Origin of the sequence: Paenibacillus sp. CF384, assembly GCF_900106745.1 — a bacterium.
GTDB lineage: Bacteria > Bacillota > Bacilli > Paenibacillales > Paenibacillaceae > Paenibacillus_Z.
Map to the genome: position 1 here is coordinate 1 of NZ_FNNV01000015.1, position 57,671 is coordinate 57,671.

General features: G+C 49.2%; 43 protein-coding genes. 5 read left to right on the plus strand and 38 right to left on the minus strand.

Features of this window, described 5'->3' with window-relative positions; all coding sequences use genetic code 11:
- Positions 1–212: 212 nt before the first annotated feature.
- The 3 genes from BLW29_RS21760 to BLW29_RS21770 form a co-directional block, all read right to left on the minus strand.
- The gene (locus tag BLW29_RS21760) at positions 213–1,457 is read right to left on the minus strand and encodes an MFS transporter (protein ID WP_090983513.1); all 1,245 of its coding nucleotides are present in this window, start codon (positions 1,455–1,457) and stop codon (positions 213–215) included.
- A gap of 65 nt (positions 1,458–1,522) precedes the next feature.
- Positions 1,523–1,975: a MarR family winged helix-turn-helix transcriptional regulator gene (locus BLW29_RS21765; RefSeq protein ID WP_090983515.1), complete on the minus strand. Its 453-nt coding sequence runs from the start codon at positions 1,973–1,975 to the stop codon at positions 1,523–1,525.
- 141 nt (positions 1,976–2,116) lie between these two features.
- On the minus strand, positions 2,117–5,008 hold the full coding sequence (locus tag BLW29_RS21770) for a discoidin domain-containing protein (RefSeq protein ID WP_090983517.1): 2,892 nt from the start codon (positions 5,006–5,008) through the stop codon (positions 2,117–2,119).
- Positions 5,009–5,610: 602 nt separating this feature from the next.
- Here BLW29_RS21770 and BLW29_RS21775 point away from each other — a divergent pair.
- Positions 5,611–11,544, plus strand: a complete 5,934-nt coding sequence (locus tag BLW29_RS21775; RefSeq protein WP_090983519.1) for a discoidin domain-containing protein — start codon at positions 5,611–5,613, stop codon at positions 11,542–11,544.
- A 62-nt stretch (positions 11,545–11,606) separates the two neighbouring features.
- Here the strand turns inward: BLW29_RS21775 and BLW29_RS21780 are convergent, their stop codons facing one another.
- The 12 genes from BLW29_RS21780 to BLW29_RS21835 all read right to left on the minus strand — a co-directional run bounded on the left by BLW29_RS21780 (position 11,607) and on the right by BLW29_RS21835 (position 27,198).
- Positions 11,607–11,927 carry a CD3324 family protein gene (locus BLW29_RS21780; RefSeq protein WP_090983521.1) on the minus strand — a complete coding sequence of 107 codons (321 nt, stop codon included), beginning with the start codon at positions 11,925–11,927 and terminating at the stop codon, positions 11,607–11,609.
- A gap of 383 nt (positions 11,928–12,310) precedes the next feature.
- Positions 12,311–14,566: an ATP-binding cassette domain-containing protein gene (locus tag BLW29_RS21785; protein WP_090983522.1), complete on the minus strand. Its 2,256-nt coding sequence runs from the start codon at positions 14,564–14,566 to the stop codon at positions 12,311–12,313.
- Between the two features lie 106 nt (positions 14,567–14,672).
- Positions 14,673–15,068: an SRPBCC family protein gene (locus BLW29_RS21790; protein ID WP_090983524.1), complete on the minus strand. Its 396-nt coding sequence runs from the start codon at positions 15,066–15,068 to the stop codon at positions 14,673–14,675.
- Complete coding sequence (locus tag BLW29_RS21795; protein WP_090983526.1) at positions 15,065–15,394, minus strand: ArsR/SmtB family transcription factor; 330 nt, start codon at positions 15,392–15,394, stop codon at positions 15,065–15,067. Before BLW29_RS21795 ends, BLW29_RS21790 begins: the two co-directional genes overlap by 4 nt.
- Positions 15,395–15,595: 201 nt before the next feature.
- The gene (locus tag BLW29_RS21800; RefSeq protein ID WP_090983528.1) at positions 15,596–16,597 is read right to left on the minus strand and encodes a copper amine oxidase N-terminal domain-containing protein; all 1,002 of its coding nucleotides are present in this window, start codon (positions 16,595–16,597) and stop codon (positions 15,596–15,598) included.
- Positions 16,598–16,724: 127 nt separating this feature from the next.
- Positions 16,725–18,188: a sulfatase family protein gene (locus tag BLW29_RS21805; protein WP_218147124.1), complete on the minus strand. Its 1,464-nt coding sequence runs from the start codon at positions 18,186–18,188 to the stop codon at positions 16,725–16,727.
- Between the two features lie 100 nt (positions 18,189–18,288).
- Positions 18,289–19,122, minus strand: a complete 834-nt coding sequence (locus BLW29_RS21810; protein WP_177186755.1) for a sugar phosphate isomerase/epimerase family protein — start codon at positions 19,120–19,122, stop codon at positions 18,289–18,291.
- A gap of 107 nt (positions 19,123–19,229) precedes the next feature.
- The gene (locus tag BLW29_RS21815; protein ID WP_090983534.1) at positions 19,230–20,990 is read right to left on the minus strand and encodes an ABC transporter ATP-binding protein; all 1,761 of its coding nucleotides are present in this window, start codon (positions 20,988–20,990) and stop codon (positions 19,230–19,232) included.
- Entirely contained in the window at positions 20,983–22,737 is a 1,755-nt protein-coding gene (locus BLW29_RS21820) for an ABC transporter ATP-binding protein (protein WP_177186756.1), read from the minus strand. The genes BLW29_RS21815 and BLW29_RS21820 overlap by 8 nt, the downstream gene beginning before the upstream one ends.
- Positions 22,738–22,830: 93 nt before the next feature.
- Positions 22,831–23,505, minus strand: coding sequence for a TetR/AcrR family transcriptional regulator (locus BLW29_RS21825; RefSeq protein ID WP_090983538.1), 675 nt, complete (start codon positions 23,503–23,505; stop codon positions 22,831–22,833).
- Between the two features lie 617 nt (positions 23,506–24,122).
- Complete coding sequence (locus tag BLW29_RS21830) at positions 24,123–26,000, minus strand: galactose-binding domain-containing protein (protein WP_090983540.1); 1,878 nt, start codon at positions 25,998–26,000, stop codon at positions 24,123–24,125.
- 313 nt (positions 26,001–26,313) lie between these two features.
- Complete coding sequence (locus BLW29_RS21835; RefSeq protein ID WP_256208783.1) at positions 26,314–27,198, minus strand: aminoglycoside phosphotransferase family protein; 885 nt, start codon at positions 27,196–27,198, stop codon at positions 26,314–26,316.
- Between the two features lie 303 nt (positions 27,199–27,501).
- Here BLW29_RS21835 and BLW29_RS21840 point away from each other — a divergent pair, with 303 nt between their 5' ends.
- The gene (locus BLW29_RS21840; protein ID WP_090983542.1) at positions 27,502–27,870 is read left to right on the plus strand and encodes a VOC family protein; all 369 of its coding nucleotides are present in this window, start codon (positions 27,502–27,504) and stop codon (positions 27,868–27,870) included.
- Positions 27,871–27,969: 99 nt separating this feature from the next.
- Here BLW29_RS21840 and BLW29_RS21845 read toward each other — a convergent pair whose 3' ends face one another.
- The 17 genes from BLW29_RS21845 to BLW29_RS21925 form a co-directional block, all read right to left on the minus strand.
- A complete protein-coding gene (locus BLW29_RS21845; protein ID WP_090983544.1) occupies positions 27,970–28,677 on the minus strand; it encodes a DNA alkylation repair protein in 708 nt (235 codons plus the stop codon).
- A 93-nt stretch (positions 28,678–28,770) separates the two neighbouring features.
- Entirely contained in the window at positions 28,771–29,418 is a 648-nt protein-coding gene (locus BLW29_RS21850; RefSeq protein WP_256208784.1) for a DsbA family protein, read from the minus strand.
- A gap of 137 nt (positions 29,419–29,555) precedes the next feature.
- Positions 29,556–30,662: a glycoside hydrolase family 172 protein gene (locus tag BLW29_RS21855; RefSeq protein WP_090983548.1), complete on the minus strand. Its 1,107-nt coding sequence runs from the start codon at positions 30,660–30,662 to the stop codon at positions 29,556–29,558.
- A 22-nt stretch (positions 30,663–30,684) separates the two neighbouring features.
- Positions 30,685–31,728 carry an ABC transporter ATP-binding protein gene (locus tag BLW29_RS21860; protein WP_218147125.1) on the minus strand — a complete coding sequence of 348 codons (1,044 nt, stop codon included), beginning with the start codon at positions 31,726–31,728 and terminating at the stop codon, positions 30,685–30,687.
- 64 nt (positions 31,729–31,792) lie between these two features.
- Positions 31,793–32,752: an ABC transporter ATP-binding protein gene (locus tag BLW29_RS21865; protein WP_090983550.1), complete on the minus strand. Its 960-nt coding sequence runs from the start codon at positions 32,750–32,752 to the stop codon at positions 31,793–31,795.
- A 1-nt stretch (position 32,753) separates the two neighbouring features.
- Entirely contained in the window at positions 32,754–33,578 is an 825-nt protein-coding gene (locus tag BLW29_RS21870) for an ABC transporter permease (protein ID WP_218147126.1), read from the minus strand.
- Between the two features lie 24 nt (positions 33,579–33,602).
- Entirely contained in the window at positions 33,603–34,601 is a 999-nt protein-coding gene (locus tag BLW29_RS21875; protein WP_090983552.1) for an ABC transporter permease, read from the minus strand.
- A 90-nt stretch (positions 34,602–34,691) separates the two neighbouring features.
- Positions 34,692–36,662 (minus strand): ABC transporter substrate-binding protein, encoded by a 1,971-nt coding sequence (locus tag BLW29_RS21880; RefSeq protein WP_256208808.1) that lies wholly within the window; start codon positions 36,660–36,662, stop codon positions 34,692–34,694.
- Positions 36,663–36,750: 88 nt separating this feature from the next.
- On the minus strand, positions 36,751–38,262 hold the full coding sequence (locus BLW29_RS21885) for a response regulator (RefSeq protein ID WP_090983556.1): 1,512 nt from the start codon (positions 38,260–38,262) through the stop codon (positions 36,751–36,753).
- Positions 38,263–38,289: 27 nt separating this feature from the next.
- A complete protein-coding gene (locus BLW29_RS21890; protein ID WP_177186757.1) occupies positions 38,290–40,011 on the minus strand; it encodes a cache domain-containing sensor histidine kinase in 1,722 nt (573 codons plus the stop codon).
- Positions 40,012–40,281: 270 nt separating this feature from the next.
- A complete protein-coding gene (locus BLW29_RS21895; RefSeq protein ID WP_177186758.1) occupies positions 40,282–41,439 on the minus strand; it encodes a mandelate racemase/muconate lactonizing enzyme family protein in 1,158 nt (385 codons plus the stop codon).
- A gap of 190 nt (positions 41,440–41,629) precedes the next feature.
- Entirely contained in the window at positions 41,630–44,287 is a 2,658-nt protein-coding gene (locus BLW29_RS21900) for an NPCBM/NEW2 domain-containing protein (protein WP_090983562.1), read from the minus strand.
- 320 nt (positions 44,288–44,607) lie between these two features.
- On the minus strand, positions 44,608–44,889 hold the full coding sequence (locus BLW29_RS21905) for a hypothetical protein (protein WP_090983564.1): 282 nt from the start codon (positions 44,887–44,889) through the stop codon (positions 44,608–44,610).
- 21 nt (positions 44,890–44,910) lie between these two features.
- Entirely contained in the window at positions 44,911–45,612 is a 702-nt protein-coding gene (locus tag BLW29_RS21910) for a YjjG family noncanonical pyrimidine nucleotidase (RefSeq protein WP_090983566.1), read from the minus strand.
- 83 nt (positions 45,613–45,695) lie between these two features.
- Positions 45,696–46,157, minus strand: a complete 462-nt coding sequence (locus tag BLW29_RS21915; RefSeq protein ID WP_090983568.1) for a carboxymuconolactone decarboxylase family protein — start codon at positions 46,155–46,157, stop codon at positions 45,696–45,698.
- A gap of 279 nt (positions 46,158–46,436) precedes the next feature.
- Positions 46,437–46,904, minus strand: coding sequence for a hypothetical protein (locus tag BLW29_RS21920; protein WP_090983570.1), 468 nt, complete (start codon positions 46,902–46,904; stop codon positions 46,437–46,439).
- Positions 46,905–46,965: 61 nt separating this feature from the next.
- Entirely contained in the window at positions 46,966–47,703 is a 738-nt protein-coding gene (locus tag BLW29_RS21925) for an SDR family oxidoreductase (RefSeq protein WP_090983572.1), read from the minus strand.
- 189 nt (positions 47,704–47,892) lie between these two features.
- On the opposite strand from BLW29_RS21925, the gene BLW29_RS21930 reads away from it, so the two are divergent.
- The 3 genes from BLW29_RS21930 to BLW29_RS21940 all read left to right on the plus strand — a co-directional run bounded on the left by BLW29_RS21930 (position 47,893) and on the right by BLW29_RS21940 (position 51,604).
- Positions 47,893–48,804 (plus strand): AraC family transcriptional regulator, encoded by a 912-nt coding sequence (locus BLW29_RS21930; RefSeq protein ID WP_090983573.1) that lies wholly within the window; start codon positions 47,893–47,895, stop codon positions 48,802–48,804.
- A gap of 86 nt (positions 48,805–48,890) precedes the next feature.
- The gene (locus BLW29_RS21935; RefSeq protein ID WP_090983575.1) at positions 48,891–49,637 is read left to right on the plus strand and encodes an ABC transporter ATP-binding protein; all 747 of its coding nucleotides are present in this window, start codon (positions 48,891–48,893) and stop codon (positions 49,635–49,637) included.
- The gene (locus BLW29_RS21940) at positions 49,634–51,604 is read left to right on the plus strand and encodes an ABC transporter permease (RefSeq protein ID WP_090983577.1); all 1,971 of its coding nucleotides are present in this window, start codon (positions 49,634–49,636) and stop codon (positions 51,602–51,604) included. Before BLW29_RS21935 ends, BLW29_RS21940 begins: the two co-directional genes overlap by 4 nt.
- 70 nt (positions 51,605–51,674) lie before the next feature.
- Here BLW29_RS21940 and BLW29_RS21945 read toward each other — a convergent pair whose 3' ends face one another.
- The 6 genes from BLW29_RS21945 to BLW29_RS21970 all read right to left on the minus strand — a co-directional run bounded on the left by BLW29_RS21945 (position 51,675) and on the right by BLW29_RS21970 (position 57,588).
- Positions 51,675–52,664, minus strand: coding sequence for a sensor histidine kinase (locus tag BLW29_RS21945; RefSeq protein ID WP_090983579.1), 990 nt, complete (start codon positions 52,662–52,664; stop codon positions 51,675–51,677).
- Positions 52,661–53,335, minus strand: coding sequence for a response regulator transcription factor (locus BLW29_RS21950; RefSeq protein ID WP_090983582.1), 675 nt, complete (start codon positions 53,333–53,335; stop codon positions 52,661–52,663). The genes BLW29_RS21945 and BLW29_RS21950 overlap by 4 nt, the downstream gene beginning before the upstream one ends.
- Positions 53,336–53,419: 84 nt before the next feature.
- On the minus strand, positions 53,420–55,459 hold the full coding sequence (locus tag BLW29_RS21955) for a Na+/H+ antiporter (RefSeq protein WP_090983584.1): 2,040 nt from the start codon (positions 55,457–55,459) through the stop codon (positions 53,420–53,422).
- 137 nt (positions 55,460–55,596) lie between these two features.
- Positions 55,597–55,926 carry an antibiotic biosynthesis monooxygenase family protein gene (locus BLW29_RS21960; RefSeq protein WP_218147127.1) on the minus strand — a complete coding sequence of 110 codons (330 nt, stop codon included), beginning with the start codon at positions 55,924–55,926 and terminating at the stop codon, positions 55,597–55,599.
- Positions 55,927–55,952: 26 nt separating this feature from the next.
- The gene (locus BLW29_RS21965) at positions 55,953–56,831 is read right to left on the minus strand and encodes an oxidoreductase (protein ID WP_090983586.1); all 879 of its coding nucleotides are present in this window, start codon (positions 56,829–56,831) and stop codon (positions 55,953–55,955) included.
- Positions 56,832–57,024: 193 nt separating this feature from the next.
- The gene (locus tag BLW29_RS21970) at positions 57,025–57,588 is read right to left on the minus strand and encodes a TetR/AcrR family transcriptional regulator (protein WP_090983588.1); all 564 of its coding nucleotides are present in this window, start codon (positions 57,586–57,588) and stop codon (positions 57,025–57,027) included.
- Between the last annotated feature and the right edge of the window lie 83 nt (positions 57,589–57,671).

A 57,671-nucleotide genomic window follows, 5' to 3' on the forward strand; every position in this document is an offset into this window, starting at 1 on the left:
CCTTTGCTTTGTAGCTCTGAAAATGGATGTGTTCTACTTCCATTCTTAACCTACGACTTGAAGCAAATACGGGGCTGTTTTTACGTTCATCATAGCTAGAGCTAATCGTATGTGGCGGGTAAAAGTCTAATGCCATATTCTACTGGGCGAAACACAAGAAGACTGCCTCGTGGCAGTCTTCATTATCATTACTTTAGCAGCAATCGGATCGGTTAGGAACCGGTCGCGACACGCTTGCTTCTGCTACCGCGCCTAGTTGCCACGACATGCTGCAGCGCTCCGAGAACGACGAACACGGCCATAACAACTGCAGAATATCCGTACATCACCGAGTAGCTGCTTACCGAAGAGATCGCGCCAAGCAGGATCGAACCGAAAGCGACGCCGAAATCCGTTGAATTGTAGAACATGCTGTTCGCCATGCCGTACTGCTCCGGCTTCGAGGTGCGCAGCATCCAAGCTTGAATGGTTGGCTGAATGGAGCCGAATCCGACACCGTAGAGCAGCGCGGACACGATTAACATCGGCATAGTATGTGTATTCGCCAGCACTGCCATACTTGCCGTCACGAACAATCCCGCGGGAATGAGCACGGATGTATGTCCGAATCGGTCGAAGATTCGCCCCGAGAATGGTCGAACGAGAATGATTGTAATGACATTAAACATAAAGAATAATCCAACCTGCTCGATATGAACATCATCACCGAATAAAGCGAGAAAACTAAGCAAGCCGCTGTACGTGATCGCAAGCAAGACGTTCAACAACGCAGGAAACATCAGTTTGCGATTAAATGTAACCTTGCCAGCTACTTTCGGCGGCAGAGTTTCCTTCTGAGCCGGTCCCGATTGCTCCATTGGAACTTGTTGTTCCCGACTAGAACGCGACAGCCATAAGACCGGGAAGATGACTACAGTTGTGACCAATCCGATCATCGTCAATGGCGTGAATCCGGCTTGTTTCATCACATTCAGTCCGATCGCCGGTCCGATGGACAATGCCAGACTCGTCGACAGGCCGAAATAACCGATGCCCTCACCCATTCGGCGAAGTGGGATAATACGGGAAACAAGCGTGGGCAGAATTGTGCTTGCCATCCCGAAGCCGATTCCGTAGCCAATGCGCAGCGCCAATAATGCAGCGAAAGTCCCGGCAGCGGAATAGAGTGCTGTCGTTGCCGCAGCAATAATTAGACCCGTGAGCAGCAGTTTCATCCGAGATACTCGCTGCATGAGTGCAGCGGTAGCGAAACGAGATACGATAGCCGCCAGCGCGAATACGGATGTCACAAGGCTGGTCTGGACGTTCCCGGCATGAAATTCAGCTTTTACATAAGCGGGAAAGGATGACAGCAGCATCTGCAAACTTAGGAACAGCAGAAAGAAACATAAGGTCAAAGCGATAAATGGTCGTGTCCATAATGGCGTTTTCGATGGTTGTTCTTGTATTTGTTGCATCAAATTAAGTATCCTCTCCGAACAAAATCATAACTAAATAAATATTCTTATCTCGTTCTCTGCAATTAGCAGTCTGTGTGCTTAAGCTTCCCTTCAATGTGAAGCTGTACCCGCTGCAGGAGTTCAATCATATTGTCATGTTCTTCTTCCGAGAGACATGCTTTGACTTCTGCCGTAATACTTTCTTCAATTGGGGTAGTCACGCGAATAATCTCACGTCCGAGCTCCGTACTGTATACGAGAAACGAGCGACGGTCCCGATCGCCAGCCTTCTTATAAATAAGCCCCTTCTTCTCCAAGTGATCCAAAATCCGCGTCATCGAAGGTTTATCCTTGCCGATACGCTGGGCAATTTCACGTTGGATAAGCCCCTGGGAACAATCAATTTGATTCAGTGCAGACCATTGCTCAGGCGTAATCCCATAAGCGCTTAGTCGTTGTTGAAATAATGCCGCTAACTTCCGATAGGTTAAGCCCATCGCGAATCCAAAAGGCATCTTGCGTGATTCGGTTGACATTCTGAAGTCCTCTCCCTATATAGTTGTTTAGACAACTATATGTCAGACAACATATTCTGTCAATGTCAGCGACGCTGATTCGTTTCTGGCATAAAGAAGCCGCGAAAGTCTCACCTCAGACTCTCGCGGCTAATTCAGCTGCTAATAAACTTCAACCTCCGATATCGCCATCTGCCCGCCTGTTTGACCCGGGCCATTCGGGGTAATCGCGACAACGCGAACATACCTTGCGGTTGTGGCCGTTATGGTGTTGTCGCTTGCTCCTCCACCGAATCCCGTTACGGATTTGACGGTTGTATAGGAGGTTCCATCCGTAGAAGTCTGAATATCGAATGCAGTCGCATAGGCAGTAGCCGGCATGATGACCTTGATTCGATTAATGCTGGCGGACGCGCCTAGATCCACGCGAAGCATCCACCGCCATTGATCCGTAGCTTGCGTCTTCGTAGACGCATTGCCGTCCGTCGCATAAACCACGGAGTCGCCCGGTTGAAGTGCTGCGGTGCTGCCGTCGATGTAGTAGGCGTTTACTGTTTTGTTCAATGCTTTGTTCGTGCTCGCAGGTCCTTCCACCGTAATATCGTCGAAGGAAGCCGTTGAACCTCCGGTATTCGTACTGCCTCCGTTGAGAGAAGGATACCCCGTTCTGCCGCTCCAAGACTGCGAATACATCCAACTCGCCGGCTCACTCGTCCCGTCCTGCCATACTTTTCCGTACAACGTCCCATTGGAGGCGCTCATTTTAAACCAATACCAAGTATTGTTGCTCCATGTGAATGGGTAGCTTGTGCCCCAAGCGATTTCGTCGTTCAGCCACTGGATCGTGCTGTGGTTCTGATGGAATACGAGATTATACCCTTTGCCGTCAGAAGTTCCCGTGAATAGTCCCACACCAGCGCGTGCATAATCGCCGTCCGTCCAGTTGTCGACTCGAACCTTGGCGGTAATCGTGTAATCGGTAGAAGTACCTAGACCACCATTGCTCACGATCGCTTTGCGCGGATCGCCGTTTGCCGTAGAGGTTTGCTTCAACGTCTGAGACGTTTCGCTCCATGCTCCGCCATATGTCGTCCATGAAGTCCCTATGGTATTGTCGTTAAAGTTATCGCTGAATACTACAGGGCCAGGCGGCGGTGCCGTAGGAGGCGTCGGTTTCTGGGCTGATCCTCCCGGACCGACCGAGTTCATGATGTCTATTGCGCCTTGCGGCCAGCTTTGATTACTGACAGTCGTATTACCCTGGAACACGTTGCTGCCGCTCCAATTTCCCCACGGCGAGTTGCTGTAATTGTTCTGTATCACGTTATCATGATTAGGCGGGTTGCTGGCGAATATCGTTTGCGGTGCGTTGTTGATGACGTTTTTCTCCGCTGTTTTGTACGCACTTCCGTTGTCAAAATAAATCGCCGAAATCGGATATCCGCCGTTATACACCGAACCGGATAGATCATGGATGTAATTGGCATCAAATCGGGTGAACCCAACCATTTTGCCCAGTGTATAGATCCCGCCCCCGTCATCGAGAAGCCGAACCACATGATGGATGTTATTGCCGAAAACGATATTATCCGTCATGCCGTGCTCATAATCCTGCCAGTTCCACCCGATCGTTATCCCCGTATACGGCAGATTCTTGACTTCATTACGACCAATGGTCATGTTATTCGGGACCATCGCGCCAATCCCGACCATATCCGCGTAATCAAGCCCGCCGGAATCAATGGTATTATCCATAATCGAATCGTAGGTGCTCTGACCGTCCATAGCCGTCTGCTCATCCCACTGATCGCCTGCGACTCCAAGCGCTATGCCTCCGCCGGCATTCTTATAGAAGGAATTGCCCTTAATCAGCGTATGATCGGTTCCCTCGTTCCCCATGATGCCCCACCCGCCGGCGAATTGAAAAACGTTAGCTTCCAGCGTGATCGTGCTGGCATATTTCAGCTGCACCATACCTAGAGCTGAGGAATACCTTGCCGTATTGCGAATTTCAGAGTTGGAGCCTCCGCCAATCGATTGATACCGGAATCCGGCTTGCGAATCTACGTAGCCATAGGAACTAGGCGCCAACCAGTTGCTGTATTTGAATGTAATGCCAACGAATTGAATATCGTGCACCTTGCTAGTTCCGCTGCTGCCTTGAAATTGAATCAACGTCTCTACCTTCGGTGCTATGACCGTCGTTGTATTCATAGTCTCACCGCTCCGAGGCTTATAGTAGAGCGTAGAGGCAGCCGTATCCAAGAACCATTCACCTGCCGCATCCAGCAGCTCATAAGCATTTTCGAAGAAATAAGGCGATGAACCTTGGTTATGATGATTATAGGCAAAGCCGCTCTCGGGAGATTTGAACGAGACCGTATTCCCGGAATAACTTGCGATTCTTCCACGATGCTGGCTCCAATGGCCTACAACGACCATTTCGGCCGTACCGCCATTTGCCCATGAACCGATATCTGACGCATTTACGGTATACGGATAAGAGCTGTTCGTAGCGTTTAAGTAGGGTCCACCCGTTGCTTCATCCGTCAAATTCGGTTTTCGCGCCTTGACACCTCGCGAGTCATTCACATAAAGCTGCCTGAAGTTCCAATTGACCCCTGTTTTCTTGTAAATGTTCTGGCCAGCGTCATGAAGCGTCCATCCGGTAGTCAGATCAACACCGCCGCTTACAATAGGGGTTGCACCTGTATAGTTCTTGTAGATGATTTGGTAACCGTTCGTCCCGGAATCGGACGTACCGAACGTCAATGTACTGCTGAGCGGATAAGTGCCGTTCATCAGATAAACATAAATATCCCCCGTCATGCTGCCGTTTATCGTCCGAATGACATCCCTTGCCTTCGCAATCGTTGCGAACGCCGTTCCTGTCGTCAACCCATTATTGCTGTCGCTGCCTCCTGACGGATTCACGTAATATGTAGCTTGCGTCGCTGCGTAACTCCTTTCTGACGGTACGATAGTCACGGTTAACGCAACTACCATCGCCACAATAATAAGCCAAATCACCTTGACACACTCACCCTTTTTCATCCTCGTTAATTCACCTCTCCCATCTATTCTGACAACGCTTCCATTACCTAAATAATAGCTTATGGAGGTGGATCGTTTTTATGAGAAGGAAGCGTAAATTTCGATACGAGCATGATCTGCATCTATGAAAATCACCCTATTACAAATGTCTCTTGAATTCACCAATACAGGATGTTTTGACTAATTTCTGGCAGGAATCTATATTAAGATTTCTTAAAATTGTTTATTATGACCTATTCCATAGGCAATACGGCATTAAGGTCCGTAGACCCACATCGTCTCAAAGACAGATAACAACGCTTATTGAGTTTAAATACTGTCACTAATCGCCTTAATAGTTAACATGATCAATGAACAACCTTCTATAATTTTACAGTTGAATTAGGTCTATTAAACGTGTTCACCTCCTTCATACATAAGCATATAGCCCTATTCTCACCTCCGGAGTAGGCTGTGACGCTCATTGTGAACTAAATTCGACAAGGGATATAATTGCGCTGAAAAAAAATCCCATTCCATTTCCGGGATTTGGATATTTCTTTTCTGTCGAGAAATGTCATTCATTTAGCCCATGAGGCGCAATTAGAGGAGGAATTGGTGGAATGAGTTCTTTTGCAAGAAAGGTTCGTAGGAAGATGCCCCTGACAACGAAGTCAGTGCTCACCCTCTCCTTGCTTCTCGGTTCCTGGAACGGAGCAATCGTTGCAGCAGCCAGTGCTAAGGGAGCTGAGGCTTCGCACCTTCTTACCTATGGAGGAGCGGCATATGCTTCTTCTACGGAAGGCGGCTTAACGCCTGAGAAAGCAGTTGACGGCATCCTGGATTCTCGTTGGGGAAGTGCGTTCAGCGCGGATCAACAATGGATCTATGTAGACCTTGGCGCCCCTGCCAAGATCGACAAGGCCGTCATCCGCTGGGAGAATGCTTACTCCAAGTCGTACAAGATTCAAGTGTCCGACGACGAAAAAGAGTGGAAAGACATCTACACGGATGCCAAAGGCGACGGCGGTGTCGATACCATCAGCCTATCCGGCGAGGGACGATATGTCCGGATGCTATCGCTCGAGCGCAGCGGCGGTTATGGCGTATCGCTTTATGAATTCGAGGTTTATGGTACAGGTGGAACGAATCCGATCCCTGTCGTGCTCGGCGAGGATGTGGCCAAGAATAAACCAGTCACAGCTTCCTCTTTTGAGAAAGCAGACAAAGATAAACCGGCTATGCCGCCGGAGAATGCCAATGATGGTGATGCGACGACAAGGTGGTCCTCCGCTCATACGAGCAATGAATGGATCTATGTCGATCTTGGCCAAGTGCATGAAATTGGCCGCATTCGCCTTAACTGGGAGAATGCAGCAGGACGCATCTACGATCTCCAAGTGTCTGATGATGCTGCCAATTGGACAACCATCTACCGTGAAATGAACGGGCAAGATGGATGGATCGATACGCCGGTCTATGCAAGCGGCCGTTATGTAAGAATGAAAGGAATTAGCCGCACAACCAGCTATGGCTACTCCTTATTCAATTTCAGCGTTTACGACTACGTTAACGGGGATCCGAAGCCGTCCTATACGATTCCTACTCTTCCTACCTCTTCAACGGTTAATGTAGGTAAAGGCAGCTATCTAACAAGCGATATCGACATGCCGCAGCCACGTCCGCCGATGAACAAGTCGGATGAGCTGAATGCCCCGATTCCATCGAATGATTGGTGGCAATCGGTCTTAATCAAGAATTTCAGTGACAGCTTGATTACGCTTCCTCTGAAATCCAAGTACTCCACGCTCGGACTCGGAATCCTGAATCCAGGCGCAGGTTGGGTGAATGATACAGGCAACTCGCAAGCGGCTGATGGCGGACCGGACTTCTACCTGCATGCCGGCAACATCAGCACCACCAACGTCAAGAACAAGATTACAGGTTATGGGGATTGGTCCGCGACTGTAGCATTGAGCGACAATGATACACCCAAGATGACAACGACGTTCGTCAAAGGTTCGCCGTATTTGTATTCGGAATTCAGCGACCCGACGACATCGGAGTTGTATTTCCCAGTGTCCACCCGCTTCTATGATGACAATGGCAATGCGGTTCTCGCAGCTGAAGGCGCTACGTTGACAGCCGATCATATCGGTTTCGCCGTGACGAATGTCGACGGCTCTCCGCAAGCGAATAAAGTAACCCGCAACTATGGTGTATTCGCGCCGGAAGGCTCTGTCTTCATGAAAGTCGGCAACAAAGTGAAGATTCGCCTGGGAAGCGGACACAACTACTTGTCCGTAGCAACGATACCCGCTACAAGCGACTTGAATTACTTCTATAAGCATGGTTACGCGTTCGTTAAGAATACGATCGTCACACCAAGCTTCGAGGAGAATACCTCAGAAGTCGTTACTAACTTCAAAGTGGAGATCGATCAGAAACGTTCGGATCTGGAACCAACGACCTTGATGGCCTTGCTCCCGCACCAATGGAAGCAAACCGATTCGTCCCTGACTCCTCTCTCCTATCCATCCATTCGCGGAACGCTGAAGCTTCATGAAGGCAATGCGTTCACCACTAAGGATCAGTTTAACGGAATTGTACCGCAATTCACGGAGCCGGGAGATGCTTCGTATTCCCGCGAGGCGCTGCTTGAGCAGTTAAGCTATCTGGATGAAGCGACATCCAAGAATATCATGTCCGGTGATGCTTACTGGCAGGGTAAAGTGCTTCATCCGCTGGCAATGGGCGTACTGATTGCGGATCAAATCGGAGACCAAGCGTACAAAGACGTATTCCTCTCCAGGATGAGAACGATCTTAACGGATTGGTATACGTATACCAAAGGCGAGCCGGATTACTTCATGTATTACGATCCGACTTGGGGCACGATGTATTACAAGAACAGTGAATTCGGCGCCAATACAGGCCTGACGGACCATCATTTCACCTATGGTTACTACGTCTTCGCTTCTGCCGTGCTCGCGACTTACGATCAGGACTTTAAGGACAATTATGGCGGCATGGTTGAGCACCTTATTCGGGATTATGCCAATCCGTCCAAGGAAGATCCACTCTATCCGTTCCTCCGTAACTTTGATCCTTACGAAGGCCATTCATGGGCCGGCGGTTATGGTGACAACAACAACGGGAACAATCAGGAAGCTGCCGGCGAGTCCCTCTTCGGCTGGGTCGGTGAATACATGTGGAGCTTACTGTCCGGTGACAAAGCTACCCGTGATATCTCCATCTATGGCTTCACAACGGAGCTGAAAGCTGTCGAGCAATACTGGTTCAACTATGATAACGACAACTGGCTGCCGGAGTTCGCTCACAAATCAGTAGGTCAAGTATACGGAAGTGCCTATAACTTCGGTACTTTCTTCAGCGGAAATCCGGTTAATGTTTACGGTATCCACTGGCTGCCAACCGGCGAATATTTAACGAGCTATGGTTTCGATCCAGCCAAAGCAGCAGATTTGTACAACGGTATGGTCAAGGATAACAAAGGTCCTGAAGATGCGTGGCAGCATATCGTATGGCCGATCGAAGCATTGAGCAATCCGCAAGCGGTGCTCGATAAGTTTACGGTAGAGAACACGCAGAAGAACGAAATCTTCAACACGTATTGGTTCGTGCACAATATGGCAACGCTCGGTACTCGCACGGAGGACATTTGGGCGAGCGGCTGGACTGGCGCCTCCGTTTATAAGAAAGGGGCCGCTTACACGGCTGAGGTATGGAACCCTACCAACAAAGCCATTACGGTAACCTTCCATAATGCAGCAGGTGTAACGGGTTCGGCGAAAGTCGGTCCGAAATCCCTTGTTAAAGTCGATCCGACGAAAGTGACGGATTTGGACGCGAACGTAGCTCCCGTGCTTGCAACCGACAAGACGAGCAATATGATCAAGCAGCCAATCGAGCTTACTTTTGCCGATCATCTCAAGTGGCGCGAATCCATTAGCTCGGTTCAATTGAATGGTGCAGCGCTAGACCCATCGGATTACATTGTACAAGCCGGCAAAATTACTTTGAACAGTAACTTGTTCCCGATTGAAGGCAGCTATTCGATCGTGGTGAAGGCTACCGATTATCCGGACACTGGCGTACAGCAAGTAGTCATCACGAATTCGACGGTCAACCTGGCTCTGAACAAGCCTACGTTCACGTCGGACAAACCGAATAACCCGGGCTCTTACGCGGTTGACGGCAAACTGGATACCCGCTGGGAATCCGCATTCAGCGATCCGCAATATGTTGCTGTGAACCTGAAGTCCGAATATCGCATCAGCCATGTTCGCTTGAACTGGGAGAATGCGGCCGGTAAGAGCTACAAAGTACTCGTATCAACCGACGGTAAACAGTGGAAACCTGTCTACTCGACTACCCGCGGACATGAAGGCATCGATGATATCACGTTCCCTGCCGTAAATGCGCGGTTCGTCAAAGTCGAAGGCACAGAGCGTACGACGAACTACGGTTACTCCTTATGGGAACTGGAAGTATTCGGGACCCCAGCCGGCAGCTTGGATGCTCCGGATCTGATTGCCGATTCGACGATGAACCGTGCAGGTCAGCCGATTGAAATTGGTTTCGACGATGTTGCAGACTGGCGAACAGCGATTCAGACCGTGAAAGTGAACGGAACGGCTGTATCCGCGGCACAATATGAAGTTGCGCCTGGCAAGCTTACGCTGGACGGCTCCCTATTCCCTGCTGCCGGCAACTACAACATTGCAGTTGAATCGAATGGGTTCGTCATGACCAGCATTCAGCAGCCGATTGTAACAAGCTCGAACGTAAACCTTGCCCTGCGCAAACCTACGTTCACCTCGTCCACTCCGAAACAAGCGAGCAGCTATGCGGTGGATGGCAACAAAGCAACGAGATGGGAGTCCGAATCCAGCGACTCGCAGTCCATTATGGTCGATCTTGGTGCTGAAGACATCATCAGCCGCGTCCTTCTAAACTGGGAGAATGCAGCCGGTAAGAGCTACACCGTGGAAGTCTCCACGGATAACAAGGTTTGGCAAACGGTATATACAACAACTATAGGAAAGCCCGGCATCAACGATATCGGCTTCTCCCCTATCTCTGCGCGTTACGTGAAAGTAAACGGCACAGAACGCACAACCAACTATGGTTACTCGTTATGGGAGCTTGAAGTGTACGGTAACGGTAACGGTCTGCCTAGCGCACCGGAGCTGTCTGCCGATACAACAAACACTGTAGTAGGACAACCAATCGAAGTTACATTTGGCGACGATGCAGCATGGAGAGACGCGATCGAAACCGTCTCAATCGACGGCACAACGATTAATGCTTCTACCTATCAAGTGAATGCGGGAAAAATAATATTTGACGCTTCCTTGTTTAAGTCAGCTAAGTCGTATGTGATCTCGGTTCAAGCGAAAGATTACACTGAAGCTTCTGTTCAACAAAATGTCACTGCCAAAGAGCAGCCTGGTAATCCAGATACGAACCCCAATCCGGACCCGGGTTCGAATCCAAACCCATTGAACCTCGCGTTCGGTAAAGAGACCGCTTCTTCACCGGAGTATCACCGCTCAAGCGCTGATGCGGTTGACGGTCGTTTGGATCGCCGCTGGGAATCGGCATTTGCCGACAATCAATGGATGAGCATCAACCTTGGATCAGCGAAAACGATTAATCGTGTCGTACTGAACTGGGAAAATGCATTCGGTAAAGCATACACCATTGATGTCTCCTTAGACGGAGAAAAATGGACGACTGTGTACACCACGGACAATGGCAATGGCGGTATCGATGATATCTCATTTGCTCCTGTCCAAGCCAAATTCGTGAAGATGAACGGAATCAAACGCGGTTCTCCATATGGCTTCTCTTTATGGGAATTCGAGGTTTATGCCGGTGATAAGGCTCCTCTTGCGGGTCCTGCTTTGACGGCAGACACGACGGATAACACACTTGGTAAACCGATCGACATCACGTTTACGGATGACATCGCATGGAGAACTGCAATGAACGCAGTTGAGCTGAACGGCGTTACTCTTCGTGAGGATCAATACACCGTGACTGCCGGCCAGATCACACTTCATGCGGAATTATTCACGGAAGCAACTCCTTATGTAGTAACGGTGCAATCATTGGGATACGCATCAGATTCCGTGGTACAGCCGCTTACAGCGGGGTTGAACCTTGCGCTTAACAAAAACACCGCTACATCCGAAGGCGCACTTCAAGGCGGCGAGCGTGCTGTTGATGGAAACAAAGGCACGCGCTGGGAATCGGCATTCAGCGATCCGCAGTGGATCAATGTCGACCTTGGCACAACGAATACGATCAGCCGCGTTCTCTTGAATTGGGAGAATGCCTCCGCGAAAGCTTACACCATCGAAGTATCGCAAGACGGTGAGCGCTGGACAACCGTTTATGCAACGGCCCAAGGTGACGGCGGTATCGACAACATCTTCATCGCTCCTGTCGAAGCTCGTTTTGTCAAAGTTCACGGTACAGAACGCAATACGCAGTATGGGTACTCCTTGTTCGAACTAGAAGTTTACTAATCGTATAGGTATAGAAAACAAGCTGACATCGGGATCAACCGACGTCAGCTTGTTTGTTTCTTTCAATGTTTACCTGCTTGTATCGCTTCATATGCGCTAGGTGCTTCAATAGTCGCGCTGCGCAGTTTGATGATGATTTTGCGAATGCTATCTCCGGACAGGTGATACTGTCGTTCAAGTTCTTGTACGGTACTGCCGCTTGCGTAGCGCTGGTAGATCTCCTCGTTACGCTGTCCGATGATGACGCGTGATCCACTCTTCTCCCCCCAAGCAGCACGCTCGTTCTGCTGCTTAGGAATGTAGATCAGCTCGCCCTGAATATAGCTCTGGAGCTCCTCCAACAGTCTAGGGGGAAGCACATCTCTTCCGTTCTTGTAGTTCAACGTAAACCTCCTTAATCGGTTCGGCCATTGCAACGCCATCTGAATGCGATTTGTTCACGTTTCCTTCCCCCTCTCAGTAATATGGAAAAAACACGATTGTTCATCATATCGTGCTTTAATACTCATTATAAGTGAAAACGGCTCGATCCGTCTTCTTCTTGTAAGAAAAGGGAGGCCGGAAGGCCTCCCTCTTTATAGTGACCTTCGCTTTAGGCGAAAGCCACCTCCGTGTGCTTGTTCAACTGAATCAGCTCCTTTCATGAAGATTTTGTCGGGCCCGACATCTATATTAACGCATATTCGGAAGCGTGCAGACAAGTGAAAGAACGGGTATAGTTGTTTTTTAGCGTAAATGGGGCCAATCTCAATCGAGAATCGCTCGATTACTGCAAGTATTTGCCCGTAATGGACTGCTCCGCAAGCTTAATATCATTAGGCGTTCCCTCGAACACGAGCTGTCCGCCTCTGCTGCCTCCGTCCGGTCCCATATCGATGATCCAATCGGCTTGGCTGATCACTTCAAGGTTATGCTCGATCACGATCACTGTATTACCGGCATCCACGAGGCGATTCATGATCGCCAGAAGGTGAGCGATATCGGACATATGCAGTCCGGTCGTCGGCTCGTCCATCACATAGATACTGCCCTTCTTATGCAGCTCGCTTGCCAGCTTGATGCGCTGGCATTCCCCGCCGGAGAGCGTACTCATCGGTTGTCCGAGCGTAATATAGGTAAGCCCTACATCACTCATCGCCTGCAGCTTGCGGACGACTTCTTTGAGCTCGAAAAATTCCAGCGCTTGCTCCACGGTCATCTCCAGCACATCTGCAATCGATTTGCCGTTAAACTTATATTCAAGCACTTCTTCCTTGAACCGGCGGCCTCCGCAAACTTCGCAAGGCAGATCCACGCTGTCCAGGAAAGAAAGGTCGATAGACACAACGCCCTGCCCTTGGCAGTTCTCGCAAGCACCTTTGGAATTGAAGCTGAACAAGCCTTGATTGACTTTATTCGCAGAAGCAAATGCCTTGCGCACGTCATCCATTATGCCTGTATAGGTCGCTGGATTCGAGCGGGAAGAAACGCCGATCGCCGACTGATCGATAACGATCGCATCGGAATGCTGACTTAGGAATACATCGTTAATCAATGTACTCTTACCCGAGCCGGCGACACCTGTGACAACTGTCAGGATGCCTGTTGGAATATCTACGCTCACGTTATTCAAGTTGTGCAGCGTCGCGTTCTGAACGGACAGCTTCCCGGAAGGTTGTCTGCAGCTCTGCTTCAATTGGAGCGGCCGCTTCATATGGTTACCTGTCAGCGTACCTGACTCCAGCAAGCCCACGTAGCTGCCCTCGAATACGATGTTCCCGCCTCGGCTGCCTGCGCGAGGCCCAACATCAACGATGTGATCCGCGACCTTGATGACATCGGGATCATGTTCGACGACAATGACGGTATTTCCTTTGTCGCGCAGCTTCTGAAGCAATTCATTTAACCGATGAACGTCGCGGGGGTGCAAACCCACGCTGGGCTCATCGAAGATATAGGTAACATCGACAAGGCTGCCGCTTAGATGTTTGACCATTTTGACGCGCTGCGATTCGCCTCCGGACAAGGTGTCCGTCTCGCGGTCCAGCGTCAAGTAATCAAGACCGATGTCAACAAGATGCTGCAGCCGTTCGGTCAGCGACTTGATGACCGGCGCAGCGACAGGATCCGCGATCTCCCGAACTGCACGAATAAGCTCACCGACTTCCATGGCAGAGAACTCTGCGATGTTATGTCCGTTGATTCTGCAGTTCAGCGAAGCTTGACTGAGTCTTGCTCCATGACAGCTGGAGCAGGAACCTTCGATAATGAATGGGGCGACGGTTTGCTGCGTCCGATCGGACATCGTCTTGACATCTCGCTTGATGTACTTGTTGGTAAACTTCTCGATGACGCCTTCCACCGTAATATTCATCGCTTTTCCGGCGAATTCCATCTCGACTTTACGCGCTTTCGCGTACAATAGCTGCTCCATTTCCTCTTCCGAGTACTCGCTCAGCTTCTTGTCGACATCGAAGGAACCCGACTGCAGAATCATGTTCATTTCCCAGCCGTCAACCTTATAATCCGGAAGCATAACGGCACCCTCTTTAAGCGACTTGGACTTGTCTATCGCTCTGCTCATGTTCACGACCATGCTGCGGCCGATTCCGTTACACTCGGGACACATCCCTTGCGGATCGTTAAACGAGAACATGTTCGCTGGCCCAACATAAGGCTGCCCCGCCCGCGAGAAGAGGAGTCGGAGAATGGGAGAAATGTCGGTTATCGTGCCCATCGTGGAATGAGAGCCGCCGCCCAGCCGCTTCTGGTCTACAATGACGGCCATGCTCAGGTTCTCGATGGCATCTGCTTCAGGCTGTGGAACTTTGGGCAGGAAGGTCCGCACGAACATGCTGAAATTCTCATTCAGCAAACGCGTCGATTCTGCAGCGATCGTGTCGAAGACGATCGAAGATTTACCCGATCCGGATACCCCTGTGAAGATCGTGATTTTCCGCTTCGGAATTCGTAAGGATACGTTCTTGAGATTGTTCTCCCTAGCTCCGGTGATAACGATATATTCTTGACTGGATACGCTCATGCTCATTCTCCCCCGATTATGTTCATTCTCCGAAGCAGACTTATAACCGGCTGCATGCAACATACAGCCGGTTTATATCTGCTTCGGGTCAGCTAAGTTTACGCTGCTACTCAAACAGCTTAACCAGCTGGCCGAGCATTGCACCCCAACCATACTTAGCGCCATTGTAGGCTTGTTCGTTGGAGATTCCCGTTTGTTCCAGATGAAGGTTAATCTTGCCGCCCCCTAGGTCCTGCAGCGTCCAAGTAACCGTGTGTTTCTCCGCGCCGGTTCCCCATGTATAGGACAACGTGCTCGGCTCGTCTACGATAAGCACTTCGCCTTCCACGATACCATCCCAATATTCAGTCGGTTTCTGACGAAATTGGAAACGGTGACCTACAACGGGCTGGAAATCATTCTCCAAGACCCATTTTGCAAGTTTAGTTGGATCGGTTAGAGCGCTCCATACCTTCTCGATGGTTGCTGTATATTGATAATCTAGATTTAAAGTGAAACTCATTCTTCTTCCTCCTCTAATAGGTGCTGCAAACGAATTAGATTCGTGTTCCAGAATTTACTGTAGAAAGAAACCCAGTTCTGAATTTCCCGGAGTGGCTCGGCGTTTAATCGAAAGCGCGTTTCTCTGCCGACTTTCCGGTCCAGTACGAGTCCGGCTTCTTTAAGAATGGTCAAGTGCTTGGATACCGCTGTTCGGCCCATTTGGAACTGTACCGTCAATTCGTGGAGCGGCAGTTCCTCTGCCTCTGCCAACAGTCGAATCAATTGGCGCCTTGTTGGATCAGCAATCGCGTCAAACGTATCCCGCAACGGGTTGTTCTCGCTCACAACACCCTCTCCTAATTTGTTGACTGTGGTATTGGACACCAAATGGTGACGTGTTTATTATAGGATATCATTTAGTATCAAGTCAATAAAGCGCCCTGCGACTACTACGTGCATCCACCTCTCAATAAGCACGGAGGTAAGATTTCATGCAAAAAGGAGCAGATTGCAATGATCTGCTCCTCTATCATGCAGGTGAAAGCTTTAGTTCGTTGTTTGGCCAACCGTGTCTGTGCGCTTCTCGCCCGGCTTGGCGATTTCCAGCGTGCCTGTCTCGGTATCCACCTCACCGAATCCATAGTGCTTATAGCCCGTCTGCTTGTACGCACCTTCGGCGTTCACGACACCGTATTCGGTCCATCCGGTTTCACCGAATATCCCGCTGTTATAGAAAATGAAATCGCCGCTTGGTTTCGGAGCTGTCCCGACGCTGTTCGTCCATTTTCCCTTCATAAAGATACGGAGCTGATCTTCGATCGGCCCGGCTAATCTACCGGCCCAAGTGACAACGGCTTGGTCGTCTTTGATTTCCATCTGCTGCGCAAGATTCCCATCGATTCGGATGAATCGCATAGCTTCTCCTTCAGCAAATAGCATGGTTGCACCGTCCGCCTCGCCGACGTTCTCGGCATTCAAAGGGTTGATCACATACTGCGGACTATAGCTGAGCTCCACCGCAACCTTACGAGCTTCGGCCAAAGTGCCCTGATTCAACGTATCGTGTTTCTTCTTGCCGATATAGGATGAGATGAACACGGTCCGGTCATGCCAATCGGAGGTATATCCGAATTGGACAGCCAAGAATCGAAGCGGTACATAAGCACGATTGCCATGCAGCTTCATAGGTGCATCAATTCGTTGCGTCAATTTGCTCATACCGCCAGGCTGATTGCGCTCGACTACTGCAACATTGCTAAAGGTCGTGAAACGGACCGTTACGCCCCATTTACGAACGACCGCCGTATTCGTCTTGGCATTCCATTCGACATGTGCGCCAAATGCTTCGCTAACCGCGCGCAGCGGCACAAGCACTCGACCTTTGTCGATAATCGGTGCAGCGTCCGAAGTGGCCGTCTTCCCCAATACTTCAATTTGAATGGCTGAAGCGGCTGCATTCGCATGAGCCTGCTCTGTTCCGGGCAGCGCGAATAATGTGCCTGCCATAACCGTAGTCGCTACTAACGCAGCTGCAAGTTGTTGTTTCATACCTTCCACTCCTTAACATCGTAATAGATCGGCATGTCATTCGATCCGGGATCACATAGTTAGACGAGTGAAAGGCGAAAATGGTTGCTTGTCCCATTTTATTAAGAGATTGGGACCTGGAGGGATGTCATCCATATTCCGGTACGATCTCCTTCGCAGAACGTGGATTTAACTTATAAGGCACGACATCCCCTGTCGCCAAATACCAATCTGCGATTCGTTCCGTCAATTGCAATCGAATGTTCGTGAATTCCTTGTCGTCTATGACATTTTGCAGCTCATCCGGATCTGCTGCTAGATTATAAAGCTCATCTCTTTCATACAACCGGCGGACAAGCTTCCACGTCTTGGAGCGAATCATGACCGCTTTGCCATGCTGTTCGATATAGTCGGACTGTACACTTACGCGAGGCCAATACACATGTGACGGAGCAGGTTTCGGTTCATGCGTATGCGGCTCCTCGATTAAAGCGCCTCCCTCACAGAAGACATGCTCCCGGTGCTCGGCTGTTATACCTGTGCTAATGGGAATCAGTGATTTGCCGAAATGAGTGTGCCGCTTCGGAAGCTTAGCAAGCTCCGCCACCGTTGCATAGAAATCAATCAGTTCCACGAGTGCATCAACCGGCGCCGTTCTACTCGGTATCGGTATCGAAGCCGGATACTTGATGACAAGAGGTACGCGAGTCAGGTCGTCCTCGAACGTCACTTGCGTCTTTTCAACCATTCGGTAATCCCCTGCGTATTCTCCGTGGTCGCTAAACACAAACACGGCCGTATCATCCCAGTTCTCAGTTTGCTTGAGTGCATTCGTCAGCCTGCCAAGCGCGGCATCCGTCTTCGTAATCATGCCGTAATAAACGGCGAGAATTTCCTTGAAGTCTGCTTCGCACAGACCGTCCAATTTCATGCGAGCTCGAATTTCATCCAGATGTCTCGTCTTGTTCCCCTTTGGCGGCAATGGAATCAGTGGCGGCAAATTCTCGCGATCATACATCGAATAATAAGGCTCTTCTACTTGAAAAGGAACATGAGGATCATGCAAAGCAAGACAAATGCAGAACGGCTCCTGTGGACGGCTTTGCAGAAAATCTATGGCAGCCTGAACGAGCGCATCGTCATTGCTGACAATCTCATGCTCGGCCACTTTGCCTCGATAATGTGTGTAATACAGCGGATCGTCCTGTTCCATAGGAGCCGGAGCGACGCGGTCATAATCAACATCTTCCGGCGTAACACGAACATTACAAACCTCCGATTGATGCTCCACCCTCACAACGTCATTTTTGCCGCCCCACCACACGGTATACCCAGCATCCTTGAGCTCTTGAAGCAGAAAAGGCTCCTCCGGCGACAGCATATGGTGCATGGTGCGATGTCCCCTAACATGGGGATACCAGCCGGTCATGAATGAACAACGGCTCGGCGTACATACCGTGTTCTGGACAAAACATTGCGAGAATGCAACGCCTTCCTCGGCAAGCGCATCGGTATGCGGCGTTCGAACGATCGGATTGCCAAGGCAGCCCACGTCCTTGCCCCGCCACTGGTCCGGATTGAATATAATGATGTTGGGTCTTCGTTCGTTCATCGGCATCTCTCATTCTCCGTCCTAAATGATCTTTAGCTCTCCAAAAACCAAAAGACGGATTCCACTTGGTATAGGGAAGCCGTCTTTGAACTATAACGTGTTATCGAACAGAGCGTTGGATCAACTGAATGGTTTTACGAGCGCCTTCGATTTCATTACCGTCAGCCGGTACGCTTTCGACACCCCAAGTACCCTTAAACCCATTGTCTTGCAGCAATTTACAGAAAGAAGGTACATTCTGCGTCAGTTCCTGCCCGTCTTCTGTGAAATGGAAGGATTTGATATGCGTAACCGTTGCGTATTTTGCACATTTCAGCCAGCCTTCTGCCTGCTTCCCATGTGCCCAATTCCACGAATCCAGCAGCAATCCCAATCCCGGAACCGCTTCCAATAGTTTAACCGTATTGTCCGGATCTACGGTTGGCCCCCAGTGGTTCTCCACGATTACTTGGATTCCGGCTTTCTCGGCACGAGCAATGATATCCTGATAACCCTCAACAACAATGCCAAACACGTCGTCCGTCCATTGCTGCGGTCCGCCGGAGTCGATACGAATGTGGGAAGCACCCAGCTTCTCGGCGATTTCGATCCAGCGGTACGCCCGCTGCCGATTGCTGGCTCTTGCTTCCTCAGACTCTTCATAAATATGAGCCCCGTCAACGGCGATACAGCCAAACGGCAACCCAGCTTCATCGGCCGCACGCTTTACGCGCTCCAGAAATTCATCGTCCACAGCCGTCAGATGCTGGGATTGGTCAGGGTTGGCACCGGCATGCAGCGCATCCTCACCTTGATTCAACTCGGCCAGATGAGCATTCCAAGGATCAAGCTGCGTACACCCGAGTTCTTTGCAATCCTTAATATATTGGAAAATATCCTGTTTTCCCGCCGCGAGCAATCTGTGAAAACTGAACGAACAAATGCTGATTTTCATCCTAAATCCTCCTATGCCAAGATAATAGATTCTCATTGGAACATATTCCATTTTCGATTCCATTTTCCTCCTATCCCTTCACAAGTTAACGTTTGAAGATGGTGGATCTAGGCAAATTGCAATCCGTAGAGCTGTGCATACCGCCGCGAATGGACTAATAAATGTGCATGTTTCCCTTCTGCGACCACTTCCCCATTATCCAAAACAATAATGCGATCCGCATCTTGAATGGTGGAAAGCCGATGTGCGATCACAATTGCCGTTCGCCCTTCCATAAGTCGATCCAACGCTGTTTGAATGAGCTCTTCTGACTCGCCATCCAACGCGGATGTAGCTTCGTCCAGTACCAATAGCGGGGCATTCTTGACCATTGCACGCGCAATAGCAATTCGCTGGCGCTGGCCTCCGGATAATTGAGAACCATATTCGCCTACACTCGTATTCAAACCACTTGGCAACCGATCCACGAATTCCCGCAATCCCGCCTCGCATACTGCTTTCCATATGTCTTCGTCTGAAGCAGTGGGATTCCCCCAAGCAATATTGTCTCGAATTGTGCCGGCGAATAGATAACTGTTCTGCGGGACATAGGCAACCAGCTCTCTCACGGACTCTTGCGAATACTGCTCGCGCGGATGACCAAATATTCGAATGGATCCGGCATCGGATTCCACAAGTTCCATGATGTACTTCATCAATGTCGTCTTCCCTCCGCCGCTGCCTCCAACAATGGCAAGCTTCTCTCCGTTTCGTATGTGCAAAGTCAATTGCTTAATGACGGGCAGCTCGCTTTCATAGGTTACGGACACGCCTTGCATTTCGATTGCATTCGCCACCGATAGGTCCGGAGATACGGATTGTTCACGCATTCGCTCATCGGGAAGATCAAGAACCTCCTTGACGCGTACCGCGGAAATCGTTGCATATTGTAGCTGACGGTAAGAGTTGGTCATTAACAGCACGTCGTTGTTGATTTGTGACTGCAATAACACGATGAACACGACAGTACCTAAGTCTGTCACTCCTTTATAAACAAATACACTACCCACGACGAGAGTTATGATAATTGCGCTCCACTGTATGGCAGAACTTGATGATGATCGCAAGGCGTTATATCGCGCTCCGTGAAGGGCATGGGAATAGACGGCCCTGGATTCTTCCTCATACTTCGCCTGCAAATGCCGTGTAAGGCCAAACATACGTACAACAACTAATCCTGAAATCAGATCGAGCATTCGCTGCGAGAGTGTAGACATAATCCCCATCTTTTGAGTAAGCCACTTATACTCTCTGCGGATGCAAGCAAGGTTCGCGTAGATGCTAATCAATCCAAATACGAGATTAAGGATACCTATAAGGGGTTGCGAAACGATACATATGACGGTTGAAATGAGGATACTGACCGGAATGGCGGCTAAACTACGATCCCCCGTCATCATCGAACCGAAGAAATCGGCCGTTCGCTCTGCATCCATGCTTAAGCGTGTAGACATATCGCCGGATAGCTGCGCATCCGCTTTAGCTGCCGGTATAGCGGTCAGCTTCGCGAATAATGCCTTACGAATCTGCGCAAGGCCAAGAATTTTAATGGCGGCGGCTTTATAATTTACTGCCGTCATCACGATAATGCCCAGTATTACACTTACTGCGACTGCTCCTATCGTCTGCAGCATAGCGGCAAAATTGCCCGTTGCGGCGTGTGCTGTCGTTTGTCCGATTAAATAGGCTGAGGTGATTGACATCCATGCGTTCTGCAACACACTAATCAACGAACATCCGATATAGCTCCTCTGCCTAGTTTTGATGAATTGCCACGACCAGATCATCATTCGAACGGTATGCCGGATGCTGTCAACCGCATTAATCATGAGTTTCCGCCTCCTGGGACTTGTAAAGTCGATGATAAACGCCTTGCATCGCCATCAGTTGTTCATGTGTACCGCTTTCCACGATCTGACCGTCATGCAGGCATAGAACTCGGTCAATATGGCGAAGGGCAGACAATCTGTGCGCAATGATGATCGTGGTACGGCCATGCATAAGACGACGAAGTCCTTCCGACACCAAAGCTTCACTTTGCGTATCCAGCGCTGAGGTGGGTTCGTCAAGCAAGAGCAGCGGAGCGTCTTTCAACATCGCGCGAGCAATCGCTACCCGCTGCCGTTGTCCGCCGGATAGACGCATCCCGCGTTCGCCGATATCTCGCTTCATATCGATATCTTGAAGCAGCGCGGCGTCAATCGCCGCTTGGATCTGTGCATCGCTAGCTCTCGGATTTCCCATTGCAAAGTTATCCCATAGCGTCCCGGCAAACAAATACGTATCCTGCCCTACATAGGAGATGAACTCCCGGAGTGCATCCGTCGCCCATTCTTCCACGGCATGACCGAATATCTCGATCTCCCCTTCATTCTTGCGGTACAACGCCATGAGCAGTTTGAGCGCTGTTGATTTCCCCGAGCCGCTTGTGCCGACAAGCGCGATATGCTCGCCATGTAGTATGGTGAAAGAAACACCTCTTAGGACTGGCGACGACGGATCCCCATACGAGAATACGACATCGGAGAATCGGATCACTTCGTTAACCGGTTCCGTTGCCTTACCGCCTGTCGGCTCTGGCGCCAGATCCCATAATTCGAAAACGCGAGTTGCGCAGCCCCGCGCTGTTGTGAAGGCAGACAATACGGATGACAAATCACCGATTGGATTTCCTATGAAGACGCTTAAGATAATGACAGACATGACACCGCCGGAAGTAATTTGATTGACGCTTGCCAGATATACGCCGAAGCCGCAGATGATGATTTGGGGGAGAAATACTAGAACCTGACTTAACGGGGCGAGCAAGATGGTCGCGCGATTGGCTTGAATTCCGCTGTCGGCGGCTCGATCTACGGCCGCTTCATAACGTTGACGAAGGAAGTCACCAAGTTGATACGACTTCGCAATTTCGTAGCCGCCCATCAAGTGATTCGCGACGGAGAGTGATTCGCCGGCTGCTTGCTGCCATTGCTGGACGAACCGGGTTAGCGGCACTGAGATTCGAACTTGTAAGAAAGCGATGGCCGGTACGACGGCAAGCGAGAATAATGTAAGCTGCCAGCTAATGTACAATGAGGCCACAAACGCTACTATACCGATTATCTGCTGCGGCAGCTTCACCGAGAAATAATTTTGCAGCGATTCGTTGATTTGGATAAGATCGCTGTTGGCACGTGATAGAATATCTCCGCTATCTTGACCATCCAGCAGGCGCATGTCGATTCCGGATACGATCGCAAAATTGGTATTGCGCAGATTTCGGTCGCACAGCTCGCTGTATTTCATCCCTAGAAACTGCTGCAGATACTGGAAGGGTATAAACACGACAAGTGCAAGCAGTAGAATAGTGGTTTGTTTGTTTAGGATCGTACCTGTAGCACCGAATTGATCAATAATGGCATGGAAGCATTGCGTCATCAGACTTAGCATTGCCGATGTGAGAAGGGAGAAAAAGATCGTGGATACGAGAATAGGCGTGTATTTCTTGTTGACTGTGAAGTAGCGGCGCATGACTTGCATTGAACCCGGAGGGGTCTCCTGTTGATGGGTTTCAGGCTTTGACTTTACATGCATTTTCTCATCTCCTTTTGCGGTGAATGAACGGTTCATTCGTTTTTATTCATATAATAAAGCACGCCGAAGCGTGCCGATAGGGATGCTGCTCGATTATTTTTTTGGAGTTGAGTAAGCCCGTGCCACGAGGTCAACCGCAATTTCCCGGGCTGCAGCGCGCGGTACCGAAATTTCAGGCATTGCAATATTCGCGTTCATCGCCCACCATGTCAAAATATCGTTAATGCTTTGCACGTGGACGCGTGGGTAATCCAGTTTGCGGATCTCTCCGGCTGCCATATACAAGTTGAGGTTATGTTCGAAGACGCGGAAGAACTCATCCCTAGCTGGGAAGAAGGAGTTTGCCAGTTCGCGAAGGATACTCGCGTTTGTTTCGATATTACCGGTTGCAAGAAGAATATCCGCACTCATATCGAAGATATCGGCTACCATCTGCGTGAAGCTCTTAATGATTGCCCCATCGACGTCGGTAATTCGCAATACTTCGCCGAATACCCTCTCGTTCAATTTCTCGCAAAGGTTATACAGATGTTTCATGTCAGCCTCTTCGACGGGCAACGCAATTTCACTGTCGAGATAGTCTTTCTCCAATGAAGCGCGTATGACAAAAGTTAGAATGGCTTTCTTGCTTGCAAACAGATTGTAGATCGTACCCGTTGCGATACCGGCCGCTACAGCAATCTCCGATACTTTCGTATTCGCATAACGCTTGGTATTAAATAACCGTCCCGCATGAAAATAAATGCTGCGTAATCGTTCGTCTACCATGGCTCACCTCGGAAAATGAATCGTTCATTCATATTTTATGTGCCGTTTCTGTTATTGTCAATCCTATCCAGATTATCATCTGTGCTGTAATCAGCAGAAGGAGATCATTCTTTCTCGCAGCTTCCTTCTACTGAATCTGGTAATCCGTACGTACATCATTCTGGAGTATGCTTATCCTTCTCTTTTTGAGTATTAATCAAGATGTCGAGTCTTTCAATAATGCGTTCATTACTTAATAATTGTTTCTTCACGTTCGCATCAATATTGATCAATAATAGAAATAGAAGCACAGGCACAATAATAAGTAAAATGATCCCCATTTAACCACCCCTACTCTCGCTTATTTTCACTTCTACGTTATCACCTTCAGTTGAGCTATAATAATCGCTTACTTCAACCTGGAATTTCCGTTTTATTACATTCGTGAAGCAGCCCTACTTTCCTCCTTAAATGTTCATTAAGGTCAACTGAACCATTAGATTCCCAAAACATTTGACTCTTAGCTAGAATTTACAGTAAAAATGAAGCTGAGAGTTCCAATTTCGAACTCTCAGCTCTAAGACCTCCCGGCTCGCCAAAACAAACCAAGCATCCGCTCTACTTAGCGGTTCCATCTGTCAATTAGAGACTTCAAACTCGTAAAGAATCGGCGTGTTGCTACCGCCGGTATAATAGATGCGCGCTTTGGACCCAGTCACGCCAGCAAACGTCGCCACCGTTGGTGCCCCGGTGCCGCCGAACGTCGTGCCGGTGTAGGCCGTCGCCCAGCTCGAACCGTTCCAGTACTCGATTCGGTAGCCGGATGTCCGGCTGCCATACTCGGACAGCACAACGCGGTTGAATGTCGTGCTCGCGCCGAAATTCACTTCCACCCATTGTCCGTTATAGGAGGAACCGAGAGCCGCTTGCCAGTTGGTGGCGAGATTACCGTCGAAGGCTTTGTTTGCCGTCTGAACCGCATCCCAATTGGAGGAGCTGGCATAGCTTTTGCCTGCGGCGAGATTGACATACTGACGGTTGATTTCAAATTCGTATAGGATCGGGGTATAGCTGCCACCGGTATAATAGATTCTTGCTTTCGTACCTTGCACAGTCGGGAAGGTCACCGTCGTTGGCGATGCCGTACTTCCGATTGTTGTCCCGGTGTACGCTGTTGCCCAGCTTGATCCGTTCCAGTATTCGATGCGGTAACCCGTTGTGCGGCTGCCATACTCCGACAGCTTCACTTGATTGAAGCGTGTATTCGCACCGAAATCCACCTGTACCCACTGCCCGCTGTAAGTCGAACCTGAAGCAGCCTGCCAGTTCGTAACGCCGTTGCTGTCAAACGCTTTCCCCGCCGTTTGGCTGGCGTCCCAATTGGAAGAACTGCTGTATGCCTCGCGGTCCAGTGCTAGATTCGCCGGATTCGCGGACGGTTTCAGCACATTCTTTATCGCGTCCAGCCGCTCCGTTCCATCGAACAGCGTCGGTGCGATCCAGCCGCCTTCGTCGTATTCGTTCCACGCATACATGATGATCGCGTTTGCTTCGGCGGTCGACGCGTTGCTCCCGACCCAATTTAGCGCGTTCGTCAAGTTCGATGCGATTTCGGAAGGCGCGGCAGTTTGGGTCCAGTCATTCGGTCCGACCGACGTCCAGCTCACGGGATTATCGTACCGCGGACGCGTGTCCATGCCCGTCGTCACCCAAGGAATAACCTTCTTACCGGTTGCTTTATGGTTGTTCCAGTTGGACTCGTCTTGTGCTGCCAAGCCCGAGTAAGCACCGCCGCCACCCATCCAGGTGATATAAGCACTGATCGCATCTGCACCGATCGATGACGCCGCGCTCGAAGCTCCGGAAGAATTATCAGACATAACGACAACGTACGGATTGGCCAGCCCCAGCGCAGTCGCCTTGTTTCGAATCGACGTAATATCCGCAGCACTATAGCCGCCTGTACCGCCGAATATATATAGCAGCGGCCGACCACCCATCACCTTCTGGTAGTTGCTTTCTTGGAATTTACTCACCAACCAGTCGAATTTCGTGGATGGCAAGCTGCCCGTTCCGAGGATGTACGTGTATTTCACATCGCTCTTATGCGTGCTGGAATCGTAGAGATTCCGTGCTGTGTCCATGCCGCTGCCATCCGGGTAAAAGCAGAATGCCCAATAATCGATGCCTGCATATTTCGCGAAGGCGATATCCTGGTCCATGAGGCTCTGAGACAGCTGCCGCGCATTGACGGAATTCGTCCCCGTCTCTACCCCAAAGTACGGCAGCCGAAAATGGTACTTGTTCGGTCCGAGCGTCTGCTCGACCTGCAACCCGACTTGCGGCGCACCTACGCCATCGGTATTCAGCGTGCCCACCCAAGCATCCCAGCGAATGGCGCCAACCAGCGTGTGATTGGGGTTATCGGCATAAGCATGAGGCCCTTTAACCGGTAGTAATCCCGTGACTACCGTTAATAATAAGACGATTGAAGCCATCCATTTAAACAGTCGCATTTCTCGCACATCCTCTCTTAGTGTCCTTCTGACAAAGTGATGCCTGCGATTACAATCTAGTCCCCCTTCCTGTCCTCTCTCTTACAGCCTGCGTGTTCTTGCACTTGCACTGAAAGTATAGCGCTTTCATTTCGAAATTTGGATTGCCCCGCTTTACTTTTTTGATGTTCCTTTTTACTTTTGCTCGGTTCCGGATCACTAGGCGGCGGACATGAAGAAAAGCAACCGATAGATATCGGTTGCTTCGCATGAACAGTAATCTATCTTGCCTGTTGCTGTTGCTGCCGTGGCAGCGATCAGATCGTGGTCTGCCTCATTTGTCATCGATAATCGAAGACAGACAACCACCGCTCCTCTTCCGAAGGTTAGCTTCCACTTCCTTGAGCATCGGCTCAATTTGATCCCATCGATTCATACAGTGATAAAGAATCATCTCCAGATCGTTCTCATTCTGTGCGTTTTCTGTGTTTCGATAGAGAATATTCAGGAGCCAATTGGTTAAATTCCGAAGGTGGTGGCGGTAGGCGTAAAATCGTAATAAATCCAAATCTAACGCGACAGATTTGCCTGTATGCTGCTCGTATGCGGAGAAGAAAACATCGAACTCTTCCCCTATATAACCAATCAAATCGAATTCCAGTGGCGCTATAAGTGCAGATTCCCAATCGATAACAAACAACACGTTGTCATGACGTATTAGGTTGCCTCCCCACATATCACCGTGACACAACACATACTCATGGTTATCCGATATTGCCGCTAAACGTAGTTTACGAACGAAGTTCAACAGGACATAGATTTGCTCTTTCTTTGGCAAAACATGCTCTCGTAACGATTGCTTACTGAGGTTGTCAAAAGTCACAGTGCTTTCGAGCAACGAAATACACTTCTCGAGATCGCACTCGAACGAAATATCAAATGACTCTGTCCTAACCAAAGACTTGTCGATATTCGGGGTAATCCTATGAAGGGCAGCCACCGACTTAGCAATGCTTTCAAGGATCTCATTCGAGAAAGGATAGGCATCAGCCAATGATTCCCCATGGATATAATTAAACAAGACTACTGTGAACGCGTTGCAGGTTGTAGAGAAATCGCCGCTTCGATTCTTAATAGGATAGGTGATATTTTGAAAAAGTCGTTGATGAAACATTTCCCACGTTAGGGGCAAGTAATGGCTTAAACGCTCCATACTCATTCTTTGTCTATCATTGTGATGATCGAACAATTTCAGATAAAAACGGTCTCCATTGCTGCAATTCACCCCATAAGAGTAAGCAGAATCCCCCATAGGAATGAAGTGAATGCTTTCAACTTGTATCCCGTACGCGAGATCAAGAGTCTTTGCAAGTACATGATCTTCGACTCGAAAGTTTACTTCCAGACTATTCACCCCTAACGTTTATATACAAATACATAATAATTTAATGACATTAATCTTCGTAGCCCGCCGCTAAAAATGGTATAATTAGGAACTCACAATTTGCTAGGAGGAGAACTAATGAAAATAACAGGCGTTATCCCTCAGCTGCGAACGATGAATCTAGAAAGCTCCATACAGTTTTACACGACGCAATTAGGTTTGGAACTCGCATTCCGCTATGAAGATTTCTATGCCGGCATTCGTGCAGGCAGCCAGCTCTTCCACCTCAAGTTTGAATGTGACCAGGATCCTTCAATCCCTTATGTTCGCGATGGTGACCATTTCACTCTCTACTTGGAAACCGATAATGCCGTTGCCTTGGCCGAGGAACTGAAAGCTCGAGGAGTCATGTTAACTAAAGACGTGCATGAGACGGAATGGAGTACCAGGGAATTTATCATCGAGGACGATCAAGGACATACGATTTACTTTGGCGAGGCGCTCTAGCTTTGATAGACTTCAGCACAACAATAAACGGCAGCCAATCCAAAAGATTGCTGCCGTTGCCATTTTTCAATGTTTCCTCTCGATTATCATCCCACGAAATTAACACCTGACATACTTGCGTTTGAAACCAATTTGCCCTCTATCGATAGCCTTCTGAATATTATCCATAGCAGATATAAATTTGCTCTTAGCCTTGTCCTTCTTGAGTTCTACAGGGCCGACAGCTTTCGCAATCTCGACGGCTTTATCGTGGAGAGGAATATAAGATACCGCTACGGTATAGATGAAATTATTCATTGAGGCCTTTGCTCGATCGGGAGAATCGTGGATGGTAGCCGCTACTTGATCAAGCATATGGGCAAGCTTCACTTCTGAAAATTCACTGTCCTTGCGATTGCCGAGCAACCAGCAGTAACAGCTCCAGCCCCCCGACATTCGCAGCTCTTCCCCGCTGGCAATCCACTTATCCGCAACCTCCTGCGCAATATCAGCCTCTGCCAAAGTAACGGACACGACACCATCGGACAGCATATAGAAATAAGCCGAATCCATCCACCGATCATAATCGGCCGCAGTCATCGCATTGGGGTCCGCAATTACGCCGGCAAAGTACATCGCATCGTAATTTCCCGTGGCGTACAGTTCCTCCGCTAACGGCTGGTTTATTTTGATCTTCTTAGCAATCGGCTTCATCTCGCCAGTAGTCGCTCCGAATAACGGTTCTTTCGCCCCGTTGGACATGTACATTTTCTTGCTTCGTTCTTTGCCGATTGCTTCAAGCTCCTGCATGACGGATTCCAAATTCATTCCATAGCACGTCCTTTATGGTTTAGTAGATCAACAGGCTGCTGAAACATCTGCTTCACTTATTATAATGAAATAGCCGGCATAAGTTAAGAGCTACCCGGCCTTCGCAATTGCTCTCTTAAGCTTATCGTAATCGGCGAAGTCCTCATACTTAACCCCATTAATAAAGAGCGTCGGCGTAGCCGAAATAAGCTTCTCAGCCTTCGCATTATGGGCAATCACTTCATCGGCATAGGTCTCGCTCTCTATATCTCGCATCAACTTCTCGTAGTCGACTTGAAGCTGCGCGTTCTTGGCTAGTTCAACAAGAAAGGCCGGTGTTGCCCATGCAACCCGTTCATCCCCTTGATTCTTATAGATGGCATCGTAGTAGCTCCAGAATGCCTTAGGATTCTGATGATACACGGATTGGCCCGCCATAGCGGCTGCGAAAGAATCCGGTCCGATAATGGTGTTATTCATAAAATACAACGCTACTGTCCCTTGTTCGATATAATCTTGTACCAGCTTCGGTTTAATTTCTTGACTGAAGTAGCGGCAGGCCGGGCACTTAAAGTCGCCGAACTCGACGATCTTGACCGGTGCATCGGCTGAACCGAGCATAGGAATCTGCTCATAATCGAAAGCCACCGGTTTTGGCTTAGGAGCGAATATAACCGCTAAGACGATAGCCGCAATAGCTGCGAAACAGATGCCGAAGAAGATCCACCGTTTGCGTTCCTTCTGCTTTTGTTTTTCCATGGCTCGAAGTTTCTTTTTTCCCGAGAGATTCGTTTTTCCGATCACTGCTTCCATGTCCCATCCTGCCTTTCTACTTGAAATAGATAGAAAGACTGCCGGGGCAGCCTTTCATTCCAGCCTATACATAGGATTTAACCTTACCTTGGCCAGCGCATTTCGACAGGCTGCAAAGCCGGGAAAGCAGCATGCGGCTCTGCTTGATACCAGTATGCCACCGAGGAAACGTCATCCGTTCTCTCGAACAAGGCGCGACTGTTATGTCCCATTTGTTGAATGGTCACCTTCAGCTCGTTCTCGAAGCGAATCGGGTCCATTAAATGCCAGCGGTACAAGCCATGCATGGGCACGCTGTCTTCACCGAAGATGTCGCAGCGCGTCGTATCCGTCTTCGAATAATAGGGATAACCGAGATAAGGTGTATTATAGGGAACTTCAACAATTTTCCCTTCTCGTTTCTCGTAGAAGCACCACGCGCCTCCAAAATAATCTTCTGTCCCCGTACCGCATATGGTCGGCCACTCCTCATCGCCATCCATAAAAAACTTGATCTCGCCTTCTCCCCACCAGTATCGCTCCAGAGCAGCCCAAGCCAAGTATGTACCGACGTAATGTCCTTTACCTTTCACGTTATCTAAGATGGTGAAATCCTGCGCTGCGGTCGTAATATTCTCCCGTCTCCACTGCGCATGGAAATACGCGGCTTCCTCCGGAAGTTCATCAACTAGCGTATAACTAAATTGATAGAAGAATCCCCCGATTTCGCGCGCATGCTGGTTCTCTATCGTAATCTTCGCTTTGCTGCGGAACGGCATCGGAAAATAACAGTTCATGCCTCCCGTCGGATTTACGACGATCGGCAGCGAGTTCACGATGCTTCTGGCGCCGAAGCCGTTGCAGAAGAAGTCCCCCAGCGGCACTTCCACCGAAGGCTCCGCCTCGTCATCCCAGTACATCCGGATAACCAAGTCTCGCAGCACGAAGTAGCCTTTATCCGTCCGATCCGTAACCGTGATCCAGAAATGCTGGATGACGCCAGGCCCGTCCACTTCCATCAGCGTAACCGTCTCGCCTTGTTGAAGCGTAATACACGGTCTGCCCTTCCGGCCAACGCCTAAATTACTGGCTTCCTTCCCGCCTGCACCGACTTCCCCCCTCGGATTCTCAGCGCTGATTGAACGCGTCTTCGCATTGCTCATAAGCGGTGCTGTGGATAATCCGAAGCCTAGACCTTGATTTTGAAGCATGTGAACGACCTCCTTATCAAATTTACACACTTAGATCCGAACTATTGCTTGCAGCGGCATGTACGCCGATTCGAGCTTCTCCTGCCGCGACTTGATAACCGCTGTGCTTGAAGCAAAGCACTTGATGATTCTCAGTCAATTGAAGCATTTCCGGTTTGGCCGAACGACAAATGTCTTGGGCATACACGCACCTTGCGGCGAACTTGCAGCCATGAAGACCGTATTCTTTGCTTTCCAGATCAGGGAGTTTCATATCTTCATCCCACTTCTTCCCGACTCGCGGAATGGACTCCAGCAGCAGCTCGGTATAGGGATGCGCAGGATGGTTTAATATTTCTTTGGCTTTGCCGTATTCAATCAGATTCCCTCTGTACATCGTCGCAATATAATCGCTGACATAATAAGCGGTGGATAGATCATGCGTAATATAGATAAAGTTGACGTTGTATTCGTCTTTCAGCTTCATAAACAGATTCACTACATTCATGCGCAGGGAAGCGTCAATCATGGCAACCGGTTCGTCCGCAACGATGAGCCTCGGCTTCGGAATCAGTGCCCGTGCGATCGATATCCGCTGCAGCTCCCCGCCCGAAAACTGATTCGGAAATTTGCCAGCCACATTGGCCAAATCAAGTCCGACAGACTTCAGAACTTCCGTAATAATGCCCTTGGCTTCCTGCTTAGTCGCGGCCACGTCAAGGTTAAGCGCAGTCTCGTAGAGATAAGTATCCACCGTCTTGCGACTGCTGAACGTAGAGAATGGGTTCTGAAAGATCGGCTGTACTTTCTTCAGAAACGCCTTCTTGTTCTTCCGTTTGGCATAGAAGGACAGCGGCGTGCCTTCAATAACAACCTCGCCGAAGGACGGCTCCAGCAGGCGCAAGATCATCTTCGCGAGCGTCGTCTTCCCGCAGCCGGATTCACCGACGATGCTCATGATTTGCGGTTTATCCCCGGGCAGCGTTAAATCGATGTGATCTACCGCCGTAATTTTGGTCCCCAGTAGCATCCCGCCGATTTTGTAATGCATAGAGAGTCCATGGATTTCCAGTATGTTTCCAGCCAATTCAACACCTCCTCCTTAGCAGTTGCTCCGCATGGGCATGAACGAATTTCGATCTGACACCGCCCTAGTTGAGCAAGTGGCAGCTGGCATAATGGCCCTCGCCCACATTCACCCGCTCCGGTTCTACCACTCGGCAGGCTTCCATCACATGCGGACACCTCGCGGCAAAGCGGCAGCCGGCAGGCGGATTCTTCAAGCTTGGCGGCGTTCCAGGTATGCCTTCCTTCTGGCTGTTATCTCCGATTCGCGGAAGCGCATGGATTAACATTTTGGTATAAGGATGTTTAGGCTCATTAAATATCCGCTCCGTCGGGCCGATTTCAATCATCTGGCCGGCATACATAATGCCCATTCGATTGGTAATCTGATAATGCACGCCCATGTCATGAGACACAATGACCATGGAGTTCATCAGCTTCTTCTGTACCTGCGAAAGCATGGTGAGTATGCCTCTTTGCACGACAACATCCAGCGCCGTCGTCGGCTCGTCTGCCAGGACAATACTTGGATGCAGGAATGTTGCAAGTGCAATCAGCACCCGCTGCCTCATTCCCCCGCTTAGTTGATGGGGATAAGCTTTGAGCACTTCCGGCGGAAGCTCCAGCTCCTTCAAATACGCCGTTATTTCGTGTTCGAGTAGTTTCTTGTTCTTCACGCCATGGTACTTGCTGATGGTGTCGAAGAATTGATTCTTCACTCTCGTCACCGGATTCATGACATGCATCGCGCCTTGCGGCACGTATGAGATGTCTTTCCACCAGCTCTTATGGATCTCGCCGTTGCGATAGATAACAGGCACGCCTTTCCTGTCCGAAGTGTGCACTTCTACAGAGCCTGATGCGATTTCAAGCGGATAGTTGATCAAATCGTACATGACCTTCAGCAGCGTTGACTTTCCGCAGCCCGACTCGCCCGCAATGCCGAATATCTCATTCTTTCGGACTTCAAAATCGACTCTATCGACCGCCTTCACATACCCGTTCAACATGTTATATTGCGCACTCACCTGATTCAGCTTCAGCATCTTACTTCCCTCTCCTTAGCGCAGAATATTGCTGATAGCCCGTCATAACCAGAAACAGCGCAATGAAGATTAAAGCGATCGCCACAACCGGAGAACCGATCCACCACCAGCGCTCGGCAAGCATGGCCTGATGCTGGTTCGCCCAATAAATCATCGTGCCGAGCGTAGCCTTCTCATTGCTGGACATGCCAATAACGGCCAAACCGGATTCGGAGCCGATGGCCACGAGGATCGTATTGACAAAATTGGCTACCGACCATCCCGCGACAAAAGGAAAGATTTCTTTGACGATGATCTTAAGCGTGTTCTGTCCGGAGAAGATGGCGGTACTGATAAAGTCGCGCTCGCTAAGCGATAACGCCATGGAGCGGAGCTGCCGCGCCGGCCAAGGCCAGTTAAAGATGATGAGCACAAACGAAATCATGAAGAGCGATGCCTTGCCCTGCATAAGACTTCCCAGCAGAATTAGGATGGGGAGCGAGGGAATGACGATGAAAGAGTCGGTCATGATGGTAATCAGCCGATCGATAAATCCACCTTTAAATCCGGCCCAAAGCCCGAGCAGAACGCCGATCAGCGTAGCGAAGAATGCAACGATGATCCCGATAATGAATGAGTTTTGGATGGATTTGGCCAGCAGCCAGAACGTGTCTTGACCCAGGTTAGTCGTGCCGAAGAGATGGTCCTTACTCGGCTTGAGATTCTTCAGATACGTGCCCCATTCGATCGGATTACCCTGATAGAAGAAAGGAACGATGAAGCCGAGAATAATGAAGATACCCAGCATCGAAACGCCTAGCTTTAAACGAAAATTCCAATGCTTCACGCGTCACTCACCTCCGAAGCACATTTATTTATAACGAACCCGGGGATCCAGGAATGGATACAAGAAATCCACGATAAAAGTAGCCGCTGCCACCGCGATGATCGAAAGCGTAATCGTCCCCATGATCAAGTTATAGTCCGCCTGTAGAATACCGGTATAAATGAGGGTTCCGATCCCCGGATAACCGAACAGGATTTCCGTAATTAACGCCCCATTGAAGATCGTCCCAATCTGCAGCGCAAGCATCGTAACTTGCGGAAGCGCCGCATTGGGCAGCACGTATTTGGTCATAATCTTGCGTTCGCTTAAGCCCTTAAGTCTGGCAAATTGAACGTAATCTTCTTCGGCGATTCCGGCAGACAAGGTCTTCATACTGATCACCCACCAGCCTGTTCCTACAAGTATCATGGAGAAAGCCGGCAAGATGGAATGATAAACGATGCTCTTGATATGCACCCAGGAGAATCCATCCCCTTGAAAGGTGGCCGATAGGGGAAATATCGGATAAATATACGACAGCAGCATGATCAGAATCAGCGCCAATATATAGTAGGGAATCGGATAGATCATGATGGATATGGCCTCCATCGCTTTGGAGTACGATTTATCTTTGAGGAAGCCGGCAAGCAGGCCGACAATATTGCCGATCAGCCATGCAATAATCGTCGAGATTAACAGCAGTCCCATCGTCCAAGGCAGCGCTTTCGCGATTAATTCATTAACCGGATTCGGGTAACTGGCCAGCGACGGGCCGAAATCCTGCGTAATGATAACCCGCTTCACAAACCCCAGATATTGATCCCACATCGAGCCTTCGAGCCCGAAGGATTCATTCAAGGTTTCGCGCAAGGTAATGATCGCATCCGGTTCCATGTACGCCTGGTTCGCCGTCATCTTGCCGATCATCGCTTCCACCGGATCCGAGGGCATGAACCGGGGCACGAAGAAAACGGTCGTGATGCCGATGAATACGACGAGCACAAAGGAAATCACTTTGGACAGCAAAAACTTGTAAAACCCCATAAAGCAGCATCTCCCCGCCTGCATGACTGGTTTTGAAAAATACATACCGGACCTTTGCAGCCCGGTATGTATTCGAATTCGAATTCAGCGTTATCTGCCCGTCGGCTTCAAGTGAGGCGTGTAGAACTTAAACTGCGACCACCACCACCATGGTCCCTCGAACGCATTTTCCGAAGATTGGAATCCATCCCAATAATACGTATCCACCGGTACGAATTTGGAGGTCCCGAACATCGGAATGAACGGCATTCCCTTGACGAATTCTTTGTTGATTTCCGTAATGTTCTGGATCACCTTCGGATCATCGCTAGGCAAGCTGTCGAGCTCATCCAACAAGGTGCTCACACGGTCATTTGCCCAGCGGTTGCGGTTACCTGGTGCTTGCTCACCGATTGGCACGATGTACTGCTTATGCCAGCCGGTCATATTAGCAGTCGTATCTGGCAGCAATCCGCATGCCGGCCAATAGGAGCCAACCGTGAACGCGCCTGTCGATTCACTGTCCCAGAAGGAAGCGCCTTCCATTTGCTGCACATTCACGTCAATGCCCTGTTTACGCCAAGAATCCGCCACAGCAAACGCCAATCTCATCGACTGCACTTCAAAGTTCGCAGGCGCGTTGATGGTCATGGTCCAAGGTTTACCGTTAGGCATGAGCCATTTGTCGCCGTCTTTCTTAAATCCGCTCTTCTCCAGCAGCTTCGCCGCTTCAGCCGGATCGAACTTCCACCAACCTACGCCGAAAGTATCATTGATCGCGCTATTATCCGTTGGTAAACCTTCAACACCTTGCTGTTTCAGCATATCGACAATGCCTGACGCATAGCTGTCGTCGAATGGTTTGTAGCCGTCTTCTAACGCAAAATCCTTCAGCCAGCCGAGCATCGGCTTGTGATAAGTATCCTGAAGCACCTTGATCGGTGGCAGCTGGATCGGGGAAACGCGCAGCATGCCGCCGAAGGTTGCCATCGAGACGTTCTTAATATCCGTCATCAGCGTGAGTGCCCAGCGAACATCCGGATTGTTGTACGGCTCCTTCGCCGTGTTAAAGGACATCCCCCGCTCGCACGGATCGTCCATCGTTGCATACGGGAAGTCTTCATACCATGCTTTGGCATATTCATTCTTCTGCCTCAGCACATCCCAGCTCTCAGGCGTGATATCCTGCAGGATATCCATATCATGCTGGATCATGGCGATAATCCGTTTCTCCTCCGGTCCGAAGAACTTGAACAAGATGAATTTCGGACCGGGCTCGCCAACAATCTTGCCGATATCGCTCTTCTGCCAGTCCTCGCGTTTCTCCCAGAGGAACCAGTTTCCTTGCGGATCGCGATCCTTCAGCTTGTACGGACCTACGCCGATCGGATTCGAGAACTTGAACGTTGCCGGGTCCTCTTTCTCCCAGATATGCTTCGGCATGACTCTAAAGCTGTTCCCCCAAATCACGACGCCGAGCTTCTGCGCCAATCTGGTTTCCGGATTAACGGTTTCGACTGCAATCGTGTAATCATCCGTCGCCTTCATGCTCTTGATCAGATTCGTAAAGTAGCCGTTGTACCCAAGCTCCTTAGCGCCTGCAATCATCGTTGCCGTAAATTCCACGTCATGCGCTGTGAATGGTTTGCCGTCTGACCAGGTTAAGCCTTCCTGGATTTTGAACGTAAACTTCGTATTGGTTGCGTCCGATGGCTCGGGGAACGTGGCAGCCAAATCCGGAATCTGCGTCCCCTTCTGCGTATCGATTTCCCATAAGTTCGAGAACATGAGCTGATGCACGCCGGCATCCATGGCAACGGCTCCCGGTACATACGGGTTATACCGATCCGGATCGGGGCTGCGGCCGCCTAAGATGTCGACGATTAACGTTTCGCTTCTCGGCGTACCGACATCGGTCATCTTGCCGTCTGATTTGGAATCCCCCGAACCTTTGTTTCCGTCCGTTCCTACGGCCGTATTATTCTTGTTCGTGTCTGAAGTAGAGTTGGTCTTGTTATTGTCGTTATTACAAGCCGTGATGATCAGTGCCGTGAGAACGAACAGCACTGTAAGCCTTTTCATGATTCGCAATGAACACTCCTCCTTCTATTGGGATAATCAGAGTATAGCGAGTAGAAGGAAATATTAATTTGAAAAACCTTGGATTTCGTTAAGAATCATTGGAGATTAGGAAGGATTGTTGGAATTCTTTGGGACTCATATGTTCGATTCCCTTAAACACGGTGCTGAAGTAGGCTGCATCTTGAAAACCTACCATCTCCGCCACTTGATAAACCTTCAAATCCTTCTGCCTGAGAAACTCCTTGGCGATTCGAATGCGGATGAGATTGATATATTCGCTGAACGTGACACGGGTATACTTCTTGAATTGGGAGCTGAAATACCAGGCATTCAGATAGACGGCATCAGCGACTTCTTTCAACGTTAAATCTTTCATATAATTCATCTCGATATAACGGATGGCAGTCTGAATATAATGCGGATTGTGAGTTTCATCGTTCATGCACATGATCGCGGACATCAAATACGTCTTTAACCAGCCCTGCAGCTCTTTAAAATTTCGAATTCTCTTCAATTCCTGGTTGTAATCGATTTGATGGCCGAAGAATGGCTCCACGCCATGATCTTTAATCACATGCTCCAAATAGATTAACTCGCTCAGCAGCTCCCGTTTCAATCGAACCGGCTCAACTCTACTGTGCGTCCGGTGCAGCTGCTGCAGAATCGATTCGATATAGGGACGAAGCTTCTTCACATCCGCCGAGGCATAATATTTGCCAAACCGATCACCGGAAAAGCACTCACTTACTGCAAATGGCTCCAGTTGCTTCACTTGTTCAGCGTACATGTCGTCATCCATAACGGCAGAATAGTCATTAAACGTCAGGAACTCGCAATATTTCAAGCAAGTGTCATAAGCCTGCTCTATCGATCTGGAACCACCATCGAAGCGATGAACGGCTGCAACTACAGTACGGTTCTGCTTGCGCAACGTCAGCCGGCACTCATTAAGCAGCTGCTTGAAGGTCGCTGACTCCACGACGCCCCGGTATAGAACAACACATTTCCCCTCGTAGATCATCGAATCCATCGCTTCTCGCTCGACATTCCCTTGCAGCAGTTGAGAGGTAACAAGCTCTTCGAATCGAGCGTCGATCGTCTCAAGATCAGCAAAAACAGCCAGCAGCAAATCATGCTGGACGGCCCAGCGTTCGGGAACCTCAACGATTCCTCTAATTACATTCGCGAGCAGCTGCTTGTGTGAGGACTTCTCCTGCTGCGTTTCTCTCTCTGCTGCTTTGACTTTAATCTTATCCAAGAGGTCAATGACCGTCTGATAATGGCAGGGCTTCAATAAGTAATCGATTGCACCGCAGCGCATCGCTTCCCGAACATATTCGAATTCCGCGTGACCGCTCAATATGACAATGTACAAATACGGATATAATGTACTGAGCTCGCGCGTTAGCTCAATTCCGTTCTTCCCCGGCATCATGACATCCGTGATAACGATATCCGCCTTCGTAACTTGCAGGACATGCAGCGCTTCTTCCGCGCTTTGTGCCGTTCCGACGATTTCATGGTCTGTGCAGTGTTTGGCGAAAATATGCTGCAATCCTTTAATAACCGATCTTTCATCATCGACGAGTACGATTTTCATAGCAGTCCTCCCCTTCTTGCATTTGAGTTAGGCATGCAATGCTTCATCCTTCCAATGCTCCTCTTGAGGAATCCCCGCGTCGGTACACAGCTTCAGCGTAATCGCTGTTCCGCGGCCGATTTCGCTCCGAATGGACAATCCAAACTCCTCGCCGTAAATATAAGTAATTCGCTGCCTGACCAATTGAATGCCTAGACCGCCGCTTACGCTCTTATTCTCGAATGACGCAAGCAGAGCCTCGACTTTCTCAGCCGGCATGCCGATCCCGTTGTCCACCACTTCCAGATACAAGTCATCACCCTGGGTATAACCTTGAATCGTAATAATGCCGCCTAGCATCATTTGCTGGAAAGCATATTTAATCGCGTTCTCCACTAAAGGTTGAATGAGCAGCTTCGGAATCTTAATCTCCGCTATTGCAGGATCGATATGAAACACATAGGACAGCTTATCTTCAAAACGCATCCGCTGAATTTTTAAGTAATTCTCCAGCTGCTCCATATCTTCCGAGACGGTGACGAATTCATTCTGATGGGAGATCGAGTATCGCAGAATCGTGGACAACGAAATAATCGCTTCGCCGATTTCGTCCTCATCCTTGACAACTGTCATCCAATAAATCATATCAAGCGTGTTATATAGAAAATGAGGATTCAGCTTCGACTGCAGATTGATCACTTCGGCTTTGCGATAGGTTAGCTGCTGGTAATACACGGTCTTGATTAAACGGTTCACCCGTTCGGCCATATGGTTGAAATGCCGGATAATGACGCTGAATTCGTCATTTCCTTGTCGATTGACAATGACGTCCAGCTTGCCCTGCTCAATGCTCTCCATCCCTCGCAATATCTGTTTCAGCGGCCGTAGAATCATGCGCAGAATGACCAAAGCAAATAGAAAGATGAAAGCAAATACGATTAATTCCATGAGCAGCAGCACTTTATTGACCTGGTTGACTTGACTGAGGATCTCTTTGTTGGGTACGACCCCGATCAGCTTCCACCCTTGGTAATCCAACGTGAAGGTGACCTGCGTACCTGAATCAAGCTGCTCTGCCAAGCTGGATTCCTGCAGATTAACAAGCCTCCTGTCTGTGGCGAACATGATGGTATGATCCTTAAGCAGGAACACGCTTCCCTCATCTCCCAGCCTCACATCATCCAATTGATCATGAAATTTCTCATTTAAATCCACTCGAAGCAGACCGAGCAGTTCTTCCCCGTCATAGATGAGCATCATCATTGTAATGAGATGTGTCTGCGGCTGCACGGCCCAGATGACATCCTCCGAGCGATTCGGCCGATCTGTTGTCATTAATTGTTCGGTAAGCTTGTCCGCTTCGAATATCGCATCGGAATAAAATAAGTTCATTGGCGCGTAGCCAACCGGGAAGATGTAAATGTTCTCGATCATCTCCAAATTAGGCAGTCTTACGATTTGCCTGGCAATCTGGTATTTCGCGATTTGATAATTGATCGTATGCCGGTTCAAATCCTTCAGATAGTTCTTTAACACTTGGTTGTTGCGAATGACGCGAGCATTGGCATCGATTTGCTTATATTGCAGATCAACCTGCTTGCCGATTTGCCGGACTGTTTCCTGTAAATTGGCTTCTGACTGCCGCAGAATAATGCCGCTAATCCAATGCTGGAAGAAACCCGCCTGCAGGATGACCAATAGGAACGAGATGATGATAAACACAAGTATGATTTTGTATTTGAGTGAGCGGACTTTGATCCATTTCATCATTGGCATCGCTCCTAAAGGGTAGTAATACAGCTGTCCGTCGTTCAAATTGGGTTATCTTGGATGCGCTTTCACAAATCGGTAAGGACAGTATAAGGATAATTATTCCATTTAACAATGAGACAAAAGTCTACTTGCTTTTATGTCGACTTGCAAAGAAATTCAAAGAAATAAATCGATTCATGTAAAAAAACCACGTCAGAATGATTTCCGACGTGGCTGAACTTATTGTTAATGCAGTTAACTATCGAAATTCCAACTATAACTCTGCTTCTATCTATCCACGGATACGTAATAGTTTCCTTCGACATAAGGGAACCGTTCCAACGCATCTTCGGCCAGAACCACGCCAAATCCCGGTTTGTCCGGAAGCTCAAGCCATCCGTCCTTAATGACGGGGCTTTCTTGGACAAGCCCCCATTGCAACGGTCCTTGAATGCGGCATAATTCCACTAGAATCGGATTCGGAAGTGCAGCAACCACATGCGCATTTGCCATCGTCATGACTCCGTTATGCCAATTATGCGGGATCGTCGGAACACCGTACTGCATGCCGAACTGAGCAATCGACATCGCAGCGGTTATCCCGCAAATCCCTGCATCCTGCTGCATAATCGAATAGGCTTGACGCTCCATATAAGGAATGAACTGCTCTACCGTCGTGTACTGTTCTCCTCCGGATACCGGTACGTTCAAGGCTGCATTCAGCCTCGCATATCCGTCAACGTCCTTCTGCGGAATCGGTTCCTCGAACCATCGGAATCCGCCTATCCGATCAAGTCCTTTGCCGAGTGCGAGCGCAACCTCTTCCGTTAGACGCTGATTACCGTCAATCGCAAGCTCCATGCGGCCATTCACTTCCTGGGATAACTCCTGAATAAGCCCAAGCATCCGATCTACGGTCACGTTATCCCAAGCCCAGTGTGTGCCCACTCTGAATTTGAAAACCTTGTAGCCTTCGGCGATATAAGATAATGCTTCCTCTATGAGCTGCTCCGGGCGCGCTCTCCAATCGTAGCTGCAGCCGCCGGAAGCATACAACTGCACTTTGTTAAGCGGATTAGGCGACAACAGCTGCGCAACCGGTTTGCCGGCTAGTTTCCCGCGAATGTCCCACAGCGCACAATCAATGCCTGAAACCGCGCAATCATAAGCCCAGGATTGCCCATTCGGGTGCAGCACGTTGGATGGATCCCTTGGGTCGCGGCCTACCAGCAGAGGGCCGACTCTTCTAACCATATCACTGATCTTGCCAGGTACACCATAGGCGCAGGCTTCACCGATCCCCGTAATACCAGCATCGGTCCGAATGACCACGATTGCAGCTTCTGCTTTGATGGTACGGAAAGTCGAAGTCATCCATTGCCGCTCAGGTTCATGCATTCTGGATAACAATATCGTTTCGACATGCGTTATTTTAATATCCGACATCGCAACTACTCCCCCCATGGCTATGAATAAAAAATCTAGTCTTCCACAATGTAGGAATTGAATAAAAGTATAGTCACCTAACTCACGCAAACAAATGGACTATCCTACGTTTTTTGGATTTATTCATAATCTTCCAACAGCTCCGAAGAAAGAGACCGATCACAAGGATCGGCCTCCGAATTCGTATGACTTATTCTCCAGTTGGATAGAGGATGCGAGCATCTCCCCAATCCGCATGATCCCAGTCAGTGCCATTGCCGCCATTGGTGACGACGAGTTTGAGCTCATTAATACCCGCAATGGACAAATCAATATCTTGCGTTGCTGCAGTTGCGTTCATAAACCCACTGTCGAATGCCAGTACGCCATCCAGCCAAACCTGGAAGCTAACGCCGCCGTTACCGTAGGTCTCGTCATCGACGCCGACACTTGCTTGGAATTTGTCGTATTCGCCTCCGAGCGTGTATACGATCGTGGATTCGGCATGCGTACCCAACCCTTTCGCATAGACGACATCGTTTAGGGTAATAGGTTTGCCATCCGATGATTTGTCACGCTGGATATTGCCCCAGCCTGCAACGCCGTAATCCCATGAATAGTCGCTGAGGTAGACGGTCGGCGAAGCTGGCGGTGCCAATACGGCATTGATTTCGTTACTTGCAGCCGAACGGTTGCCCGCTGCGTCTTTTGCTTTCACAGTGAACGTGCTTGCGGTTCCCGGAATGAGGCCGGACGCCGTAAACGAAGTTGCCGTTGCCCCAGTTGTCGCACCGACCAAGCTGCCGTTCCTATAAACCTCGTAACCTGTAACGCCCTTATTATCCGTTGACGCCGTCCATGTTAAGGACGCGCTGGTGCCGGTTACGGATGAAGCTGTTAGAGCAGCCGGCGCGGTTGGCGGCTGCGAATCCGGAAGTTCAGTCGTCACGCTGAGCGCAGCGCTGGCATCGGAAACATTGCCTGCAGCATCACGCGCTCGGAGCGTTATACTATACGTCGTAACTGGCGACAACCCCGTGAGCGTGAAGGCTAATTCACCGGGAGCAGTGGTGCCCGCAAGTGCCCCGTCCCGATAGACATCGTATCCGACGACGCCAACATTGTCAGATGTAGCGCTCCATATCAAATCAATGGTCTCATCGGTTTGGGATGGTGAAACCAAATTCGCAGGAATGTTCGGTTTCTTCGTATCAGGCAGCCCCGGACTTACCAGGATGAGCTTCTCTTTCACGTTCGAACGCCCTTCATTATCCCATACGACAAGAGTCACGCGGTAAATTCCAGGTTTGTCATAGACGTATGTCGGCTTAGCAGATGCGCTCGGCAGGCCGGCCCCGAAATCCCATAGATAGGTAGCAATCGACCCATTATCTGTCGACGTGCTGACGAAAGTAACCGGCGCACCGGCGCGTACCAGCACAGGATTCGTAAAGTTTGCCACCGGCTTCGCATTCGTAAACCCGCGCGACTTCGGCTGTGCATTGCTGCCGTTAAGGAAGACAAGATTGCCCGACCATTCCAAGTGCTGCGCAGCAGTCGGATAAGGATCCATCGTCACGCCTTTATTGCCGGAAATGATGTTATTCGTAAAGCTTAGTCGATCCACGCCTGCTGCTCCCGTAATCTCAATCGCCTTGCGACCGTTGTTTGCGATTAGGTTGCTATCGAACGAGAGGTTCTGAGAATCACCGTGAATTCGAACGCCATTCCCCTCATAACCGGGATATGCGGCTTTCGGATTGCCTAGCTGCGTATTGATAAAGCTGTTTTTATAGAAATATTGATATTGCTCGGTCTCTCCTGAGCCTGCACCTTGCAGCTGCATGCCCCACATGACCATGTTTTTCACCACATTGTAGCTCCACAATTGATGTCCTGTTCCCGGAGATTGCTGAATCCCTACTTGCTGTCCGCCGTCTACCAGATTGTCCGTCGTTACGGCGTTCTCCGCCATGATTTCCAGTCCGATTGAACCGACTCTGCCGTCGGTTGGCTGAACGACATTTCGGCGTACAGCGATATTCTTCGAGCGAACGGCACTGATCCAGAAATCCACATGATTATCCTCTATGATGGCATTGTCCGAATTCGTATGAAGCTCAATGGATAGTCCGTGCTCCTTCAAGCCTGATCCGGTGATGGTATTGGATCTAACAACCGCGCCGGAGCTTCCATCATTAATGAGAATACCTCCCCGTCCGGTATTCGCGATGACGTTATTCTCAACGGTTACGTTCTTGGAATCCCAGCCTGCTCGAACGGCAGCCCCCCAGATTGAGCCTACGCCGATGTTCGTGACCGTGTTGTTCGTGATGCGAACGTTCTGAGATCCGACGACGTAAAGCGCATGAGGACCGAAGCCATCTACGGCGGCGAAATCCTTCACAATGAGTCCGCTCATCTCGTTACCGCTACCACCTTCGGATACGGCTGCTGACATAGCTACTGTACTGTTGTTGCCATCAAGCGTCATATTCTTGATCGAGGCACCGGATACGTTCAGCATATAAAACATATACGTCTCGGGGTTGTCCGAATATTTCACGATCGTGCCGTTGCGATCCTCTCCACGTATCGCAACACCTGACTTCCCTTTCACTGTGCCTGCTAGATAGTACGTGCCTTTCGGAAGCAGTACCGTATCCCCCGGTGCTGCTGCATCAACGGCCGCTTGAATCGCAGCCTTATCATCGAGATTATCTGCCCCGTTTGCCCCGAAATCGATCGCGGACAGCGTCGTTGATGCGACCGGACCTGCAGCGACATGGCTTAAAGGAATAGCAGACGTGACCATAATGGCAGACAAGAACAAGCGGATGACAGCTTTCTTGGACGGCTTTACTTTCATTCTTCACTTCTCTCCCTCATTCGGTTAGTTGCGGTGATTACAGCTGCAGCTACAGATTCTCAAGTCATTTGTTGGATGAACACCTGACCTCCTTTTGTCCGAAACTGTGGTAGTGAATGCCATTCTATCCATCTAACATGCTACAGCACGGATCAAATCAGGTGATAGTGTACAATAACTGAAAATGATCCCTCTTCCCGAATGGAGTGCTTATACATTATTCGAAATCATGTACAATCCTGAAAGCCAGCTCGCAAATAAACGCCAAAAAGCCCCCGCCAATCTAATGGCGAGGGCTGACACTGCAAGATCCGGCCGAACTATTCCAAGCGATCTTTCAGGTACATCGTTAACGAATACAGCATCAAATGCAATTCCTCATTGGTCTCTGCAAATGGTGTTTCTTGAACACCGTGCGCATCACGACGAAGCAATTCGCGATTTAATTTCGTGATATTGGTCACTAAGGTTTGGTTGTCCCAAGCCTGAATAATGGCATTCATCTGCGGCTGCTTCTCATGCGCAATATTGTTGAAATCAGCGAATTTAGGATCCAGCATGAAACTGGAAAAGGAGATTTTCTCTTGCTCGGATTGTGACATCGATTAAACACCAACTTCTTCTTATTTTGTTAGGTTAGGCGGGCAAATCGCAAAAAGCTCAACTAAAGTCGTAATCGTATAAGTGCTTTGGATATCTGCGGGGCTGCTTTGTGATTTACGGTTGATCCAACACGTATCAATTCCCGAGAGAATGCCGCCTTTAATGTCGGTACTTAATGAATCCCCGATAATCAACGCTTCTCTTCGATTGAAATCCTTAATATGATTCATCACGTATTCGAAGAACGCAATAGACGGCTTGGAGTAACCGATGCTTTGCGAATCGAAAACAGCTTCAAAGAAATCAAACAAGCCCGAAATCTTCAATCGCTTAATCTGCGTCTCTGTGATGCCGTTCGTAACCACGAACAGTCGATGGGATGCAGATAGACTTTGAATGACTTCCAGAGCACCTTCGATATGCAGCTGATTTCCGGTACCAAGCAGTTCTCTATACATCTTCTCCCATGCAGGGCCATCCACAACTTCGCCAAGCTTCAACATCGTTTCGGAGAATCTCGAATTAAGGACCACATCTAGACCAATCGTTCCATTCTCATAATCCGCCCATAATTGTTTGTTGACGGAATTATACACGCCAAATAACTCGTCCGAGAACGTGTATCCATGATGACCGAACAATTGGGTTAACGATTCGGTTTCATTGGCTCCGAAGTCTAACAATGTGTCGTCCAAATCAAATAGCAGTATGTTATAGCTCATGTACCCACCTCTTGTAAGTGTATAATAAACAACAGTCTATCGCCATACATCCGCGATGTACAGTGATAGACTGCGTTCATTTACTATTTGCGTACGGCCGGTTGATATTCGCCAGGTATCATTCCGGTTGAGATCGCTATACGATTCCAAGAATTAATGGCATTAATCGCCATGATCAAATCGACGTATTGACCCTCATCGAAGTAGTTGCGGACTTGCTCGTACAATTCCTGCGATACGCCGCCCTCTGAAATTCTGGTCACCGCTTCGGTTAACGCCAGTGCGGCCCGCTCTTCATCCGTATAGAACGGTGCTTCCTTCCATGCATTCAGCAGGTACAATCGCTGCTCTGTCTCTCCCATTGCACGTGCATCCTTCGTATGCATGTCCAGACAGAAGGCACAGCCGTTTATTTGCGAAGCGCGAATTTTGATCAATTCCCACAAGTGGTGGTCAAGGCCACTGTTCTTCACATATCCTTCCAATTTCAACAACGCCTGTAACGAATCGGGGCGAACCTTCATGTAGTTTAATCTCAATTCCATATCTATACACCTCTTCTGTTAGTTTGTATTCATGTTTCGTTCAAAGGCTGCCTGAAATGCCGCTCATTAATTAGTCCCTGTCCTATACTATTTCCATGACTACAAGCGGAATATCCCCCTTTGAGTTTTCTTTCTTGCTGCGTTAATCGTAGATAACTTATATCGACGATTAATGTTATCTACAATATAATGCATCATTAACTCGCTGTCAACCGTCACCTTCCGTCAGACAAAAAAATGCTGAGAGTCCGAAAATCGAACTCTCAGCATCCAACTACCTTAAACTGTACCCGATGAACCTGTTCCGTCCGGCCCATCCGCCAGATCGATGACGCCTACGGCAAGCACCGTAATTGCGGCAGCTTTCCCAAGCTTCTTGACGCCGCCTTTGATTAATTCCTTATCGTTATCTTTGATGCCGGCCACCACTTCGATCCCGCTTTCGACCACGTATTGGATGCCTTGCCCCGCACCTCTCACCGTTGTTGTTGCGGCATCTCCAAGGTCGTTAAGGCCTGTTTGCGCTCGCTGCTTGTCGGCTGTTACCAAGCCTGCGCCGACATCCCATACGCCGCTTGCCGCTTGACCCGCTAGCTCGCCTGTCTTGGAAGTTACTCGCTCCACATCATTGCCGATTTCTTTAATATAATCGCTATGGACAAGTTCTCCGGCAACGCGTACTGTTCCTCCGATTACTCTGCCTGTCACATCGCCCGCCAGCTTCCCGATTCCTTTCAGTAAATCCATCTGAAGCACCTCCGTATTATTATTTATAGTATAACGGATGATCGCGTGCTTCGTTTCATTTTCAATTAAACCCGCCGTTCACGCGAATCGTCTGTCCCGTAATCCAGCGTGCTTTATCGCTGACGAGCAGATCAACCGCATTCGCGATGTCCTCGGGTTCGCCAAGACGGCCAAAGGCAATCATGCGGCTGAATGAATCAATCAGCTCCGGTGATTTGCCGTTCAAGAACAACTCGGTCGCAATCTGTCCCGGTGCTATGCAATTGATCACGATATCCTTTGGAGCAAATTCTTTTGCCAATTGGCGCGTGATTTGTTCAACCGCTCCTTTGGTTGCGGCATATACGCTATAAGTGGGGAGCATAGCCCCGATGACGGAAGTGGAGAAATTGATGATTGTCCCGCCTTGCGACATGTGCTTCATCGCTTGTTGGCAAGCGAAATAAGTCCCTTTTACATTAATGGCGAATTGCCGATCGAACATTTCCTCTGTCACATCCGCGATGGATGTGCATTCCATGATGCCGGCATTATTGACCAGAATGTCTACACGCCCGAAATGCGCAATCGTCTCTGAGAATAACGCTTCGACTTCGCTTACTTTGCTCACATCGGCGCGGATTGCAGTCGCTTCGCCGCCGAGTTGTTCAATCGTCGTGACAACCTCGACCGCTTTCCCTTGATTGGAGGAATAATTGACGACCACCTTCGCTCCGGCTTGTGCCAGTTGGATCGCCAATTGACGTCCGATTCCCCGTGAAGCTCCGGTGACGATCGCTACTTTGCCATTCAAACTCATATTTGATCTCTCCTTATTATCATTTGGAATTAGCCTATAACTATTCTGCTGTGTTCGGCTTGTAAGTTTATTATAGGCATGGTTGATTAGATGCCGTTAGATCATACCTGTCCGATTCTTGCCTATTTCTCTTCAAGTTCGCTATGATAAGGAATACATGATTTCGTACAAGGGAAGGAACGCGATCACATGAATCCACTTCATGAAGACCTCCGCTTAGAGCAAGCATTGCAGCAATTGTCACGATTAATACTTCAACACGCCCCGCTCAGCGGTACCCATCAGACGGCAGTGCCTTCGTTGCAGCTCATGCATGCGACTCATTTGTCCGAACCGCTGGAAGCGGTCTATAAACCATCCATTTGCGTCGTAGCACAAGGGGCGAAGACCGGCACGCTGGCTGACGAAACGTATCGGTACGATTCTTCGAATTACCTGATTACTTCCGTTGAATTGCCGATTGCAGGGAGAATTATTGAAGCATCGCCGGGCATCCCTTATTTAAGCTTAAAATTAAGCTTCGACACCGATATGATCCTGGAAATCGTGAAAGACATGCCACGTCCTGTGCAAGTGCCCGCCGAACTCAGTCGCGGAATCACTGTAAGTCGAACCTCTCCCGCATTGCTCGAATCCATTGTGCGACTCATGCAGCTCCTTAATGAGCCTGAAGACGTTTCGATTCTGGCTCCACTCGTCATCCGCGAAATCTTGTATCGCGTCCTTCAAGGCGAGCAAGGTGCACGCCTCTACCAAGTTGCCATTACCGGCGGCCATGCGAACAATATCGCTCATGCGATCCAACTCATTAACCGGCAATTCGATCAGTTGATCGTGGTCGAACAGCTTGCCAAGTCCGTGAACATGAGCACATCCGCGTTTCATAAGCATTTTAAACGGATTACGGCGATGAGTCCCTTGCAATATCAGAAGACGGTTCGTTTGCAGGAAGCACGGCGGCTCATGCTGACAGAATCCATGCAAGCTGCAGATGCCGCATTCCGCGTCGGATACGAGAGTCCTTCCCAATTCAGCCGTGAATACGCCAGGATGTATGGAAAACCGCCCAAACAGGATGTCCACAACCACCGCTCCATATGACAAAACTGTCACTTTAGATGTTGTTAATTCGATGGTTGAGGGGCAAATTAGTCGGTATAGTGGTGTGGTGAAGGAGGATGACATTCATGGGGAACAGTATACAAACCAAGAACTTATCAAAGTCGTATGGACATGTACAAGTCTTGAAAAGCATTGATCTAACGATTGAACAAGGAGAATTCACTGCCATTATGGGGCCGTCCGGCTCGGGCAAAACGACATTATTGAACGCGCTCTCCACGATTGACAGCTTTAATGGCGGGGATGTATGGATCGAGGGAAACTCGCTGCTCGATATGAAGAAGAAAGCGTTACGCGATTTCCGGCAGAAACGAATGGGGTTTATCTTCCAAGATTACAACCTGCTGGACACGTTAACGGTGAAAGAAAATATATTGCTTCCGCTTTCGCTGCAGAAAACGCCGGTCGCGGAAAAGGAGCAGCGATTAGCGAGAATAATAGCTGCCTTAAACATAGAATCGATCTTGCAGCAATACCCTTCTGAAATCTCCGGCGGTCAGAAGCAGCGCACCGCGGCTGCACGGGCAATCATTACGAATCCTGCGATTGTATTCGCGGACGAGCCAACAGGCTCCCTTGATTCTCGATCCGCTACTCAGCTGCTCGAACAAATCCAACTGCTTAATCAATCTTTTAGAACAACGGTGCTATTGATTACCCACGACGCCTATGCGGCTAGTTATTGCCAGCGCGTCATCTTTCTCCGAGATGGGAAAATCGTCAATGAATTGTTTAAAGGCGAACAATCCGAGAAACAGTTCTTCGATCGCATCCTGACCGTTCAAAGCGCCATAGGAGGCGAACGGCGATGAGCTTGCTCGATTTATCTTGGCGCAACATGAAACGAAGCTTTCGACTCTATTCGATCTACTTCATTTCCATGCTCATCGGAGTCATCATCTATTTCACATTCTCGTCTCTTATGTATAACGATGATATCCTGACTGCTATCGCCAATAAAGAAAATTTCCAGCTTGGCGTTTCCATCGCATCGGTAGTCGTATTCCTGTTCATTATTTTCTTTATCCTCTATGCGAACTCGTTCTTTATGAAGCAGCGCAAGAAGGAATTTGGGATGTATATGCTGTATGGCATGAGCGAGCGGCAGATTGTAGGGATGGTGTTTCTCGAAACGGTCATTCTCAGCGCGATCTCTATCGTCAGTGGGATTATGGTTGGCGGATTGCTTTCCAAGTTCTTCGGCATGTTATTGATGAATTTGATGCATTACGATGACGTAATCTCATTTGCCTTCCCAATCGAGTCGATAAGGTCAACGATTCTGCTCTTCGCGGTCATTATTCTCATTATTTGCGTGCAAAGCTATCTAACCGTACGCCGAGTCCAGTTGGTGGAGTTGTTCCATGCCAAAGCCAAGAAGGACAAGCCCGTCCCATTCTCCGCAACGCTTGCGATAAGTTCCGTCCTCCTGTTAGGAATAGCGTTCTATCTCATCAGTCGCGACGGAAGCTCGGTAGTTTGGCAAGATTACACCATGGTGAGCATGATTGGGGTAACCGTCGGAATAATCGGCGGGACCTATTTATTCTTCCGACAGTTCTTCGGCTGGATCCTGGATAAGATCAGCCAGCGGAATAACTACTTGAATGGCAACAACATGTTATGGATTTCCTCGCTGCGATTCTCCATTCGCGGAAACACCATGATGCTAACGTTCATTTCTTTGTTTAGTGCGTTAATCATTTTCTTGGTTGGTTTTGTTTCGATAAACTATACCGTACAAATCTTATCCGCCGGGAAAGAATTTCCGAACCACATCGCGTTTACGTCACAAGATGCAGACAAACAAAAGCAAATTGAACAATTAATGGAGAACGAGCATCCCATTACGCACCATGAAAGAATCGATGGACTATCTGCAGTGCCTGTCACTGATATCGCGATTGCCTTTGGAGATCGAGATTCAGGCGAGGAAGGAATCCTACTGTTCTCGGAATCGCAATTCAATGCCATCGTCAGCATGCGCGGGGATAAACAACAGGTGAATTTGAAAGATCAAGAAGCCGTAGTCCTTCTGCCTGTGGGAGCGCAGCCCATCACGTTTACGGTAGGCAAGCAGCCTGAATTTACAGTCAAACTAAAGGAAGAAGTGACGTTGCGGCTCATTGAGAAGAAGAACTATACGTTTCTCAGCAAGGCCACCGACTCCAAAGGCGACGTTGGGTCATTTCCTTCCATCCTGGTCATTTCCGATAAAACATTCGAACGACTCAAGACAGGTGCGTCCGTTAGCTCGTTCGACATCTATCAAATCAAGGACGCCCGAAATTCCACTGCGCTATCTCATCAAGTTCATGATCTGGTTACGGCAACTCCTGGATCGTATTACGCTGCATTTGTCGATCTCTACACGATCGATACGGAAACTTCATCACTGCTTCTCTTCTCTGCCGCATTCCTTGCGGTCATCGCGTTATTTGCCCTGGGAAGCATCATCTACTTCAAGCAATTACGGGAAGCCACGGAAGAACTGAGGCAATATTCGATCTTGCGCAAGCTCGGCGTCGATGACCATGAGATGAAGAACGTGATTCGCAAGCAGCTGCTGTTTGTATTCCTGCCTCCGATTCTGCTTGGTTTGCTGCACAGTTGGTTTCTGTTGATTTATCCGACGATGGAGGAAGTCAAGGATTACCCGCAGATCACTTCGATTATTACGGCGGTTCTGATTCTGTATGTGGCCATCTATGCCCTGTTTTATGTATCCTCTGCGAGTGTTTACTACAGGATCGTGAATCCAACAAACGCAATGAACTAATCCAAATCAGGCTCCCTGAGACGTCCATCATGACGACGCCGGGAGCCTGATTACTGACCGTTCATTGCGTTTATTGTTGCCTGATCGACAGATAGGGATCTTCGTCCTTCGGAAAATGAATGATAAATTGAGTGGATACCCCGACCTCCGAGCTGCAAGTAATATAATGGCCAAGCTTATTGGATAATTGCTGTGCCAAATATAAGCCCATGCCTGTGGATTTCGTATACTTGCGTCCCGTTTCTCCGGTAAAACCGCGATTAAAAATGCGAGGAAGGTCTTGCGGGCTGATGCCGATCCCGCTGTCCCGAATGAGCAATTGCTTCTCCAGCGGTGTTACCACGGAAGTAATCGTAATCTGTCCGCCATGCTCCGTGTACTTCAAGCTATTCGTCACAATCTGATTGACGATGAACTGCAGCCATTTGGGATCGCTTTGAACAGCTGTCGACTCTGCCTGCATGTCGATGCGAATTTTCTTAGTTATAAAGGTTTTCGAATGCGTTTTCACGATTTCCTTCGCAATTTGCAGCAGGTCACAGTTCTGGATATCGTAATCCTGATTAAAACTATCGAGCTTGGCATAATAGAGCGCTTGATCGATGTAATGCTCAATCTTCGCAAGCTCTTCTCTTAAACTATTGGCATCCATTTCCGTCTGCTGAAGCAAGCGCAGAACGGCAACCGGCGTTTTGATCTCATGAAACCAAGAGACGATGAAATCATAATGCTCATTTTGCCGATCATGCACCCGATTCATTTCGCGGATATGTTGGATCTTCAGCTCATCCAAGTACCGCCTTGTAAGCTCGCCCTCCAAGGATAAGCTGTCAGCATCGCCGCTGCTCAATTGACGCATCGCGCGCAAGTTTTGCTGATAGCGAACCATTAAGAATCCGAGCAATACAAGCGAAGTTAAGGTGAATGCATAGAAGAATGTCCCCCATGCCACGCTCCCGCCACCGCTATCGGTCATGATAACCGCGGCCGTAATGATAAAACCAACTAGATACAAATAAATGTAGGGTTTCTCGTAGGATAGAAAACGCAGGAAGGTCATTCGATCAAGTACCCCATTCCCTTGCGGGTTGCGATGAACGATTCCAGTTCCAGCTCCGCGATTTTCTTGCGCAGTCTGTTCACGTTGACCGTTAAGGTGTTATCGTCGACGAACTGTTCATCATTCCACAACGCTTGCATTAAGTCCTCGCGCGAAACGATCCTGCCGATATTTCGCATCATGAACTGTAGAAGGATGAATTCATTCCGGCTTAACTCCGTGTTGTTTCCTCGATATTCGATCGTGGAGTTCGTCACGTTTAATTTCAATCCCCGGTGGATGAATGTGGGGCTCTCATCTTCCTGATACGTATATTTCCTCCGAATAAGCGCGCCGATCTTGGCAACCAGAATGTCCAATTCGAATGGCTTCTGGATGAAATCATCCCCGCCCATATTGATCGCCATGACAACATCCATATTCTGATTGCGCGAGGACAGAAACATAATCGGCACCTTGGAAACCGAGCGTATCTGCTGACACCAATAGTAACCATCCAAGACGGGTAAATTAATATCCAACAGCACAAGATGCGGTTCCGTTCGCTTAAACTCGGCTAGCACTTGCTCGAATTCGGTCACTTCAACCACTTCATATTGCCACTTTACCAACGTATCCGCGACAATTCGTCTAATCTTCTCATCGTCTTCAACCAGCATAATGCTATACATACTACCCCTCTTTATCGCAAAAGTGTCTACTAGTAGTTTAGCACAATCCTTCTCCTACCGTAGATAACCTCTGCATGAAGAGGATCAACCCAGCTCAATCTGTTCGTACATGTATGCCTCGCGGTCCCGTATAAGGCGGCGCAGTTCGGATACCAATCCACGGTCGATTTTCCCCTGCTCATATAAATTCTGTACCTCGTACCGCTCCGCCTGAACCGCAATCCAGTGAAGCTCCTTCCGTGTTTCATCGAACGCTTCTTTCTTGCGTTGGTGATGAAGCTGAAACGATCGAAGCCGATTGACGAGCTGCTTATAATATGCAACAACGCACTCTGTCGGATCATTCGCGCTCTCCGGTGCGCATAACGGCCCCATCTGGTTGATCACCACTTGTCCGCACTCGATGCGTAGTCCCCTCAGCGATTCAATATCTTGCTCCGTTAATGCTCTCCGCCCTGAATGCTGCGCTCCCGTAATCAGTTCCCCTAATCTGCCGATCAGCCTTTTGAACACCAACACCCACAAGTGAAACCGATTTGCCAGTATAATTTCAACTTGATCGAGCATTTTGTTATAGAATTCCGCATGACTTTTCGTTATGGTGCCCTTCTCGAGACGCTCCTGAATATAATTGCGTTCGATCTCCAATGCCTCCATCCGCAGCGCTATTTCGTCCTGATTTAGACGCGATATCCGTCTATATTGGCTGTCTTTCAAACCAAGCTGCTGAATCATTTGGTTGTACTCTTCGATTACGGCTTCCACTGCTTCCTCGTTCCCTTCATTGCTCTCCTGCTGCAATTGGCGCACTGCGGCTTGCAGGATGTGAACATGCCATTCGTTCTCCTCAAAGGCCAGTGCTGATTCGTCCGATACGACACGTTTCTTCGCAATAAGCGGCAGCAAGATACTGGCTGTTAAGAGGGACAACAGAATGACGCAGGCCGCGAGAAAAATCATAAGGTTTCGTTCCGGAAACAGCTCTCCGCTGCTCAGAAACAGCGGAATGGAGAAGGCGCCGGCAAGCGTAACGGCACCTCGCACGCCAGAGATGGTGGTCATGATGAGTGCTTTGAAACTCGATGCTTCTTTACTGTAGGAGCCGAATATCCGCCAGCCTTGGGTAAAGAGCAGCGACCACACAAATCGGAGCACGAGCAGCAGCACAAAGATAGCAACGGCATAACCGATAACCACAATATTATTAAAACCCGGATCTTTGAAGATGACTGAGGTCACGTCAGGAATTTGCGTCCCCAGAATGACAAATACGAGTCCGTTCAGAATAAACAAATAAACGGACCATGTGCTGGTGGAAACGGATTTCAGTTTCCCGATGTCGCACTCCACTTTATCTTTCTCAATCGCATGCACAATCCCGCCGGCGACCGCTGCCAGGATGCCCGAAACACCGACCTCCTCGGCACATAAATAAAGGACAAACGGCGTTAGCAGCTGGAGCAGCATGTGCATCGTTTCATCATCCAGCCCTGTGCGTCGCAGCAATTGCCGTATGCCTGCAATAATTACAGCTAGCAAAGCCCCCACTAGAAGGCCGCCTATGGAGATAAGAAGAAAGCTGAAAGCCGCTTTATGCAGCGAGAAAACGCCGGTTACCGCAGCCGCGATCGCGAATTTGAACGCAACTAAGCCGGAGGCGTCGTTCATTAACGCTTCGCCTTCGAGGAGTCGCATAAGACTCTTCGGCAAGTGGATTCGCCCGGCAAGCGCGCTCACCGCAATCGCATCCGTCGGCGAAAGGATGGCTGCCAGAGCGAAGGCTGCAACCAGCGGAATGGTCGGTATCATCCAGTGAATCGTATAGCCGACTACGAATACGGTTGCGAATACCAGCCCTACCGATAGCAAGAGGATCGGAGCACGCAGTCGCCAGAGCTCTTCGCGCGGCGTATGTCTGCCGTCATTGTACAGCAGCGGGGCGATGAACAAGATAAAGAACAGCTCCGGCTCCAGCTGGAGATGAATGCCGATCGGGAGCACTGTAATGAAGCCGCCGAGCACGATCTGGATGAGCGGTACCGGCACGAATGGCACGAACCGGTAAATCACATTCGACACGCCTATAAGGACGAGTAACACAAGTACGACGATAAACACTTCCAAGCAGCTTCCCCCATCTCCGATCAATTATTTCGTTATATTTTCCATGATCGCAAACCGATATTCCCCCTATTCCGCTGACATTAGCAAAGAGAGCCCTTCGGACTCTAGGTCGCAAAGGGCTCCGGTAAACTAGTCGGTTATTCTACGGCTGGCTCGAAAGTTCGGACCACTTCATACATCCCGGGCTCAAACTTGGCGATCGTTAATGCTTCTTGCAGATAAGGAAGCGGCTTAGGATCACTTCGCATCGCATTATATTCCTCCTCGCTTCTCCACTGCGCGTACATCGTCACTTTAGTCCCATCCAAGCTGCGATGAAGACTCGAAGAGATAAACCCTTTCGCGTAGCGCACCGAGACATCCGTTGCGCTGGTAAGCAGCTCAACCAGACGATCCTGATTCGCGGGCTCCACCGTGAATACATTGATGAAAGTAAGAATCGGATTGTTCATTGTAATTTGAGTCATACTGCCGCCTCCTTGAATGTATCTTATTAGTCTCCAATTTCCTCGAACATGCGCGTTACTTCCCGGCTCAATTCCCTGGCTTCAAAGTCTGTCGAGCGGCTTAACTTCTCCCAGCGTTTGGTTTCGGCTAATTTCCCTTCATCTACCGCATTTGCGATCTCTACTGCATCGCTGCCTAGCAGCAAACGAAGCGGCGGATTCTCTTCATTGACGATTGAGATGATGGCTTGCGCAGCTTTATCCGGATCGCCATTCTCTTGCCCTGTTGTGTCGCGAAGGTGCTTGAGCAGGCCACCGACTGTATCCCTGTACTCAGCACGCGGTTCAATGTGCTGCATGGAAGAACCGGCCCAGTCGGTACGGAAACCGCCGGGTTCGATTAATGTGACCTTCAAGCCCAGCGATGCAGTTTCTTTGGAAAGGACTTCAGAGAAACCTTCCACTGCCCACTTGGCCAATTGGTACGGTGCGAGACCGGGTGCTGCTGTGCGACCGCCGATGGACGAGAACTGGACAATATGTCCGTGACCTTGTTCACGCAACAGAGGCAGTGAAGCTTTCGTTACATTAATTGTGCCCCAAAGGTTCGTTTCTACTTGAGCACGAAAGTCGTCCATCGGAGTTTCTTCAATGGAAGAAACATTCGCGTATCCGGCATTATTAACAAGGACGTCTAAACGTCCGAATGTTTCGAAGGCGGCTTTCACGGCTGCTTCAGCCTGCTCGAACCGAGTTACATCCAGTTGCACCGTGCGAACCTGACTGCCATAACGTTCAGCAAGATCAGCGAGCTGCTCTGGATTTCGAGCTGTTGCAACGAGTTGATCTCCTTTAGCCAGAACCGCTTCCGCGAGACTGCGGCCGAAACCTCTTGAGCTACCTGTAATAAGCCAAACTTTAGACATATGATTGTGCCTCCCTAATGATGTGAATGGTTTGGAATGTTCGTTCCAATGTGATTAGTATAGACCTCGATCTCATTTAAGTCAATGCATTTTGGAATGTATATTCCAACCAATATTTCTTGTTTTCTCGGAATGTTTATTCCATAAAGGCAAATAAAAAAGCCCTTTGAGACCTTAACGGCCCAAAAGACTTTTACACAAGGATGGCTTTCCATGACGCCTCGAGTATTTGCTGCACCTGACGTTCATCCAGCGGATATTTCTGTACATAGTACCCTTTCAGGATGGACGAAATGATCCCGTGGATGAGCTGATGGCACAGGTGCGAATCCATCTCTCTGATCATCCCCTGCTTCTGTCCCTCCACAATTAAAGATTGAACGACTTCACGGGAATGATGGGCATCGTCCATGTTACGCAGCTCCGGCGATATATACGGCGAGTAGGAGTAGCTGTCGATAAACATGAACGCCTTGGGGAAATCAACGCCGAATTGGAGCCGATTAAACTGAAGGCGTTTAAACCGCTCATAAAGACTCGCATCCGGATTATAGCCATGGAGCAAATATTCCCCCATATGCATGCGAGCTTCCTTATAAACGGCATTCACAAGCTCTTCTTTATTGGCAAAATAATTATAGATCGTACCTGAACCGACATTGGCACGCTTGAACAGTTTTGAGAAGGTAAACGATTGAAGCCCCTCTTCATCAATCAAGTCGAGCGTGGCGGCCATGATATCCTGTTTCTTACTCATATCATCCACCTCTTATTTAGTCACATTATTGCCTCTTCCAGTCCTAAAGTCAACAAACTTCGAGTAGAAAGGATGTTCTGGTC

Coding starts and splice junctions, on each gene's coding strand:
- BLW29_RS21805 (WP_218147124.1), bottom strand. CDS start 18,188: ATGAACGAACGAAGACCCAACATCATTATATTCAATCCGGACCAGTGG.
- BLW29_RS21945 (WP_090983579.1), bottom strand. CDS start 52,664: ATGACCTTCCTGCGTTTTCTATCCTACGAGAAACCCTACATTTATTTG.
- BLW29_RS21815 (WP_090983534.1), bottom strand. CDS start 20,990: ATGATTAATGCGGTTGACAGCATCCGGCATACCGTTCGAATGATGATC.
- BLW29_RS21915 (WP_090983568.1), bottom strand. CDS start 46,157: ATGGAATTGAGATTAAACTACATGAAGGTTCGCCCCGATTCGTTACAG.
- BLW29_RS21830 (WP_090983540.1), bottom strand. CDS start 26,000: ATGCGACTGTTTAAATGGATGGCTTCAATCGTCTTATTATTAACGGTA.
- BLW29_RS21930 (WP_090983573.1), top strand. CDS start 47,893: ATGAATCCACTTCATGAAGACCTCCGCTTAGAGCAAGCATTGCAGCAA.
- BLW29_RS21865 (WP_090983550.1), bottom strand. CDS start 32,752: ATGCTGAAGCTGAATCAGGTGAGTGCGCAATATAACATGTTGAACGGG.
- BLW29_RS21850 (WP_256208784.1), bottom strand. CDS start 29,418: ATGGAAAAACAAAAGCAGAAGGAACGCAAACGGTGGATCTTCTTCGGC.
- BLW29_RS21785 (WP_090983522.1), bottom strand. CDS start 14,566: ATGAGCGTATCCAGTCAAGAATATATCGTTATCACCGGAGCTAGGGAG.
- BLW29_RS21765 (WP_090983515.1), bottom strand. CDS start 1,975: ATGTCAACCGAATCACGCAAGATGCCTTTTGGATTCGCGATGGGCTTA.
- BLW29_RS21960 (WP_218147127.1), bottom strand. CDS start 55,926: ATGACTCAAATTACAATGAACAATCCGATTCTTACTTTCATCAATGTA.
- BLW29_RS21895 (WP_177186758.1), bottom strand. CDS start 41,439: ATGTCGGATATTAAAATAACGCATGTCGAAACGATATTGTTATCCAGA.
- BLW29_RS21900 (WP_090983562.1), bottom strand. CDS start 44,287: ATGAAAGTAAAGCCGTCCAAGAAAGCTGTCATCCGCTTGTTCTTGTCT.
- BLW29_RS21880 (WP_256208808.1), bottom strand. CDS start 36,662: ATGAAAAGGCTTACAGTGCTGTTCGTTCTCACGGCACTGATCATCACG.
- BLW29_RS21840 (WP_090983542.1), top strand. CDS start 27,502: ATGAAAATAACAGGCGTTATCCCTCAGCTGCGAACGATGAATCTAGAA.
- BLW29_RS21845 (WP_090983544.1), bottom strand. CDS start 28,677: ATGAATTTGGAATCCGTCATGCAGGAGCTTGAAGCAATCGGCAAAGAA.
- BLW29_RS21970 (WP_090983588.1), bottom strand. CDS start 57,588: ATGAGTAAGAAACAGGATATCATGGCCGCCACGCTCGACTTGATTGAT.
- BLW29_RS21760 (WP_090983513.1), bottom strand. CDS start 1,457: ATGCAACAAATACAAGAACAACCATCGAAAACGCCATTATGGACACGA.
- BLW29_RS21775 (WP_090983519.1), top strand. CDS start 5,611: ATGAGTTCTTTTGCAAGAAAGGTTCGTAGGAAGATGCCCCTGACAACG.
- BLW29_RS21875 (WP_090983552.1), bottom strand. CDS start 34,601: ATGGGGTTTTACAAGTTTTTGCTGTCCAAAGTGATTTCCTTTGTGCTC.
- BLW29_RS21905 (WP_090983564.1), bottom strand. CDS start 44,889: ATGTCACAATCCGAGCAAGAGAAAATCTCCTTTTCCAGTTTCATGCTG.
- BLW29_RS21855 (WP_090983548.1), bottom strand. CDS start 30,662: ATGCTTCAAAATCAAGGTCTAGGCTTCGGATTATCCACAGCACCGCTT.
- BLW29_RS21800 (WP_090983528.1), bottom strand. CDS start 16,597: ATGAAACAACAACTTGCAGCTGCGTTAGTAGCGACTACGGTTATGGCA.
- BLW29_RS21920 (WP_090983570.1), bottom strand. CDS start 46,904: ATGGATTTACTGAAAGGAATCGGGAAGCTGGCGGGCGATGTGACAGGC.
- BLW29_RS21835 (WP_256208783.1), bottom strand. CDS start 27,198: ATGAGTATGGAGCGTTTAAGCCATTACTTGCCCCTAACGTGGGAAATG.
- BLW29_RS21940 (WP_090983577.1), top strand. CDS start 49,634: ATGAGCTTGCTCGATTTATCTTGGCGCAACATGAAACGAAGCTTTCGA.
- BLW29_RS21790 (WP_090983524.1), bottom strand. CDS start 15,068: ATGAGTTTCACTTTAAATCTAGATTATCAATATACAGCAACCATCGAG.
- BLW29_RS21965 (WP_090983586.1), bottom strand. CDS start 56,831: ATGTCTAAAGTTTGGCTTATTACAGGTAGCTCAAGAGGTTTCGGCCGC.
- BLW29_RS21770 (WP_090983517.1), bottom strand. CDS start 5,008: ATGAAAAAGGGTGAGTGTGTCAAGGTGATTTGGCTTATTATTGTGGCG.
- BLW29_RS21950 (WP_090983582.1), bottom strand. CDS start 53,335: ATGTATAGCATTATGCTGGTTGAAGACGATGAGAAGATTAGACGAATT.
- BLW29_RS21935 (WP_090983575.1), top strand. CDS start 48,891: ATGGGGAACAGTATACAAACCAAGAACTTATCAAAGTCGTATGGACAT.
- BLW29_RS21910 (WP_090983566.1), bottom strand. CDS start 45,612: ATGAGCTATAACATACTGCTATTTGATTTGGACGACACATTGTTAGAC.
- BLW29_RS21890 (WP_177186757.1), bottom strand. CDS start 40,011: ATGATGAAATGGATCAAAGTCCGCTCACTCAAATACAAAATCATACTT.
- BLW29_RS21825 (WP_090983538.1), bottom strand. CDS start 23,505: ATGGTAGACGAACGATTACGCAGCATTTATTTTCATGCGGGACGGTTA.
- BLW29_RS21885 (WP_090983556.1), bottom strand. CDS start 38,262: ATGAAAATCGTACTCGTCGATGATGAAAGATCGGTTATTAAAGGATTG.
- BLW29_RS21810 (WP_177186755.1), bottom strand. CDS start 19,122: ATGAAAATCAGCATTTGTTCGTTCAGTTTTCACAGATTGCTCGCGGCG.
- BLW29_RS21820 (WP_177186756.1), bottom strand. CDS start 22,737: ATGCATGTAAAGTCAAAGCCTGAAACCCATCAACAGGAGACCCCTCCG.
- BLW29_RS21925 (WP_090983572.1), bottom strand. CDS start 47,703: ATGAGTTTGAATGGCAAAGTAGCGATCGTCACCGGAGCTTCACGGGGA.